Raw genomic sequence first — 57,003 nt, 5'->3', positions numbered from 1 at the left:
GATGGTTGAGGTGTGAGCAGCGCTAGCGACGAGCCTCGAAACCGAGGCCACCGCTGGTTGAGGAGGCGACGAAGGAGCCGTCTCGAAACCAAGGGCCCGAGACCGGACTTTGCGCATATCTGCGTAAACTCGAGACGTGACTTCTTCAGATCGTCTGGCTGACTATCCGAGCCCCCACGTCGCCGTCGATCTCGTACCGCTGACTCTCGCACCGACCTCCGACACAAATACTGAGCGGCGGCGTACGCGTCCCCTTGAGCTGTGCGTCGTGACGCTCCCGGGCCCCGGCGACCAGCCGGCGCTCCCGGGCCGCTTCGTCCGTGAGCGAGAGACCATCGAGTCGACCGTGGCGGCGATCCTGGAGTCGAAGCTCGGCTACCGGCATGAGCGCTCTCTGGACCTGCATCCGCTCGGGGTGTACGACGCTCCCGACCGCGATCCGCGCGGCTGGACGATGTCCGTCGCGCACGCGACCGCCCTCCCCCGAGGCGCCGCCGAGCAGCTGTCGTCCGCGTCCAAGTTAATCCCCGTCGCCGGGCCGGCCGTTCGAGACCGGCGTGTCACCGCCGAGCCCCTCGCTTACGACCACGACGAGATGGTGACGACGGCCGTACGCCGGATGCGGCGACGCTACGAGGGGCGACCGGACCCAGATGGCCTGCTCACGGCACCGTTCTCATTGCGGCAACTGCGAGAGGCGCATGAAGCTGTGCTCCATGCAGGGCTGCAGCGGGACACGTTCGCCCGCCGAATGCGCGAGCGATTGATTCATGCGCGCGCCGAAGACGGCACGGCGATCCTCTCCTCGGCGGCTGTGGGCAGACCGGCCCGGCTGTTCGTCCCTGGAAAGGGCGATGGCCTGGAGCCCGGTGGCTTGCCGCGCGCGTAGGGCCAACTCGACTGGCGGAGGGCTGGGCAGCGCCTACTCGGACTCGGCTTTCGATCCGGCCGAGGAAACGGCGTGCTTGAACTCATGGATCGTGAACCAGTTCTCGTTCTTTGGCGGTTGATCGCTGATCTCGTATCGGCGTGACTGCCACGCACCGGTCGCGAGATCGTCGGCGAAGGCGGCGCCGCCCAGTCCCCCGTGCCGCCCGACTGCGACGATCTGCCGTACCTCGTCGCCGATGGTCACCACACCGTCCTCGCTGATCCGATGTCCGGCCAGTTTGGCCAGGCTGTTCTGTCCGTAGGTCGAGTCCGGGGACTTGAGGTCCGCGTATGCATCAAGTGCCGCCTCGAGGACAGCGCGCCAGTAGTCCGAACCGACTGAGGCGAACTCGTCCCTCACTGTTTCCCACGTGAGCACCTGGTGTGTCAGACCGGGTCGACTCTCGCTGAATGGCTGCGGCAACAACAAGAGATGCTTGACCCTGGCCGCGTCAAGACCGAGCTTGTCTCGCCACAGGCTGATGATCGTCGCCTGCTTCGCCATCTGCTCGTTCAAAGCGTCTTCGGTCGGGGTGTGGAACATCTTCGCCTCGATGGCGACGAGCCAGTCGGGTCCGACGATCACCACATCCGGAGTGTCGTTCGCCGTATCGGTGCCCCAGAACGAGCGAGCCGACTCGGTCGCGACCGATTCTGCGAATCCGTACTCGGTGAGGAAATGCACCGCCGGCACGCCGTCGGCGTCACCGATCTCCACATCGAGTCCGCAGAGCGAGAGGAATCGAGGAAGGTGCTGCATCTCGTCCCCTGCTACGAGGCCGGGGAGAACGCTGCCCGTGTAGTACCGCTCTTTCCGGTTCAGCGGCAGTCCGTTCTGCCAGCCATGGCTCGCCTGTATTGCGTCGCTCATCGCTTATCCCTTCACGTGGTCGGCTGCGTCATGCCCTGTGGTCGGCGCTATTCACGGTCCTCGGCTTGTTCGCGCCTCCGACGATCGATAGCTGCTCTCGCCCTGGCACCCTGATCACGTACGCGGCCGGAGCCTGCGCGAGCCACCCCTGATCCGAGTTGTCCGACCACCTGCGACGTCGTGACGACCCGTGCCTGCAGTTCTTCGCGCGCCTCGGCGAGTCCGACCGCCGCGAGTTCCGTCAGTGAGTCCGGCCGCACGATGCGAGACGATTCGGCGAAGGAAGCGACCGCATTGAAGAACCGGCGCGCTCCCTCGTCGAGAGTCGCCTTGGACAGCACGTGATGAACCTCCAAAGGCTTGACCACTCGCGATCGTTCGATCGCTGCGAGCATGTCGGAAGTCAGCTCCTCGTCCGCTGCGCGTTGAGCCGCGAGCGAGGTCCGGGCGTCTTTCAGCGCGTCCTCGACATGGTCGGGCTCCTGGTGACGAATCCTCTGTACGCGTAGGAAGTGATGGAGGTGCAGCGCCTGCTCTGCCACGAGGATCAACCTGAGGACGTCTCCCACGCTGCCGGCCTCCTCGACGTAGTCCGTGAGCATCTTCGCTCGCTTCGGCAGCCGGACGTCGGCCGTCAAAGCGGCCATCTCGGCCCGGACCATGCTGCGCAGCGTCGAGAGGTCACGGTAGATCTGGCTGCGGAGGGGGGCGACGGTCTCCCAGTCCGCCGAAGGCAGCCGACCCCGGCTCCGCGCTTGCTCGCTGATCTCGTGGAGGAGTCGGTACGAACCGACGATGTCGCCCTCGAGCCGCGCCCGCAGACGTCGGTCGACGGACTCGACCCGGTCAGCCACCTCCTCGACGGCGCGCTGCACGTCGCGTATCGCCGTACGGAGTGCCATCGAGGTTGCCGCAGCCTGCAGAGCCAGCGCTTGATCGGCTGCAAGTGAGACTTCGTTGAAGGTGAGGTCTCCTGCAAAGTGCCCTTGCTCGTTCTTGAAGTAGCCGCGTGTCACTCCGTTGGCACGCTGCAAGCCAAGGTCTCCAGCCTTCTGCCGGGCCTCCTCGGTCAGCCGGTAGTACTGGCCGCCAGAGCTGGCAGCGAGCGCCGCGCCTGTGGCACCGAGTGCAGCGAGCTCCTCGGGCGAGACAGACACGCCTTCGTGGCGCCGGGACCGATCCCCCGCCCAGAGCTCCGAGAGCACCGCCTCGATCGCATCGTCGCTGCCCTGAACGATCAAGCCGAACTCGTCGTGCACGATGACGATCTCGGCGTCCTCGACGCGTTCGCGCGGTGTCGACACGGTGATCCTTTCCCTGTCGCTCGGTGGTCAGCGCCTCGTGCCGATCGACGGCGCAAATGTGTCGCTTCTACCCACGGATATTCGGATGATGACGAACTGGACCCTATGCCTCAGGTGCTGCAGGTATACCTCGGATTCCTAACGGCGCCATCCGAATTAGTCGCAGGAACACGTCCCATTCCTCGCCGGCACCGTGAAGCAGCCGGCCCACGGCTCGTCGAACTCTTCGATGGACGGCTTGCTGCCCTGGTGTGGTCGGAAGGTGCTCAGCGGCTTCCACGCCCAGCCGTCCTCGACATCGAGAGCGCCGAACAGCGCCGGGTCGAGTTCGGCGGACCACTGACCACCCGACCAGCTGAGGTAGCCCGGCGAGATGTAGACGGCAACCCGGCCATCGACCCGGGCCGCGGCGTACGACGTGGTCTCGTAGAACGCCGTGGTGGCCGGCAGCGCGCCGACGGCGGCCTCGACCATCGCCTTGTCGGTCCGGCTCCAGGTGTCGCGCCACGACAGGACCTGCTGCCGGGTGAGGGAGCGACTCATGCGCGGTCTCCTTCGCCATGTCCGCTGGGACGCTCAGTACGCCCACGCTTGCGGTTCATACGATGGTGCGACTCACGGGTCATCTTCGACAAGAAGGCCGTGTCCTCGAAGCGCGTTTGACCCTCCATGGCGGTCACCTCGTCAAGCTCACGGGCGAGATCCGGTGCAACCTCGTTCGGGGCGCCGTCCAGCGCGTCGGTGAGCCGCGCCTTCGCATCGGCGAGATGCGTCGTGCCGGCGTCGAGGTCGCCCACCTCGAAGGACTCCGACGCCTTCTTCTTCGACGCCTGCGCCTCCTGGAACAGCACCTCGGAACGTACGACCGGATGCGCAACGCGGCCCGCGGCCTCGTCCCCCGGGACCACATTCACCGCGATCGGCTGCAGCACCGTCTGCTCGACGAGACCCGGCAGCTCGACGTACGCGAGCTCGAGCTCGGCGACCGTCGCGAGACCGAGTGAGGAGAGCTCCGGCACGCTCAACGCCAGCAGCAGCTTCCGCGACTCGGCGGCATAGAGGTCGCCGAGCTCGATCATGATCGAGCCGTCCGCCAACTGGTGCGCAGGAAGATCGTTGTAGAGCCGCATGAAGGCGACGGAGTCCTCCAGCGACACGGTGAGCGTGACGCCCTGCGCGACCTTGTCGAGGAGGCCGTCGACCTCACCGGCGATGGCGGCCGAAGCCGCGTCGGGGTCCTCTGCGAACACGTGGTTGCCGTTGCCTCCGCGACTCAGCGCGGCCAGGATCGTCTCGTCGTAGTGGCGGCCGTAGCCGAGCGTGGAGGTCACGACCCGGTCCCTTGCAGCCCGTGACGCCACGCCGCCGAACTCGCCCGCATCGGCCATCCCCTGGTTGACGTGCCCGTCCGAGACGACGAGCAGCGTCCCGCCGGCCGCAGCCACCCGGCGAAGCTCCCGCAGGCCGCGGAGGTAGCCGGCGCCCAGGTCGGTCGAACCGCCGGGACGCACGCGCATGATCGCGTCGATGACGGCCTCGTGGTCGCCGAGAGGCCCGGATGCCACGACGACCTGCGCCTCGTTGTCGAAGGTGACGAGACCGAAGTTGTCGGTCGACTCCAGACGGCGTACGAGGTCGACGAGTGCGCGCTTCGCTCCTGCGAGCGGCGGACCGCTCATGGAGCCGCTGCGGTCGAGCACGACCTGCAGCGAGGCCGGCGGACGCTCGGCACCTGATGACTCGGGTGCCTGCAGCTCGAGAAGCACGTTGACCTCGTCGGCGGTCTCGTGGGCCACGACGTTCACGTCGAGAAGGGCGGACATCTTCATGCGGTGCTCCTGAAGTGGGGGGTCGGCCGGTGGGTCGACGGGATCGGCCGGCTTCCTGTGATCCGAGGATGCGCCGGACCCCCGACACATCCCGCCGGGCGAGCTCACGCGCGCTCCTGCCGGCGGATCGTGCGGATGATGCGGACGACGTCGATGTGGTTGTCCCGCCGCCAGGCGGCGAGACGGGCTCGCGCACGCCGCGCCTCGACCTCGTTCGCACCGGTGCGGGCGAGGTGCCACTCGAGGGCGTCCTCGGCGTACGCGACGGCTGCGATGGGGCGCGCGGCTCGGATCGCCGCGATGGCCTCGACGGGGTCGCAGCCCTGGGCGAGCAGTACGGCGTAGCCGGCGCTCGGCCCGCGGTTGATGCCCATGTGGCAGTGGGTGAGCAACCGGGCGTCGGGGTCCTCGAGCGCCGTGAGCGCCCATGAGGTGATGCGGTCGAACCAGGTGTGCGGGATCCGCTGGCCGGCGTCGTCGATGCCGTCCCAGCGGTAGTCGACGTCCGGGACGTCGTCCCAGATCAGGGCGTCGTCTGCCTCGGCGCGTACGTCCAGCACGTGGGTGACTCCCAGGTCGTAGAGCTCGCCGACGTGGCGGATGACGAGTGCGTCGTTGCCGTAGGGCAGGTCGCCGCCGACGGCGAGCTGGTCGGTCACGAAGTGCGCGTTGGCGAACGCGGGCTGGTCCACGGGTGAGGACAGGATGGGCGTGGTCATGGAGAGCCTCCTCTGGGCGGTTGTGCTGACATCGACGTCGAGGAGGCGCTCAGCCGGACAGGCAATTTCCCGACCGAATTGCGTCGGACCACTCACCTAGCGTGCGGGCATGACGACCTGTGAACTCATGAGCGAACCCGTGGACCCTGCGACGGTCCTCTCCGACGCACGCCGGATCGCCCGCGTGCGGCTGCGCGGCGTCGCCGTGAACGACGCCGACGACATCGCCCAGGAGGCGGTGGTGCGCTACCTGGAACGTTGGCACGGCCAGGCGCCGGACAACCCGGCGGCCTGGCTGGAGACCACGATCGCCAGGCTCGTGATCGATCGCGGACGACGGGTCAAGCGCCGACCGGGCGACGAGCCGGCCGTGCAGGTCTTCGACGACCTGGTCGCGTCGATGCGGTCCCAGGAGTACGCCTCCCTCGTGCCCGTGCAGGAGGCGCTGATTCAGCGCGTGCTCGCGTTGGTGAGCGATGCGGACGCGGCGATCCTCCGTCTGCGCCTGCTTCAGGGACTCACTGCGGCGGAGGCCGCTGACGACCTCGGTCTGTCAGTCGCCGCCGTCGAGCAGCGTACGAAGCGGGCGCGCGACCGGCTGAGGGCCGCGCTGCAGGCACGACCGCAGGTCCTTGAGGAGCTTCGGTCTGGGCACCCGTCTGTGTACGCCGTGACCTGAAGAGGCGTGGGACTTTAACCTCGTGACTGCGCGCGACTGGTCGTCAGCTAGTGCCCGTCCCAACAGCGACGGGTCCCGGCTGAGGCCGAGTCGTCGAGCGCTTGCCCACGTACTTCTCGCGCAGCGCCTTCACTCGGTCGGACTCAGGCGCCTCAACGAAAGCCCAGCCCTTCACTCGCGCTCCGTTTGGTCCCGGGCGGTCGGACGCCTCGTCGGTGTCGACGATCTCCCACACACCGAGCACAATGCCGCCCTGCAAACTTCTTCTACCCTTGGCGACCGCAACAAGAATGAGCGGCTTAGACGCTGCGGCCTTGCGGATGTCCTTGCGCCGGTCTTCGCCGACCGCCCATGACTGACGTGCGTTCTCCCAGACTGCCTCTGATGAGGCTCCAAGGAGCCCAGCGAGCGGGTTGCCTCCTCCCCATACACCAGAGATCGACACCAGAAATCCGGGGTCAACGATGTCGACATCGTCTGCGTTAAGCACCTTCATGGCCGCCATTACCGGCACACGCTCGTGGTGGTGGCCGTGCACCTTGTTCGCCAGTTTGTTGAGACCGATGGCGTCGATGACAGCAGCCTCGACGTCGTAGGCGCCGTCGTTGGAGAGACCGGTCCGTAAAAAGTCGATTCGGACTTCGCGGCCTGCCTCATGTGCGGCTCGGATGCGTGCGACTTTCTCTGATTCCTCCGCGACTGCGGCGCACGCGGCGTCGTCGTCCGAAAGTTGCGCCTGATCCGGGTCGGCGCCTGCCTGCCTCAGTGCAGCCTGACCGTCACGGCCCTCCTGCACTGCCTGCAGATACTCGAGCAGGTGATGCGCCGCACGCGTCCCCCGACCCTTGCCCACGTAGAAAACCTCGCCGGGGTCCTCGGAATCTTCGGCGTCCACAAGTAGGTACACGTAGTAGTCAGCCATCAGACCGTTCGTTCCTCTTCTCCCGAGACTTCTGAGTCATCCTCGCGTACGTCGGCCATGCGATCGCGCGAACGCGCGTTTGAACAGCTCCGACCATCCCTCTCCTCGACTCAGAAGCTGCTCGGCCGTCACCCGCACGATCGCACTGGTCTGCGTACGCCGGGTGACGCGCCAACCCCGGTCGGCCTCGACGGCGTCGGCGTCCGCAGCGCCGACCACGAAGTCGAGGCAGCCCCGGTTCACGTACACGGCGACGGTGCTGTGCTCGTCCGGTCGCAGGCCGGCGTACCGGGGGCCGGCCTCCGGCATGGGGTCGTCGCAGAGCATCGACTGACGATCCAGGACCTGGGCCACTGCTTCCAGCACTGCCGGGTCCACGCCCAGCGAGGCGACCGTCTCGATGACGTTCTGTCGCTGCCAGCGAACCCACTGGGCTGCCTCGTCCGCATCGGGTTCAGTTGAGCCGCCAGAGCCCCACACGTCCGGTAGCGGCGACCAGAACACGTCGTCGTCCCAGGGCAACGCACCAGGACCGGGGCCGCGGGGGTCGACGCTGGCGTCCGCAAGTCTCTCCGTGCTGACTGACGCCGTGACGAGGGACGGGTCGTTGAGCAGTAGCAGCTCCCTCACGAGTTGCGCCGTACGCAGACGGCGGCTGTCCTCGACAGCTCTCAGCGCGGGACTCACGATGTTAATCGCAGCCGCGAACTCCATCGGCATCTCCATCCAGTCCGCCAGCGGGTGCTCGTTGCGCGCGAGGCGCCGGACGAGGTTCGCGAGGCTGTCCTGAACTGCCCCGAGACCGTCTCGCGTCACGCGACCGTCCAGCGCGCGACCGTCATCGACGCCGAGGAGATCGCGCAGCGCGTCCCGCCGACGCGCCCAGTAGTCGGCGGCGTCGGAGTCCACGTCGCGATACTCCACAGCGCGCACGGCTGCGGAGATGAGCGCCTCGACGCCGAACGCCTCGGTGCCCCGGCGAGCGCTGTCCACCGCATGCATGGCACGCGTGGCTACCTCCACCATGCGGTGCGGCACCAACGCATCACCCCTCGCGTCGCACGTCATCCAGACGAGCGGGCCATCACTGAGGACCGTTGCCCGCAGCGGGCCGTCGGCCTCGAGCAGCGCGAGAGCGTGCGGCAGGCAGAAGCTGACCCGGCTCCCCGCTGCGCTGAAGAAGACCCGGCCGCCCGGGCTCGACATCGTGACGCAGGCGTCGCGGACATCGATCCGGGCTGACCCCTCGGTGCGGACGAGCACCTGCTCGATGACCTCGCTGACGGATGCGTCGAGCTTGGCGATGTGCATGGTCGGATCCATGATGGTGACCTTTCGGACTGAGTGGCTGTCACTCTCTTCGACGCTGGCCAGACCTCAGACCTGACAGTCGGCTCCGACAAACTTTTCGCGCAGTGTCCACCGGCGAGCAGCTCGTGGCCGGGATTCGTGCCCGAATCGGTTGCGCCAGGAGCTCCCTCGCGGCTTGGATCGGAACCATCGGTCTCGGCTCGGGCCGAGCGTCGTCCACCGGGAGGCGAAGTGCCAGGTCCAGGTCGTGACCAACGAGGTCCCATCGAGCGTCTCGTACGCATCGTCGCCGCCCTGCACGCCGCCGGCGAGGACAGCATCGACGGTGACCGCCTCATCCGCATCGCCGGGTTCGACGGCGAGGGAGCCGCCGACCAGTTGTCCCGGGAGATCCGGCAGCTGAAGAAGTCGGGGTGGCAGATCGACAACGTCGCCCCCACGGGCTCGGCGGCTCGCTATCGGCTCAACAGCAACGATCCCCGGCTGCGCCTTTCCCTGTCCCCCGACGAGCTGCGGGCCCTTCGCCGCGCCGCACTGCTCGCTCGGCGGGCCGACCTCGCGGAGCATCTCGGGCTCCCCCACGACCCGGCGGCGAACGAGGGGGCGGACGGGTCCAACGGGGCCGACGTGGCGCTCTCCGGACACGACGACAGGCTCACGACGGTGTTGACCGCCGTACGCAGCCGGGCTCGCGTCGCCTTCCGCTACAACGGAACCTCGCGCGACGTGCACCCGTACGCGCTGCAGCGCCGCAACAACGACTGGTATCTGGAGGGCCGGGAAGTCGACGTCGAGCGCGTCAAGAAGTTCCTGGTCTCGCGCATGTCCTACCCCGAGGTGATCGATCCCGGCAGCGCCGAGACACCGCGCACGGTCCAGCACGTGGGTCTGCACCCCATGACCTGGCTTGTGGACGAGCCTGTCGATGTCGTCGTCCGTTGCCGAACGGACTTCCGTGACGACGTCACCCGACTGCTCAACGAGCCGGACAACGAGACGACGGTCGGCGACGAGGTCCGGCTGCACTACCGCGTCACCCACCGGGCGGCTCTGCGTACGCGACTGCTCGAGCTCGGCCCACGCGTCACCGGCGTCGAAGGCTTCGACAACCATCTCGCCCAGCTCCGCGCCGTGGTGTCGGGGAGCGGTCGCTGATGCCACCTCCGAAGTACGTGCAGCGGTTCGCACGACTCCCCCGCCTGCTGCAGCTGCTCACCGAACACCCGGACGGGCTTTCCCTCGCCGACCTCGCACAGGTGGCAGGTGGCACGCCTGCCGAGGTCCGGGAGGATCTCCTCGCCTTCTACACCGCCGACGTCGGCGGCTCGGACCTGATGGGTCTGAGTCGACCGGAGGTCATCGAGTTCCTGGGCGTCGACGGCGCCGAGGCCGACCCGAACGCCGCGGAGGTCGTACGCGTCGCCACCGACCGGCCCACCGACGAGCTGGGCATCGAGCTGCTCGACCCCGCGGAGCTCGCTCTGCTCTACACCGCCGCTCGGGACCTCCAGGACCTCGAGCCCGACGACGCCGATCTCGCCTCCGCGGTCGAGGCGTTGGCGGCCACCGTCTACGGAGAGCCGAACCGCACCCAGCCCCACCGCGTGTTCGACACCGCCCTGGAGCCGATCCGGCAGGGGCGGGAGGGCAGGAAGCGCGTACGCATCCAGTACTCGCGCGCCTGGCACCCCGGGCTGAGCGAACGCGTCATCGAGCCCTACCGCCTGCAACGCACCCGGCGCGGCTGGGAGGTGGACGCCGGCCCGCCTGACGAGGACGGCGCGCTGCGCACCTTCCTGCTCGGGCACGTACGCGACGCCGAGCTGCTGGAGGAGACCTTCGAGGAGCCCTCTGGGCTTGTGCGGATGCTCGAGGAGCAGCGGCGTACGACAACCGTGCGTGTCTCGATCGCCCATGCGGGGCGATGGACTGCCGATCGGTACGCCGAGCACGTCACGGTGGTCGACGACCGTCAGGACCACGTCGTGCTCGACCTGGACATGCTCGAACCCGTCGGCGACCGGCTCGGGCTCATGCTGTTGAGCACCGGCGAACCGTTCGAGGTCCTCTCACCGCACTCGCTGCGCGACGCCGCAGCAGATCTCGCCGGACGTCTTCTCGAGCGATGGGAGCCGCGTACGACCTGATTGCGCAGCGTCCGACAGCCGTCTCAGGCTTTTGTGTCGGGGGGTGAGCGCACTCTCCAGGTACGAGAACGACACCGAGACCGGCACCGTCCACCAGGGGGAATCATGAAGCGCAGCACGTGCTCGAACCGCACCACCATCGGCTCTCCCACGCCTGCATCGCCGCGGCGGCTCGACCGCCCCAAGGTCGACGTGCAGCGCACGCAGGCAGCGGCGCTGCCGTCCTACTGCCGCGGCCGTGAGTTGCACTTGGTCGACGTAGAGAACCTGCTCGGGGGTGCGCAGGTCACCGAGGACGCGGTGCGCCGGTTGCGGGTGGAGTTCGACCAGCTGGTGGCGTCGCCGTGCTCACCGGACGACGTCCACCAGGTGGTGGCGACCTCGACCTGGCACACGCTCGCCGAGGCCGCGTTCGGCTGGGAGGTAGCGCGGCCGGTCTTCCAGGAGGGACCGGATGGTGCCGACCTCGCTCTGCTCGACGCCGGGGGCTGGCGACCGGAGCAGCGCTTCTCGAAGGTCGTGATCGGGTCCGGCGACCACATCTTCGCCGCGTACGCCCGCCGCCTCCGTGCTGCCGGCGTCGAGGTAGTCGTGGTGTCGCGGCCGGAGTCGTTGGCGTACGAGCTGCGTCGCGCCGCCAGTTCCGTCGTCCTTGCTTCTACGCGCGAACTGGAGACAGCATGAGCGACTCTTCCTCGACCCCATGGTTCGCAAGCGGGCCCCCGGAGGTCGCGCTCCCTGACGGAACCACGCTCACCGTGTCCCAGGTTGACGGCGGCACGGTCGCGATCCTCAGCGGACGGGTTCGGGTGGCGACGCGCCACGGGTGGACGCGCGGCTCACGTCCGCTTGACCACGAGGTCGAGCCCGGCGTGTGGTTGGTGCGAAGGTTTGCGCAGAAGATGGCCGACGACCAGGGCGGGCCCGTCGACCTCGCCATAGCCCTTCTGCTGCCCGGCACTCAGCTGGAATCGCTGACATGGAGCCCTGCCGGCGCCGGCGGCTTCCCTGTTCGAGCAGGTGACTTCCTCGGCGAAGCCGATCTCGACTTGACGGTCGGCAGAGGGCCGAACCGCCTCGAGTACCCCTTGGGCGGCGTGCTCAGCCCAGTCGACGACGAGGTCGTAGACGACGAGCGCCCCCTCCTCGTGTGCGACCGGGGACCCGTCGGACGCCTCGTGCCGGACGCAACCGTCGAAGTGTTCCAGGGGGCACCATTCAGCCGACCGATGCCAGGACACGACCTGGGAAGCACTCGCGTGTGGATCGGCACCGATGCACGAGGCGAGGTCGCAGCGATCGTCAGCGACATCCTCATCGCATATCTCGTCGCGAAGCCAACAGTGTGGTCGCCCGACGTCTGGGGCTTTCAGCTCCCTCATTCGTCGAGGAGCGCTCGCCTGCTCACCGATTCCGCCGGTTCTCTGCGACAGGAGTTTGCAGACGTCACGCTCGCGCTCTCGCTCCAGCACGCGGACGGGTGTTGGATCTCGCAGGTTGGTCGGCTCGAGGGACGACTCCTGACCGCACGGGCCATGCCTTGGTTCCTGAAGCATCCAGAGGACGATGCGCCCCTCGAAGATCTGGTGGAGCTGCCGATCGAGGCGTACGGACCTGCCGTGGTGTTCGGGTTGCCCGGCACCTACGACTTCGGCGTCCTCGTGCGGTTCTCGAACGAGTCCCCCACAGCATGGGCCTACCTCCCTCGCCCGGATACATTCACGCCCAGCATCGTCACCGATGCGTTCGCCTCCCGCTATTCGGAGGATGAACATGCACGGGCCGCCTTCGCCGACGCTTGCATGCGCGTTCCCGCTCCTGAGCCGGGCTCGGTCGCACTGCCCGTCCGCGACGACGACTTGGGGCCTCACAGCTGGCTCATCGGTCTCGACGCCGCCGGTGACGTCGCTGCCCTATTCATCTGCCACAACCCTGACGAGGTGGTCTTCTCCGCTCGCCCACCCGAGCTCGACGAACCCACATTGCGGCGGATCCGCACCGGGGCCCTGCGAAACCCTGACGAGGCGGAAGAGTTCGAGCTTCAAGTCCGCGACCTGTCACTCGAGATCGCGGACGACGGAGGCAAGGTCATGCCTGAAGTTCGAGGCCGCATGCACTTCATCGCGGAGACGTTCCTCGAGCCCGAGTAGCGGCTTTGCGCGGGCCATCGACGACCGCTGCTTATGCCGATCGTTCGACAGCCACTTTTCTTCGCGAGGATGACTCGGCCGCGGCCTGAATGTGCGCGACGGCTCATGTGTCTGGAAGACGTTGCTCGCTCAGAAGAAAAGATCTCGTCGAAGCGGAGCGGGCGATGGCCCGCACTGACTAATTTGCGTTGCATGCCAAGGGGATCGGGTGCATACCCACGTCGTGTACGTATCGTCGAGGGGCCCACGGCCACGCGTCCATACGCCTCGCCTGACGGCACCCATGATGACCTCTGCCCAGGATCGCCCTTCCCCGGCCCCCGGGGCGACGTTCGGTGGCGACTCAGCGCGGCCACCCGGACGCTCACGCGGGTCGCCGACGGCGCAGAACTGTCCGATCTCATCGGCAAGGAGGCCGCGGCCAACGTCATCTCGGGCTTCCTCTCCATCAGACCCGGGGGTGGCCGGGTCTGGTCGGACGATGCCGGCCGGGCATCGACGGTTGTAACAGCTCAGGCCGTCTACCTGGGACTCATCAGGACGGACTCTGGTCCGGCCGCCGCTGGATCAGTCACCAGGGGCACTCTCGAAACCGCCGTTGTCGATGTGCTCCTCGCTTCGCCGGGATCCACCGCGCGCGAGGTCGTCTACCAGCTCAGTCTCCAGGGGGTCCCGACGGACCGCCGCACCGTGAACGCCTTGCTGTACGGCCAGCGCTCAACGTTTGAGTCCGATGGAGCGACCGTTCCTCGGTGGCGGGCCCTTTCGCTAGCCTCTCGCCCCGTTGCCAGCCGCCAGACGCCGACAGTCCAGAAGTCGAGGAAGGGTGGGAAGTCGAAGCAGGTCTCGACGAACGCTTACGCCGCCCTTGTGGACACCGCGTCCATCCCCTCGCCGAAAGCGGCGAGAAGCCACCCGGTATCGCGACGGTACGACAAGCCCGCGCTCGCCCTCTTGGCCTGGCAGCAGGAGGCCATGCAGCGCTGGTACGACCGTGGTTGCCACGGCATCGTGGAAGCCGTGACCGGCACTGGCAAGACCCATCTCGGTCTCGAGGCAGCCGAACAGGCCCGTCGTGACGGCGAGAAGGTGACGATCCTGGTGCCGTCCGTCGACTTGCAGGATCAGTGGGTGGAACGGTTCCGGCACTTTCTGCCGCACGTGCGACTCGCAAGGGTCGGCGGCAAGAAGACCGGCGACCCGGCGCGCGCCGACGTAACTGTCGCCGTCGTCAACTCCGCCGTCAAGCAAGACCTTGCGGCACTGTCACCGGACTCGCTACTGGTGGCCGACGAGGTGCATCGCTACGGAGCCGTCGAGTTCCAGTACGCCTTGCGGGCTGGGTACGGCCGGCGTCTCGGGCTCACCGCGACACTGGAGCGATCGGGGGACGACGCCGTCGAGGAGATCCTCTCCCCCTACTTCGGCGGGATCATCATGACCATGGGGTTCAACCGCGCGCTACGCGAGGGCGTCGTGGCTCCGTTCCGGCTCGTACTGGCGCCCGTGGCGATGGTCGACGAGGAGCGGGCAGAGTACGAAAAGATCTCCCGATCCCTCAGCCACGCGATGAAGCAGCTCAAAGCCGCGGGAGCCATCAGTGGCGGCGGGGATGTCATCGGTCAGATCGCTCGTCTAGGGGGAGCCGGCGGGAGCATCGGTAGAGCAGCCTGGGCGGCCCAGTCGGCGATGCGTGAACGGCGGCAGATGCTGGCGGGACTCTCCAGCAAGATCGACGCCGTCGAGGAGCTGGCGGAACTTATCGAGGACAGCCAAGGCGCGGTCGTCTTCACTCAGTCGAAGGCAGCCGCCGAACAGGTCGCGGCCGCGATGCGCGGGTGGAAGATCCCGGCGTCGGCGCTTCACAGCGACATGGGCGTGGCCGAGCGACGACATAGTCTGGCAGCCCTGACGACCGGCGAGCTCAAATTGTTGGCTGCTCCCAGGCTGCTCGACGAAGGCATCGACGTCCAGGCCGTGGACCTCGGGATCGTGACCACGGCCAGCCGGTCGCAACGGCAGATGATCCAGCGTCTCGGCCGTGTCATCCGGCGCAAGGACGACGGGCGAACGGTGACCTTCGTTCTCATCTACGCAGAAGACACGGTCGAAGATCCCGCCGAGGGAGTGCACGAGGGTTTCTTCGACATGGTGGAAGACATCGCGACCGACAAACTCGTCCTCGAGCCCGGGTGGACGTCGGCGGACATCGCATTCTGAGGGCAGCATCCCGATTCACGGAACCCCCGCTCGTGAAGTTTCCTGGCCTCCGCCGCCAGGACCCATGACCTCCGACTCTGAGGCCGACTTCTATCAAGCGCGCGAGCAGTTTGACGGCTCTCTGCACGCGGTCCTCGTCGTCGACGGCCACGTCCTCGTTGGTGATGCGCCTGGGCATCGCAAGAAGTCGCTCGTTCTCGGCACCCGACTGCAGTCCGAGCTGGTCGCAGACGCCATCGAAGTCGCCTCGGCTGGCGGCCTGGATCGGCGGTGAGACAGGGAGTCCTTCAGCAGTCCCGGCGCCCGTGTCGTCGCCCTACGTCGTGACGTACGGCGACGAGCTCGCCGAACTGGAGTTCGAGCCCGAGCGTGAGTTCGAAGTCTTGTTGCCCGAGGAGAACGTGCTCATCACGGGGGCGATCGACGTCGTACGACGCGACAGTCCCCCGCGGATCTCGATCGTCGATCTCAAGTCCGGAGAAGCGGTGAGCGACAACCACGACGCGCTCGACGAGGAAGAGATGCGACTCCAGGTCTCCACCGACGCGATCGCCGCAAAGCAGGAGCTGGAGTACGAGCCCGAGTCGGGCCTGGTGCGTTACCTCGCCGAGCCTGATCCCGACCGGCGCGAGTTGACGGTGCCACTGTCGGACGACGTGATCGCAGAGAGCCGCGAGCAGGTGGCGGGTCTAGCTGGCGACATCCAGCGACGCGACTATTGCGAGGCCCTTCGGCGCACAGCAGCGAAGAGCGAACGCGTCGCTGCACCTCGTGCGACTTCCGGCCTCTGTGCTCGCTGCCCCACCAGAACTGATCGCTGGTCGTCAGTCCTCCTTCTCCAGGGTCGCCATCAGCGGCGCCGGCGATTCTTCGTGCGTACCCACTAGGGCGGCTCGGTCGAGGAAGATGTTGCGGTGCTCGCAGCTGGTCTCCGGCAGCAGCATGCAGGCATGACAGGCGGCGAGATTGAGGCCGTCGCTCCCGGACGGTCCTGCCTCGCGGCATACCGGATCGTTCGAGCACCAGGCGGCGCGTCGCACCGCGGCCACCACCATCCGCTCGAGCACCTCCGTGCGGGCCAGCGCCGCGAGACCACCCAGGCTGCCGGCCGCGTCGGACGACGCGGTGTAGATGAGGATGCCGGCCTGTCCGGTGTCCGCGTAGATGCGTTCCCGTAAGGAGCCGACCGGGTAGCCGGCTTCCAGGCTGAGCTCCTGCAAGAGAGCGTGCGCCAGCGAGTGGACGGCGACGAAACGCGGAGACGGGGTCTCGCCGGCATTACCGGCTTCGTACTCCTCGGCTCGCTGCTTCATCGACTGCTCGAGGGACGCATGACGACTGACGACCTCAGGGTCGGACTCCCACCGCTCGACGAACGCCTCGTCCAACCGCACGAAGACCCCCTCCCCCAGTACCTCGGTCGCCGGCAGCCAGCCGACGGGTTGCGCGCTGAGAGGCGCCAGAGGTGAGTCGGGTGTCTCACCGGTCTTCGGGGTGACGCGTGAGAAGCCTTGCAGAGCGCGCACCTCGCGCAGCCGGTTGACCGCGCTGACCTGCGCTACCACGCCCGACAGTCGCGACCCGACCGCTTTCGGTTCGCACTGGAAGTTGTCTCGCGAACCCGCGTCGTTGCCCTTGCTGAGCGCCTCGTACTCCTGGGTTCGCAGCTTCTGCTCGCTGAAGTCCCCCCCGGCACTGGAGTGGAGCCCCAATCGCCGCTCGACGACCTCGCGGAGCTCGGCCACCGTGACGCCTTTGCTGCCGGCGGCCAGCTCTGAGAGGCGTCCCTCGAGGTCGGGCCCCGCGGCGTTCTTAAGTAGATCCCAGTTGCGGGACACCAGCCGGTGCGCCGGACCGGACCATGGCGGGATGGAAAGCGCCGAACGAACGGCGGCGAACCAGACGTTCGACGAACCTCTCTGAAGGACACGCAGACGCTTGTCGCACTGCTCGTCGGGTGCCCCCGGGAGCCAGGGCCGCTTTCCCTTGCAGGACCGCACACCGACCAGGGCGGCACTGGAGAACGAGCCGGCCAGGGACCTCGAAAGGCCGCACGAGCACTTGATCTCGATGTCCGACAGTGATGAGGAAGCGCCCCGGGTGACGAGTCGCAACGCGTGCTTGCCCTCGGATGCGTGCCCTCCGGTGTGGACCCACTGGAAGTACGGAAAGTCCTCGATGTGCCCTGCTTCGCAACACGCTACGAAACGAGACGGGGTCAGGTCCCGCTCGCAGTCCTCGCAGCGCATCTTCCGCGCGTTGAACTCCCAGAACCGCGCCAGTCGTCGACAGTCTGGGCAGTAGGCGAAGGTCGGGAACCGGACGACCGGGATGTCCCCTGCCCGCCTTCCAGTAGGCGGCGAGCGGAAAGTGTGGACGCCGAGCGACTTCGCCAACCTCGGTTCCTCGACGGCGGCGGCGAAGCGGTCGTCCCAGTCCTCGGTGCCGCAGATGATGAAGCTCTGGTCACCCGCAGGGAAGAGAGACCCTACGCCGTACGTCGTGACCAGTTGCGACTGTCGCGCTCTCGGCTTGTCACTCGTCGCCATCGGACGACACCGCCTTCGTCTGCTTGGTGGAGATGATCTTCAGAGTGCTCTCACGGTCCACGTTCCGGAGGCTGGTGAGGGTCGGCCAGGGCGCTTCCTGCGGCGGGAACTGCTCGACGAGCGCGGACTCCTCCTCCGGACCCGCTACGTCCGTGCCGGCGGGGACCATGAGAGAAAGCAGGTCTTTGCTCTGGAACTGCCAGCGTGCGTATCGGTCGACGCCGTCGTCGTCGACTGCTTCGCTCCATCTCTCGATCAGCGCCTCCAATGCTGCCTCCACGGACGAGGCAGCCTTGGCCTCGGACCGCCTGGCCCGGGCAGTGATCACCTCGACGAGGTCGTCCAGCTCGTCACCCGACACCGGTACGTCGACCGACTTGTCGTCCGACGCCCCCGGCACCGTGTGCCGGGCCAGGAGGATCAGGAGCCCGTGCAGGCCACGGTCCAGCGCTCTCGCTGCGAACGGCGTCGCGCTCGTGGCCTCCACCTGGCTGTAGAGCGAGCGGTGGTAGGAGGTGAACCCCTCGAAGTGGGACAGGTCGCGCGACCGACTGGCGTTGAGCAGGGTCATCACGAGGCCGGGCTTCTGTCGACCGACCCGGCTGGTGGCCTGGATGTACTCCGACGTCGTCTGCGGCTGACCCATCACCACCATCAGGCCCAGACGGTCGACGTCGACGCCGACCGAGATCATGTTCGTGGCCAGGACGACGTCGGGGCAGTCGTCGTCGGTCATGGCGGTCTCGAGGGCCGCAAGCTCCTCCGGGATCTCGCTGGCCTGCTTGCGCGAAGTCAACTCACGCGGATCGCTGATCGGGCGCGGAGTCGAGCCGGAGCGCCGGGCCACCACCTTGATCCTGTCGACGACGTCGTCGATCGACTGAATGTAGGCCGCGCCGAGCACACGGAGACTGTTGAAGTAGCCCAGCAGGGTCCAGTAGGCGTCCTTCACCTCGTCCGACGCGTCGAGGTCCGCTGCACCCTGAAGCAGCGCGGCGTACGTGCGGACCAGCAGCGTGGCGTGACTCGTGCTCGGCGCCATCAGGCCGACGTACTTCCTGGTGCCCTTCACCTCGGCGGAAGCATCGACCGCGAAGAACGAGTCGCCGGCGTCCAGACCGGGCGGAGGGAACTGACGCGCGTCGCGATCGAAGACCGCCTTGACCTGTTCGCGCGCCCTGCGGATCGTGGCGGTGGAAGCGACCAGTTTCGGTCGGACGCCGGACCCACGGTCGGTGGCCAGGTAGTCGATGCCCGTCTCGTAGAGGCCGACGAGCGTGCCCAGAGGGCCTGCGATGAGGTGCAGCTCGTCCTGGACGATGAGGTCCGGCGGAGCCGACGATCCGACTCCCAGGATGCGTCCGCTGTCCTCATTCCAGGCCAGCATCGCGAACTTGTCCACCGTGCCGATCACCAAAGACGGTCGCTCCCGGTAGACGTCGCTGTCGATGAGGTGGACGGGGAGTCCCTCGCGTCCGAAATAGCGGCACGTCGACCGAGGGCACCTGACCCGCAGCTCGTCCGCTAGTTTGTCGGCCTCGTAGTCGTGCGGTGTCAGCTCGTGCCCGCACCACGGGCAGCGCAGAAGCTGGACGGGGTCGCCGTCCTCACCGGGATGCTGGTCGTTCTGGCGCTTGCGGAGGGCGGACGCTGCGTTCTTGATGTTGTTCGGGGTCGCGCCTTGGCCGACCCAGAGCCCGATCGAGAACGGAGCCATCTCGCGGTCCTGCTGAAGGCGCCAGTCCTCGAGCGAACAGATGAGGCCGGCGGCTCGCTCGAACTGCTGCAGGGTCAACAAGCGCAGGGTGTACCGCATGATGACGCCGACACCGGCGCCCGCGGCCACGCTCTCGGCTCGAAGACGCCGCAGAACGAGGCTGAAAGAGATCAGACCCAGGTAGGCCTCGGTCTTTCCACCGCCCGTGGGGAACCACAGGACGTCAGCGAGGTCTCGCTCGTCTGAGGCCGGATCGAGCAAGCCTTCGAGGTTCATCAGGACGAACGCCAACTGGAACGGCCGCCACTCCGCCGTGACGTCCTCAGGAGCCTGGTCGAGATTCTTTCGAATCATCTCCTGGCGCCTGCGCTGCTCGCGCATGACGGAGTTCATCGCCGAGAACGCAGTGGCCGCCACTCCCTCTTCGACCAACGCCAGACCCCGCTTCATCCGCTCCAGCGCGATGAGGGCGTCCGACTTGTGGCGATCGAGCGTGGTCATCTGCTCCGACGAGAGGTCCGCGAGCCCGTCATCAAGTTCGTCGATCCACTTCGCGTACGCGGCAATCAAGGCGTGAGCCGCCCCGAGGTCTCCGGCAGCGAGGGCGGCCATGTCGAGTGGGGGTACGTCGTCACGCGAGGCGTCCGCCAGCTGCAGGTCGTGCTCGGGGAAGAACGTCGTGCTGACCTCGTCGATGACGGTCCCGTCGTTCCATGTCACCGAGACTCCGTGACCGACCGCCACGTTGCGCTGCCGCCGGTAGAGCAGGTCGTTGGTCTCAAGGTCCTTCTCGCCACCCACCGAGGCTCGGCCCCCACGGTCGACGAACTCACCCTCGGTCGCGCGCACGCTGATGCGAGGACGGAACCAGCACTGGGCGTCCGATCGTCCCTTGTCGGGACGGGGCTGCGTGTTCACGATCACCAGCGTCACGCTTCGAGTGCCCTGACGTGCGCGTCGCGAAACGACCCGGAGCAGGAGTCCGTCCGTTACCTCCCAGCCCTCCTTCGGCACGTCCTCCAGGTCGACCCGGACGACGCGGCGCGCCGCTACCACCGCCCAGTCCCTGCCGGCTTCCGAGCGCTCGTACCGGTCGGCGCTCACCTCGACGTTCAAGTGCCGCGCCGCCTCGCTCAGGCCGACGGTCAGCCCCATCGACGAGGGGTACCTCAGGTGTGCGAACGAGACGGCCGGGTCGTACGCCGCGTCGGGTTGTGTGCCTGCATCGTTGTCGGCGGCGTCGTCGGCCACCTCGATCGGCTCCGACGAACCGTCCGCCACGCGAGGGTGGAGGATCCCGACGACGAATCGCTCGAGCGGGTCCTCAGCGAGGACCTCATCCGAGGTTCCCGTCAGGTCGAGCCGGACAGCCTCGACCATGTGGCGTCGGGCTTCGTACCAAGGGTCGAGTGTCATGCGTCCTCTTCCGTCGTGTAGCTGATGGGCACCATGGACGCCAGCGAGGGAGCCAGCCACAGGCCGTGGGCCCCGGGCATCTCCGCGCAACGCGGCCCGGCCACGCTCACGACCCTGTCGATGGTCGCCTCGCCCAGATGCGCCGCGAAACTGCCGTCCTGGTGTCGCTTTGTGATGCGCCGTCCAAGTTCTTCGCCGAACTCCGGGCTGGTGCGACCGATGACAAGTTCGGCATGCTTCAGGGCAAAGCACGGGCGCTCAGACGCTGAGCGACGCTCGTCGAGCTCAAAAGTGACCTGCGTGCCCGCGACGTTGTCGCTACGCAACCATTGCTGGACCTGCTCTGCGTCGTCGCCGGGAGGGTGGCCCTGATCGATGTCGTCCGTCATCACCTGAACGCCGAAGGTCATCCATTTCTTGTGGCCGCCGTTGATCCAGCGTCCACGCCGGGACCGCTGCAGTCGCTTGACATGCCGGTCGTCGGGGCCGTCGGCAACCACGATGCGTCCGCGCGCGCGCGTCAGTGCGACGAACCGAACCCTGTCGTGCTCAGGCATCTTCTCGAGCCAGGGCTTGTCCGGGAAACGGACGAGCACGGCGTTGTCGAACTCCAGTCCTTTGGCGCGGTGCACCGTCGAGACCACGACGGGGGGCGCACCTGAGTCCGGAGGAAGCATCGACGCAACACCGGGCTGTCCCAACCGCTCTACGAGACGTCGCAGATCCAGCTCTCTGCCACGAGCCCCGGTGATGCCACGAAGCGCGCGCCACCGTTCCTGAGCGAGTTCCTCGTCGTCGTACGCCCTGAAAAAATCCTCGCGTGTCACTCCGATGACCGGGCTGTCGGCGAGCTCGCGCGCGATCCACGACGGCAACGGCTGTTCGTGCACGGACCGCCTCAGCTCCACGTCGATGCCCGACCGGGTCAACTCGTCTGCGACCAGCAACGCCTGACCGTTGTTCTCGACCAGGAAGGCCGTGACGCCACCCCAACCGTGCAGTAGAGATGCCGCCAGCTGGACGTCACCGACATGGATGAGGTCGGCTTCGAAATCCTCTACCGCGTAGGGCGCCTTGCTCGACTCGGCGACGTAATGCCGCAAGTCGGCGGCTGCGCGAGCCTCGCGTGTCCTGGCGCGGTACTGACCTTCGAGGACGACTCTGAGAACCCCGGCGTCGCCCAAAACCTCGCCGAGGAAGCGATCGGAACCCAGTTCTGCGTCACGCTTGTCACCCGCCTCCCGAAGCTGAAAGTCGTAGATGGCCTGAGCCGGGTCACCCAGGAGGGTGAACCCCGCGCTGTCGTCCAGGTTGTCCAGCAACGCCAAGAGAAATCGCGCGCGGGTGCCGACTACGTCCTGGATCTCATCGACGACCAGGTGTTCGATGTCGTCCAGGGCGTCCCAGTTCTCCTCAGACAGGAGCCGGGTCGCCAAGCGGATGCGGTCCTCGAAGCCGAGAGGTGCCCAGTCGACGGCCGCAAGGTCGGCCAGAATGCCCGCCGCCAGGGAGTCCAGCGTGCGCGGTCGCACGGTCGTGAAGCCAGCAGTGACTAGCCGCCTTTGTGCCGCAGTGACGGCGGCGTTGGAGAAGCTGATGATCACGATGCCGTCGTCGGGATCGACGTCGTGGTCGTCGACGAGGCTCTCGATGAGGGCCGCGACGACCTCCGTCTTCCCGCTCCCAGGACCGGCAATGACTACTTGTCGGGTGCCGGGCGCCGCCGTGGCGACCTGCATCTGTTCCTTGTCCAGGTCGATATCAGACATCGCTCTCCGCGCCGGCACCCTGCTTGCGGTCCCACAGGTACTCGAAGTCCTGGAAAGCGAGCCGATCACCGTACTGGTCGAGGTTGTCCTTGACGTTAACGATCAGGACCTCCTCGGAGCCACCGTTTCTCGGACCGCGCAACCCCCGGCCGATCATCTGCTGGTAGACGTTGGGGCTGAAGGTCGGACGAGCCACATACACCGCCCGGACCTTCGGAGCGTCGAAGCCTTGCGTGAACACGTTGTAGTTCGTCAACACGCGGATGCGACCAGCCTTGAACTCTTCCACGTAGTGCTTGCGAGCCGCTGGCTCGGTGCTCGCGGACACCGAAACGGCCTGCACGCCCGCGTTGGTCAGCAGAGCCGCCATAACACGGGCGTTCTCCACCGACGGGGCGAACGCGAGCACGCTCCAATCCTCGGGCAGCCGGGCTATCGAGTCGACCACGCGTTGCGTGCGATTCAGGTCCTCGCCCAGCTTCTCGCTGATGGCCGCCGGCAACCGGCCGAACTCTTCGATCTCCGCCACGTCCTTCGACGACAAGCGCACGTCCGCGCCATCGAGCAGCTCGTGCCTCACGGTCGCCAGGATCTGCTGGTCCTGCAACTCGCCGTACGGGTCGTCATCGTCGAGGAAGGCGTTGCGGTCGAGACGGTTGCTGTCATATCGCCGGGCGAGTCGCGCCGTCTCCTCCTCCGACATCCCCCTGAACGGCGTCGCCGTGAGACCGATCAGCGGTCGTCGTGCCTCCTTGTCACGGCCTCGAGTGGACCGTTGGGTCCATTCGAGCACCTGGGTGTAGCTGGAGCTGATGGACGTGTGGGCCTCGTCGATGACGACGACGGACGGATCGGTCAGCCAGTCGTAGTCGTCCGCCGGGCGGTCCTTCACCGAGCTCAACTTCTGGATCGTCGCGACGACGATCTGCAGCGTCCCTGGCTCTTCGGCCACCTCGTTGCTCGCCCACAGTCGTCCCAAGCGCAAGCTCTTGCCCGGGCCTATTGCGCGCCAGACGTAGGCCCACGTCTCAGCTGCCTGCTCGCACAGCTCATCGGTTTGAGCGATCCAGAGCAGAGGTCGGGACTCGTCGAGTGTGCCGTCCGCGAAAGCGCGGACCAGGGCTTCGACAGTCACACGGGTCTTACCTGCTCCCGTGGGGAGCGAGACCATGCCGCGGTCGGGTCCTCCTCCCTCGAGAAGGTGAGTGATCCGCCTCGTGACCTGCCCTTGATACTCGTGGAGCGGGGGAAGCACGGCCGGACCGTCCACTAGTTCCACAGCCGGACGATCGGCGGACGGGAAACCCGCCCAGTCCAGGGGGAACCCCAAGGAAGCAACCCACTGACGGGTCGTGCGCCGGCCGGACCACTCGCGGGGCGGCTCGAGACCGGCTTCATCGAGCGCGGATCGAAGCTGCTTGAGAATGCCTACACCGTGGACCGAGTACGCCAGTTTCGCGACACTACGGGAATCCAAGGGACCGTCATTCTCGAGAGCATCGAGGGCGGGCCGCGGCACGGAGCGACGCAGCGGTTGCTCGCCGACCGCCGCAACAAGGCGGTCCAGGTCGTCCGCGGCGTCGCGGACGGCGCGCCGCGTGGCATTGACCTTCTTCTTCTCCATGTCCGCGAAAACGGCATCAATGTGCGCCTTGGACATCCCGAGCTGCAGCTCGTCTGAAACCTGCTGCAGACGGCCCTCCGGAGAGGCGGCCGTGACGAAGAGGGTTTCGCCGTCCCGCCGGTGCTTCATGGGTCGCGCCGCCTGTCCTCGGGGCGTCGCCACCATCCGCACGATGCGACTACAAGGCTGCAACCGCAGGTCGTGGTCCTCCACGTCGTTCAGGTGCGCCTTCAGAGGCGGGAAGAGATCGAGCAGGTAGCCGGCCTCGCCGGATGTCTCGACGACAACTTCCTCCTGCAGCAACTGCTTGGCATCGACCAACCCCCACTTCTCGATCAGGTAGGCGACGTCATCTGCATCCTCGGAGTCCTCGACGAACATGGCCGGTACGTGCGCTTCCAGCATCGACTCGTAGACACCGCGGTCCCGTGTGACCCCGATGGCGTTGGGGGCCGCCATCTGGTTGTCGCGGCCGACGCGGACGAGTAGATCCGTGGGCTCGTTGTAGTAGGCAAACCAGGCATAGAAGTTGTACCGCCTCTGCTCGTCTGCTGGATCCCGCCAACGGTCGACGCGAGCCTTCATCCACGTCCAGTCGGACGACGTGAGGTCATCGATAGAAGCTTTCAGACCCAGAAGCGCGCTCTGGAAAGTCGCCTTCGCCACGGGAAATATGTCAGAGTCAACCCCGCTCTCAGGGGCGATCGCGTGCTTGACCGGCGTAAGACCGAAAGACGTGCGCAGCACTCCGTGCCGCTTTATGAACCAGATATCGGGATGCAGACCCTGGATTGGCCTGTGCGCCTTCACAGTCTTGTGCCGCGCGGTCCAGGGCTCGGCGGACGCGTGCGTCATCAAGTGTTCTGTAGCGTTAGCACGCCCTTCGTCCCCGAGCTTCGCGATCATGCTTAGCGGCCAGAGCGGATCTACCCCGCGGACAATGACACTGCCTGGATCTGGACGACCCTGAGCATTCTCAATGAATGCGGCCCGAAGCTGAGCCTTGTACTCTGAGACCCACGGCTCTTCACTTACGGTGTAGCGCCGAGTAGGAGCATCCACGGCACCCACCTTACGCAGCAAATCTTCGTCGGCAGCGTGAAACACGGGATCAATCAAAAAGGCACGGTCTTTCGGGTCAGCGCCAGAAATGATGCGCCCCTGCAAGAGTGCGTGCTCAGGCGTAGCCCATCGACCCTCTGCAGTTCGCAGCCACACGAGCTCAGAAAGGTTATCGCCCAGTTCCTCTTGTAGGACTGTGATCGCGGTGGCACTTGGCAGTTCCCGAAGGATCTGCCAAATCTCTGACCAAACGGCCCCCTTCCGAGCAGCGTCTACCGACCGGGTTCGCGCCAGAAGGGCGGCGAGTTCCCCTCGACGGTCCATGACCCTGACACCGAGAACAGACAGAGACCGCTTGACATCATCACTGCTAGCAAGAGCTGGGTCGACATAGGCCACGTCAGCCTGCCTTTTGGATTCTCCGCTCCGCACGAACACACGCCCGCGTCGAGGAGCCGTGAAGCTGCCGTCTTCCAATCGAATTATGCGTGATTTTCGCGCGGCGTCAGCGAAAGCCTGACTGACGCCGGGTCGGCCGCTCTCTCTGTCCCCAACTATCTTAGCGGCGAGCGCTATGGCAGCTCGGGATGACTCAGCGCTACCGCTAGAAACTAATGCTTCCAACCACTCCGTAATGTCTGCCGCGCCCCGCCCATCGTCGCCACTCAGGCGCTTCAGACGGCGGATCTTGTGCCGACGCTCAGGAGTCGCATACGCCCCGGGGTGCAACCATTGTTCGATCGGGGCCCCCGGCGACTCCGCCCACTCTTTGAGCCAATCGCCGAGCGACTCCTTGGCTTCGGGACCTTCACTGAAATCAGGAACCCACTTGATCTCAATGGGCCGGCGAAGCTGTCCGCGCCCATCTGGTATGCACGGTTGACCACTGAGCTTGAGCATGACTGGCTCGTTGATGTAGCCGTCCACCCAATTGCGGTCCTCCTTGCCGCGTGCGGGCATGGCGTCGAGTGCCGCCATTGGCGCGTCGGAACCACCAAGCACACCGATGGCGTCTCCGACCAGAGAAGGGAGTAGGGCTAGGAGCTCTTTATTGAAAGGCCCTTCCAAGAGATGGGTGCGATCGTCACTCAGCTTCCAGGGAGCGTTGACGACCCCGGCCAAAGTCGTTTCATCAAACGTAGGGAAGAACGCCCAGAAGCGCCCAAGCGAAACCTTGGGCGGCACCCTGAGTGCGTACTTGACTTCGACGACCTCCCGCGAAGCTGCGTGCCCACCGTCAGTCAGGGCGAGATCAGAGGGTTGGTGTTTTACGCCGCACACCTTCCATCGGCTGACCTTGCCATCCGCCACGAGCTCGACGAATCCGTCAGAGGCCGCCCGCTTGGTGACGTCCCAGTCTCCCCTGAAGGTCTTCTCGCGACCGCGGCCACGAAACCGGGCACGCAGCACGTGGTCGGAGAAGAGAATAAACTCGGCGGGAAATGATGCGAGTCGTCTATCGAGCGCTAGATCCCCTTCGATCAGCGGCAAACGGATCACTGTCGACGCCCAGGCCATCAGGTCTGCTAGGTCGGCATCCCTAGCCGCCCATTCAGCAGCGTCGAGAACTCGCCCCAGACGCATGACTGGGTAGTGCGTCTCCTCAAAACCAGCTGCAATCAACCTGTCGCGCGACCACTGGCCGTCGAAGCCGAGGCTTACGCTTTTGCTGAAGATTTGCGGACTGTCCGAAACCGCAAGCACGGACTTGAAGCCGATACCAAATTTGCCAATCTCCTCGTCTTCTTTTGCTGAGATGTCCGAGGCCATTACGGCCCGCACTCCAGCCTCGGTGAAGGGCTCGCCGTCGTTCGCGACGTAGAGGCACTCTTCTGTCAAAAGCACCTCGACTCGGGAGCCCGAGCCGCGCGTCGCGTCCACTGCGTTCTGAATAAGCTCCTCCAGCTGACGAGTTGAATAGCCGCCTTGCGCGATCCGACGCTCATTTCTTGCGTCTTGCGCCACGCGCGAGGCGTCCTTCCCGTAAACCGCCAGGCAGACCCTGGTCTGAGTTTCCACCACGCCGACGAGATCGGCTTCGTGGCCCGTGACCCATCCGTCAAGCGCGTTCTGCATTGCTGGGAGACTCCTTGTCCCCGACGCGGCACCTGATCGCCTCGTCGTCGTCGATGGGTCAGACGGTAGTCGAGACCAGCGACAGTTCAACAGGATCAGGAATCACTCTGAGCCCCCGATCGGAGTCCTGACCTGGCCGAACACCGGTAGAAGACAGTCGGCCACTGCCCGCGCCAGTGGCGGTGGGACCGCGTTGCCAATCTGTCTGGCGATGTCAGCGAGATCGCCGACGAATCGGTAGTCGTCGGGAAAGCCTTGGAAGCGAGCGGCCTCGAAGTGGGTCATCGCTCGGTCCTGCGTCGGGTGAAGGAAACGTCCTTTTTCCGGCTTGAAGAACTCGGTGCGGACCGTGCCTGCGGGCTTCTCCCAGGTCAGCCGACCCAGGCTGTCCGTCGCACTCCTGGGATGCTGCCGCCAGCAATCCATGGACAAATGATCCGGGAGGTCGAGCCGGCTTCCGCCGTACGGCACCGCTCGGAACCTGGCACGGGACAGCGGTGAGTAGTCACGACCGATGTGCAGGTTCGGTGTAGTGAAGGGGCCGGGTAACCACTCATCCTCGAAACGGACCCGTCCACTGGGGAGTCCCCGTCGGGCTGCGAATGGGCGGACGTCGCCGATCGCGTCTCTCACGGTGGCCCTGATCTGCCCGGTCGGGCGAGGGATAGCTACGTCGGCGAGATCGCGTCGCACGCCGACAACGAAAGCTCGCTTCCTGGTTTGAGCCACGCCGAAGTCGGCTGCATTCAGCACGGCGTGGCTGAGCCTAAAACCGGCCAGCATTCCTTGTAATACTTCGTTCAACAACGCTTCGAATTGAGGTGACTTCAGGAAGGCGGGGACGTTCTCAATCACGAACGCCTTGGCGCCCGAGGCAAGCACTGTGTCAATCAAGGACCGCCACAGGCTGTTTCGCTGGTCGCACGGGTCGCGTCGACCGATCATCGAGAACCCTTGGCAGGGGGGTCCGCCGACGACCACATCTGCCGATGGGACCGAATCTGAGTCGAGCCACTCGTCGACGGATCCCCAGAAAATCTGGTGACCGTGATTGGCCGCCCACGTGGCCGCGGCCGCTTTGTCCAGCTCGACAGCTGCGGCGACCTGATAACGCTCGCTCGACTGTGTGAAACCCTGTGAGAGCCCACCGGCTCCGGCGAAAAGGTCGATGACCCGGATTGGCGAGAGGCCATGCACGCGTTGCATCTATCGACCGTATGCGGAGTGTCCGTGCTCGCGACGACGTACACGCCGTGGGGTCAGAGCAGGCGCTCTCCGAGCCACAGGGCGAACGACTGAGCCAACGGAGGTGGTACGGCGTTCCCGATCTGACGGGCTATCGATGCCTTGGTGCCGCACCACTCGAAGGACTCCGCGAAACCCTGGATCACAGCGGCTTCGGCGTGGGTGATCGGGCGGTCCTCGTCGGGGTGAAGGTAACGCCCCTTCTCGGGCTTGAAGAACTCGGTGCGAATGGTGACGGCGGGTCGATCCCACCGTAGCCGGCCCATGACGTCCCCGGAGCCTGACCGGTGCTTGCGCCAGCACGGACTGAGCAACTCGTCCGGGATGTCGAATCTGTTGCCACCTGGAGGGATAGCGGCATACCGAAGTCGCGAGAGCTCGGTCTTGGTGCGGGTGACGTGCAGCTGCCGAAGCTTGAAGGCACCGGGGATCTGACGGCCCCGGAACTCGACCTTGCTTTGCGGCAGATCGATGCGCGTCACTTCAGGCTCGAGTGTCGGCTCCAACGCATCGCGGAGGTCGCGAGGCGACCGAGGTGCGGGCATCCCGGTCTCGCGGGTCCCCCGGGGCCGGCCCACTACGAATGCTCGACGGCGTGCCTGGGCGACGCCGTGATCGGCCGCGTTGACCAGGTGGATTTCCAGCTCGTAGGCGCCCAACTTCCCTCCGGGACGGGCGAGCTGCGTCAGATCCGAGAACTCACCGGACTTGAGGAACTGCGGGACGTTCTCGAGCAGGAAGAACGTTGGCCGGACCCTCTCGAGCGTCTCGACGTAATGCGTCCACATCGCGTTGCGAGGGTCCGCAGGATCCTGCTTGCCGAGGCCTGAGAAGCCTTGGCACGGGGGCCCGCCGACGACGACATCGCCGTGCGGAATGGCACCGCTCGTCCAGTCCGCGATGTCGCCGACGTGGACGTGGTCCCCGAAGTTGTGCGCGTACGTTGCCGCTGCGTCGAAGTCCCACTCGACGGCGGCCACCGACTGGAAAAGGCCCGTGGACTCGAAGCCCGCAGTCAGCCCGCCGCAACCCGCGAACAGGTCGATCACTTTCGCTTCGCCAGCCACGTCAGACAGGCTAGAGCCAAATCGGGGACGCCCCCGACAGGCTCACCGACGGCTGTGGACGACGTCTCGGATTCGATCGGCCGCCTCGTCGGAGTCTTCGTGCTCCCAGAACCTCAACGCGACCCATCCGGCCTCGGACATCGCCTCGTTGGTGTCTCGATCTCGAGCCCTGTTGCGGTCCAACTTCTCGCGCCACCAGGCGCTGTTGGCGCGTGGTGAGGTCGCATGATCCGGGCACCCGTGCCAGAAGCAGCCATCGATGAACACTCCCACGCGCACTCGCGTGAAAGCGATGTCGATGCTGCGTCGCGACCGCCCCGGCACCGGCCAGCCCACCCGGTACCGGAGTCCGTCACCATGAAGTCGACGCCGTATCGCCATCTCAGGGGCCGTTCCCTGGCGCGACTGTCGACTCAGACGAGCGGACACCTCGGCCGATGACGGCTCAGGGGACGAAGTTCTCGAGCTGTCGACCTGCGCGCCCATGTTGCTCCGCACGATCCCCATCTGCCTGCCTTCAGGGCACACGGCACCGTCGGCAAGTCGATCGGGCCGCCCTCGAGTTCTGTCGTCTACTGCACTCGACCTGGAGCCATCGTCCACCTGCTCTGCCTTCCCCTACCGGACGGCTGCAGACTTCCCTCGTCGCGCAGCTGCTGGGCCGCCCATCGGATGTCGTACTGCCACGTGAAGAACAGGTCACCGGACTGACGGAGCTCGTGCTCATGTCGATCCCAGACCTCGCGGCACACCTCGACGACAGTGCCTGAGCCGCCCAGAGCGTCGAGGGCCTCGAGCACGCACCTCCGCAGGTCGGACTTGTGCATGCGAGCAGCTTCTCAGCTCGACGCCCACTGATCCAGTCGTTCCGCGTCCGAGCCGCCGCGACACTCGCTCCCGGCTCGCAATCACGTTCTGCAAAATGGGTTCAGGTGCACCGGTCTTTCGCTCGCGTGCCGCCGTCGCTCCCTCAGCCGTTCGTGCGTCCCCGACCCAACTCCTCTGCGCCACGACCACGGTGAGGGACGAAGCAGAAGGCGCGCCTGTGAAGAGGCCGGCGACCAACCAGATCGCGTCCACGGCGCCCTTCCTTCTGAGTCCAGCGGACATCCGGGACCTGACCTCGCCAGACGACTCATCTGCTCGAAGCCGCACAACTCCGGCCGTCGGCAAGCTGACGACTGCGAGCGCGGAATTCAATGCGTCGGTCACCCCTACGCGCCCTACGGACGCAGATTCCCTCTCCGGCTCCTTCGCCTCGGCTCTGGGGCCCGCAGCCACGCGCTGCTACGCATTCACGGGAACCGCCGGGAGACGCCGCTCGACCTCTGGCGATGCTTCTTCGCGGACTGCGCGACTGCGGATGGACTCCGACAGCAGCATCCGGGGGCCGCGGGGAGCCGCCGAACGCGACGCGCGTGTTCCCGTTGACAGCGCTTCATAGGACCATCTCGCGGCACGCCGTCGCGCGCTGCCAAAAGGGTCCTCATATCGCGATCTCGGCCTACCGTGATCGGTCATGGACGCTTTCCATGACAACGACAGTGCCTTCGAGGACGCCCTCTCGTTCGGCACGGGCTACGCCTTCTTCCGACATGGCCAGGACCGCCAGGCGGACCGGATCGTCGCCAGCATCTCCTCGGCCGCCGCCGGCGAGCAGAAGCCTGACGACGCGATCGACGCGGCGCCACCCGTGCGTGTAGTCGCGACCATGGACCTGGACCGGCGTCATGGTCCGGTCGAGTGGGACGACGTCCTTGGCCAGGACTTCGTCGTGGAGCGCCTGCGGCTTGCCGCACGCGCACACAGCGCCCGCGGTGGCGGTCCACTGTCCGTCCTGCTCCAGGCTCGCATGCACGGAGCCGGGTGCCGCAGCATCGCTCTTGTGCTGGCACGGGAGCTCGAGCGCGACGTTGTCTGGGTCTCCCCTCACGCGGGACCATCGGCGCTGAAGGCCGCAGTCATCGACGCATGGAGGAACGGGCACGTCCTGCTCCTCGAGGAGATCGGCGCCCACCTGCGCGACCACCGGTCCTCCTTGGAGGTCATCGGGCTGTTCGACGACGGACGTACCACCCCTCTCGTAGTTGCCACCGACTCCACCCGTGAGCTGGGCGACACTCTGATCGACCGGTTCGACGTGGCGCTCTCGCTCGAGCCGTACGCTGAGACGGACATATGCAGGCTCGGGGTCGATCGGTCGTTCGCCTTGGAGAAGTCGGACGGCTTCGACGATGAATTCCTGGCTCATCTGGCCGGAGCCGCCCGCGAGACGCCCGCGGTCATGGAAGGGCTCCTACGCATCGCCTGCGACCTCGACGATGCAGGTGAGGAGATGACTCCGGACCGGGTGCTGTCGCTCGCCCACCTCCAGGCCGACGGCCTCAACGGACTCGAGGTCTACTACCTGGCCAAGGCGTCCCTCCTCGCCTTGCTCTACGGCCAGGACGGCGAAGACGCCGTCGTGCCCTTCAGCGCAGAACAGCTGGCGTCCTCGCTGGACCTCCATCGCGAGGTCGTGGCGCGGGCCGAGCGCCGCCTCGGCTCTCTCGGGCTGATCAGAAGGGCCGGCGACCAGGTCGTCATGACTGCGTTGGGGGCACTGCGCGCAACCGAACTTCGCGAGGCGTGCGACAACCGTGTCGAGTCCCTGGCCTCACGAGCGGCCAGCGGACGTCCCAGCTGATCGACCTTGCTCAACGGCGACTTCACTTAGCGGCGCTGCCACGTGGCATGGCACCTCGACCGCCGTCCTGCGTCAGCAGTGTTCTCTCAGCGGTCACGATTCGACCTCGAGCACACCGTCGGTCCGACCGCGCTCGCGCGGACGCCCTTACCCGGGACACCAAGATGCCCGACGTGGAGAAATTGGAATCTGTTAGCACCGGGCAGGAGCGCTGCACATCAGAGCCGACGGGCTCAGCGCCGACCGCGCCTCTCCCCCGCCGATCTCGGCGGCTCGGCCCGCATCTGCTCGCGCACCGGCGCCAGCAACCCGCCCAGCTGCTCGGTCTGTGCCTCGCTCAACGCCGTGAACAGCAGCCGACGTACGACCTCGATGTGCCCCGGGAACACCGTCGCAAGCACCTCCCGCCCCGCGTCGGTCAGGCTCACCGTGACCGTCCGCTCGTCCTCGGGGCTCGCCCCCCGCACGGCCAGCCCGCGCTTCTCCAGCAATCCGACTTGGTAAGTCAGTCCGCTCCGGCTGTAGACGACACCGTCGGCGAGGTCGGTCATGCGCAAGTGGCCGTCCGCCGCGTCCCCGAGCGTCGCGAGCAGCTGGAACTGCACGTAGCTCAGGCCGCCCGCGTCCCTCAGCTGCTCCTCCACCGCGTGCCGCAGCAGGCTGACGACCTCGATCAGCGAGAAGTAGGTGCCGAGCTGCGCATCGGTCAGCCCCGCGCCCGCTCGGCCGGTCGCGTTGGGCTCATCCACCACAGCGGCGATGCTAGTCATCAGCCGGGACGCGACCGGCCCGCGGCGGCTTCAGCGCAGCTCGGGCTCGACCACGATGACGGTCTTGCCGGCCGGCAGTCCGCCCTCGCTCGCCGCGCGGTGCACCGACACCGACTCCTCGTACGCCACCCGCTGCGCGACGTCGACGACCAGCTCGCCTCGGTCGACACGACCGACGAGATCGGCCAGCTGGTCAGCGCGCGACTCGACGTACACGTCGACCCCACGCACACCCCGCGCCTCGTCCGTCGGCGCCGGCATCCACACCGTCGTCCCGACGACCACGCCTCCGTCGCGCACCACCGCCGTGAGTGCGGCGTACGCCTCGGGCTCCAGCGGAGCCAGGTTCAGTACCGCGTCGACCGGCTCCGAGATCGCCTCAACCACGTCGACGGAGAGGTCGAGCACCTCGTCCGCCCCGCGCTCCCGCACGAGCTCACTGCTGCGCGAGCTCGCGGTGGCGATGACGTACGCACCGGCCGCCTTCGCCAGCTGCACCGCGTACGCCCCGACCGCTCCCCCGGCGCCCGTGATGAGGATCCGCTGGCCAGAGACGAGGCCAGCGTGGGTGAAGAGCGCCTGGTACGCCGTCAGCCCCACAAGCGGCAGCGCTGCCGCGTTGACCAGCGGAATGCTCGACGGCGCCGCGGTCAGCACCTCGGCGGGAGCGAGCACGTACTCAGCCGACGCACCGGGCTCCGTCATGGGCAGAAACCCGACGACCCGGTCGCCGACCGAGTGACCGGAGACCCCGTCGCCGACGGCGTCGACGACGCCGGAGACGTCCGAGCCCGGGGTGTGGGGCAGCTCGACCGGGAACGGCCCGGTCATGAAGCCGGCCCGGATGTTGCCGTCCACGGCGTTGAACGAGGTCGCCGCCACCCGGACCCGCACCTGACCGGGGCCTGGCTCGGGGTTGCTCACCTCGTCGAGGATGAGGACCTCGGGACCGCCGTGCTCGTGGAATCGCATTGCCAACATGTCGTTGCTCGCTCTCGTGTGGCTGCGTCGGTCTCCGGTTGAGGCTTCCGCAGTTGCTTCGAGTTCAAAGCATCAGGGCAACGAAACATTCCCGGGGCGTCACGGGGTCTCGCGGCTCGCGTAGCCGCTCGCACCTCGACCACCGGCGTGGTTTCGGGACGCTCGCCTAGCGGCTGGCTCCTCGACCGACGGGGGCCTTGGTTTCGAGACGGCTCCTTCGTCGCCTCCTCAACCGGCGCGGTCAGCGACGGTTCGAGACGACCCCGCCACCCCTGTCAGCATTCGTGCCCGGCGCAGGCCCCACCGGCTCACCACCCGGCACCTCACCCTCCGGCTCGATCGTCCAGTCCGGGTTCTTGACCCGCCATTGCGTACGCGACCCGTCCGTCAACGTCAGCACCACCCGCTCGTGCAACGCCACCGACGCACCCGCCGCCGGCCGCGTCGAGGCCACCCGACCGGGCACCAGCAACCGGTTCGGCTCCGCCGTCCTCCGCGCGACCGCCACGTCGAACTGCGCGTCCTGCAGCACCGCCAACGCCCGCTCCGGGGTCAACCCCCGCACGTCCGGCATCGTCTCGGCGTACCCGTCACCGGTGTTCGCATCCGGCGGCGCGAACTGCTTCACCGGCAACCCCTCATGGATGCCCAGCATGATCCGCTGCCAGATCGGACCCGCCACGGTCGACCCGTACGCCCGCGACACGAACTGCCCGTACGCCGTGAAGTTCTGCAACGGATAGGCGAAGCCGCCCCGCGGGTCCCCCACCCACACGCTCGTCGCGTACTGCGGCGTGAAGCCTGAGAACCACACCGCCGCGTTGTTCTGCGTCGTCCCCGTCTTGCCACCCGCCGGCCGACCCAACGACAACGCCGCGGCCGTACGCGCCGGGTCCGGCCCATCGATCGTGCCCTGCATGATCGAGGCCATCGTGTCCGCCACCCCCGCCGGGATCGCCTGACGGCACTCCGGGTCCGGCACCGGCAACGCCTCGTCGTCGTTGACCGTCACCGACACGATCCCGTGCGGGATGCAGTGCACCCCGCTCGCCGCGAACGTCGCGTACGCCCCCGCCAGCTCCAACGGCGAGACCTCGTACACCCCCAGCGTCAGCGCCGCGTCCGCCGGACCGATCGCCCGCTCCCCCGTGCGCGGCAGGCTCGTGATGCCCAGCCGCTCCGCCATGTCCGCCACGTCGAGCACCCCGACCTGGGTCTCCAGGTGCACGAAAAACGTGTTCGACGAGCGCCACACCGCCTGCGCCGCGGTCAGCGGCCCCGACGCTGCCGACCCCGAGTTCTTGAAGCCGCCCGGCGGATAGTTGAAGCCCGAGGGCGCGTACGCCGCCGGCGCGTTGTAGACCGTCGAGAGGTCATAGCCCTCCTCCAGCGCCGCCGCCAGCGTGAAGGGCTTCATGTTCGACCCCGGCTGGAACGCCGGCACCACCGGCAGCAGCACCTCGGTCTGGTTGCGCCGGGCGTTCTGCCCGAACGTGCGGTTCGTCGCCATCGCGACCACCTCGCCCGTGCCCGGCTCCACCGTCACGCTCGCCGCGGCGACCCGGTTGTCGCGCCCCAGCGCGTCGTCGACCGACCGCTGCGCGAGCCGCTGGGCCTTCGGGTCCAGCGACGTACGCACCGTGAGACCGCCCTGGTAGAGCAGCCGCTCGCGTGCCGCCGGGGTCTTGCCGAAGGCCGGGTCGTCCTGCAGCTGCTGGTAGACCCACTGGCAGAAGAACGGGTAGCGCGCGTCCGTGCAGCCGTTGTCCGGCTCGGTCACGTCCAGGCGCAGCGGCGCCTCCAGCGCCGTCTGCAGCTCGGCGTCGTCGAGGTCGCCGAGCTCGTTCATCCGGGTCAGCACGACGTTGCGCCGCGTCACCGCCTCGTCGGGGTTGTCCGTCGGGTCGTACGCCGAGGGGTTGCGCACGATGCCCGCCAGCAGCGCGCCCTGCTCGACGGTCAGCTCGGAGACGCCGACGCCGAAGTAGTGCCGCGCCGCGGCACCGATCCCGTACGCCCCGTCGCCGAAGTAGGCGATGTTGAGGTAGCCCTCGAGGATCTGCTGCTTGGTCAGCCGGTCCTCCAGCGCCGTGGCCAGCCGCGCCTCGCGCAGCTTGCGCAGGTAGGAGGACTGCGAGGTGACCTCGTCACGCTCCGCCTCGTCGGTGGCGGCGTTGAAGAGCACCTGCTTGACGTACTGCTGCGTGATCGTCGAGCCGCCCTGGACGCTGTCGGTGAGCACATTGTTGGCCGCCGCCCGCACGGTGCCGCGCAGGTCGACGCCGTGGTGGTCGTAGTAGCGCGCGTCCTCGATCGCGAGCAGCGCGTCCTGCACGTGCTCGGGCACCTGGCTCAGCGGCACCAGCACCCTGTTCTCGGAGTAGAACTCCCCGATCCGGCTGCCGTCGGCCGCGAGGATCACCGAGCGACGCGGCAGCGGCTGGTCGGGGAGCACGGCGGGCAGGTCCTCCCAGTACTCCGTGCCCTCGCGCACCGTGATCGCACCCGCCCCGCTCAGCGGCGCCGTGGTCAGCGCCAGCAGCAGCCCCATGAAGGTGCACAACGCGAGCATCGCCGCCGCCGCGCGCTTCTTCGCCCCGGGCGCCTCGGGGGGCGCCTCGCGGGTCGCCGACCAGCCGAGCACCTCGTCGGCGGAGGCGTCGGTGTAGTCGTCGGAGGAGGGGAAGCGAGCGGACATCAGACCTCCAGTGTGCCGACCGGCTGAACGATCCGGTCAAGGACGGTCGAATGGGACGTTGTTCACCTGTGGTCGTGTGGGTCCATGACGGAGAATGCCGACGTGAGCGACGTCGACCCCTCCCCCCGCGGACGCCTGCCGGTGCGTCTGACGCGTCGCGGCTGGTTGACGCTCGCCGCGGGACTGGTCGGCATCATCCTCGTGCTCAACGTCGTGGCGTTCACGGCGATGGCGCAGGCGTACCCGTGGATGACCCTGTGGGACGACGACGGCTCGGGTCAAACCCGTCCGACCGCGGCGGCGCCGGAGCGGCCGACCGTCCCCCACGCTCACCGTGCCGGAGGGGTCGACCCCCGCGGAGGAGGTCGTACGCCAGGCCGCCGCGTTCACCCCCCGGGCGCTCGCCAGGAAGCCGTGGCGGGAGACGTCGTCCTCGACGGGTGTCTCCGACATCGGCCTTGCCTTCGGGTGCAGCCCGCCGGACAAGCCGACCGCCATGGTCGGACGCTCGCGCAGCTGGGTGGCCTCGACCGGTCCGCTCCCCACCGACGTCGCGGGCACCGTCTCGGTCTCGGTGCGCGCGTACGGCGCCGGGGGCGGCGGGCTGGCACTCGCCCAGCTGTCGGGTGCGGTGTCGTCGTGCGCGTCGACGTACGAGACCTCGGCCCCCGAGGTGGGGGTCGAGTCGTTCGGCTTCGCCTCCTCCGACCTCTCCACCCTGGTGTGGCGGCGCGGGGACGTACTGGTGTCGATGGCGTTCCAGCAGTCCGGCGGGCCGGGCTCCCTGGACGCCGTCACCCCCTGGGCGAACGCGTACGACAAGCGCCTCCGCGCGCTGCTCGCCACGACCTGCGCCGCCCAGCGGGCGCCCGTGAACGCATCGGTGCGCTCACCGCACCTGGAGCCCGGGCGCTATGAGGGTCGTCGAGACTTCCACGTCGTACGCCTGGACGTGCCGGCGGGCTGGGAGACCGCGGAGGAGATGACCACCGCGCCGACGATCCCGATCCCCGGGCCCGACCTGGGGCTGCCCGAGCAACCGTACCGTCCCTACCCGCCCGCCGCGCCGATCTTCCCGGCGTCGCTGCCGAGCGAGGTCGTCCGCCCCGCGCTGCCGACCGCGCCCGAGCCCGCCCCTGAGCAGGCCAAGGCCGGCGAGCCCGTGCCGGACCCGGTCGGACCCGGCTGCGGGTGGGACTTCACCGGTCAGGCCGCCCCGCGCTTCGACGCCGAGCGGGCCGAGCGGATCTACCTCGAGCGCCGCGCCGAGGTGCAGCGCTCGCTGCGCCAGCAGTGGCGGACGTGGCAGGAGGAGCAGGCGGACTACTGGGAGGCCTACGACGCCTACGAGTCCCAGGCGCCGGCCTATCTCGCGTACGTCGAGGACGCCTCGGCCGTCGCCGCAGCGTGGGCGGAGATCCAGGCGGAGCGGGACGCGTACGCCTCCGCGCTCGCCGCCCGCGAGGCCGCCATCGAGGCGCGCAAGCAGTTCTTCATCGATCAGCGGCGCGCGCAGCGACGCTATGACGCCGCGGTCGTGGAGTGCCGGCAGCAGCCGCCGGCTCCGGCGCCGTCCCCGGATCAGCCTGGGGGCAACGGGAACGGTCAGGGCAACGGCGGCGGTAACAACGGCCCGTCGCGCGGGAACCAGCAGCCCACCCAGCCCACCGGCCCGACGTGCCCGCCCGAACGGCCCTCGATCCTGGATGAGGACCCGCCGACCATCCCGCCGGAGCCGACACCGCCGGCGGACCCGCGGCCCTGACCTCTCGACGCGGCCGCGCCACAGGTCTACCTTCAGCTCATGACCGATACCGCGAGGATCTCCGCCGCCCGTACGACTGCCGCGCTGGTCACCACTGCCGGCCTGGCGCTCGGCGGAGCCGTGCTCTCCCCCGCCTCGGCGGCGACCGACTCTGCGCGCGACCGGGTCGGGGACGCCTCGAGCGCACCGAACGTACGCCCCATGGACATCACCGGCGTGACCGTGCGCAACCGCGACCGGTCGGTCGTCGTGCTCACCCGCTTCGCGCGCTCGGTCAAGGGCTTCCTCATCGTCAGCATCGACCCCCGTGGCGGGGAGGGCGTACGCCTCGTCAGCCAGCGCCGCAACCGACCCATCGACGAGGACTCCGTGGTGCGCGGCGCGTTCACCGACGCCGAGTTCAACGGCGACGGCGAGCCGGAGGAGCCGCCCGCCGTGGAGTGCCCGGGCTACCGCGTCACCTGGAGCGACGACGACCGTCTCGCCCGCATGGTGCTGCCCTCGACCTGCCTCGCGGGTGGCGACTACGGCGCGATCCGGTACGCCGCGCTCACCGAGGTCGGTGGCGGGGGCGACAGCGACGTCGCGCACGTGGGGCGCACCGCCCGGAAGGACTGGGTCGCGCGCGGCTGACGGGTGGTTTCGAGACGCTCGTTCCTCGCTCCTCAACCGCCGAGGGTTTCGGGACGCTCGTTCTACGCTGTCGACCTCCGTCGGCGCGCTACCGCCACGCGCTGCCTGGAGACATGCGCCGGCCGATGCGCTCATCGAGATCGGCGATCTCCGTCATGACCTCCCCGGCGACCCAGACCCGGTTCTTCGCTCGACCGGTCACCTCGCGCAGAATGTCGTGCTCGACCAGTCGATCGAGCGCTTCGTACGTGCGCGCAGGCGTCGATCCGGTGAGTTCTCCAGCGGCCGCGATGTCGAGCACGGGCCTCACGAGCAGCCCCTCGACGAGCGCTGCGGCTGACGAGCGCGCTCGGGGGCGTACGCGCTCGACCCACTCGTGTCCCAACCGGCGGAGGTTGGTCGCGGACACGGCGGCCTCGGCCGTCGCATGCGCGGTGCACTCCGCCAGGTACCGCACGAGCACACCCGCGTCACCCGCTCGATACGCCGCGAGCGCGGAGAAGTACCTGTCGACGTCTGCCAGCATCGCTGACGCCGAGGGGATGACCACCGACGTCGCCGTCCCTCGAGAGCGCAGCACCATGGCGATCACGGCACGGCCGATCCGACCGTTGCCGTCGGTGAACGGGTGGATCGCCTCGAACTGTCCGTGGGTCAGCGCTGCCTGGGCCAACGGCGGGACGTCAGATCGCGCAGCGAAGGCGATCACGTCCGTCATCAGGCCGGCCACGCGCTCGGGAGGCGGAGGCACGTGCGCCGCCCCCCTCGGGGAGAAGTCGCTGCCGCCCACCCAGTTCTGCATGTCGCGATAGCGGCCGGCGTACGTACCCTCGAGCCGATCGTCCGCCATGAGAGCACGGTGGCCCTCCAGAAGGAGGGTCTCGGTGAGGGGTCGCCCCGGTGCGACAGCCGACAGCAGCGTCAGCATGGCGGCCGAAGCCGCTGCTGTGGTGCGTGCCGCGTCTGACGCGTCCGCGTCGACGGACGCCCGCGCGACCTCGTCGAGGTCGGCGTACACCTGCTCGATACGCGAGGAGGCGACGGACTCGCTGCGCACCAGGAAAGAGCCCAGGCCCGACAGCGTCTGACCCTCTCGACTGTCGAGCCGCACCACGTCCGCCTCGACCTCTCGGCACAGCTCTGCAAGGTCCGACGGAAGGTGCACGCGGGCAGGCTCGATCTGAGGAGGCACCTCGACAATGATCTGGGACAGCTCGCGATCCGCACGATTCGGGCGTCGCCCACCGAGGCCGCGCTGATCAGGGTTCGTCTGCCAAGGCACGGTCTGCTTCGTGACCGCAGGCCACCTGAGTCGAGACGTCATGCCTCCTCCTTCAAGTGAAACTGTGCGTGACTAATACTTTCACTTATGTACGCAGCTAGAACCATTGCACGACACAGTGTCGGTTGTCGCGTCACGTGAGGCCACGCACTCGGGCACGGACACGGCAGACCGTGCGAGGCTGCCGTCGCAGCCGCGCGAGTCGCATGATGTCTTCCGATCGATCGAGCCCCAGGAGCCTCCATGTCCCAGCCCGACCCCTCCCGCCTCCGCGCCACGACCGCCTCGGCGACGGTGTCCGCGTCGATCGACCATGTCTGGTCGGTGCTGACCGACCACGAGGGCATGTCCTCGTGGGGACCGGGCGTGAGCGTCACGCTGCTGGAGGACGGCAAGCCGATGCGCAATGGCGTCGGTGCCGTACGCCGCATCGCGATGCCCGGCCCCGCCCCCGCGATCGTGGAGGAGGTCGTCACCTTCGACGCGCCGCACCGCTTCGGGTACGCCGCCGTCTCCGGTGTCCCCTTCCGCGACTACTCCGGCGAGGTCGTGCTCACCGAGGGCACGGGCGGGACCCGCATCGACTACACGCTGCGGTACCGGCCGCGGCTGCCGCTGATCGAGCGCGTCCCGGTCGGCCTGGTGACGCGCGCCCTACTCGGTGCCGTCGTGCGGGCCGCACGCACCTGAGGGTCAGCGACCGGTCCAGGTCGGCTGACGCTTCTCGGCGCACGCGGCCACGCCCTCCTTCGCGTCGTCGCTGAGGATGACCGGGCTCGCCATCTGGCTCTGCTTCTCGAAGGCCTCCTCGTCGTCGAGGCTCACCCAGCCGGGGGCCTCGTCGACGATCTGCTTGCCGACGCGGACGGACAGGGGTGCGTTCGCAGCGACCGTCGCGGCCAGCTCGAGCGCGGCGTCGAGCGCCGCGCCGTCGTCGACGACGCGGTTGACCAGGCCGAGGTCGTGGAGCCGGGAGGCAGGCAGCGGGTCCCCGGTCATCGCCAGCTCCAGCGCGACAGGACGTGGGAGGCGCAGCGACGTACGCAGCAGGCCGCCCGCCGCCGCCAGCAGACCGCGCTTGGCCTCGGGCAGCCCGAACGTGGCGGTTTCCCCCGCTACCACCAGGTCCGCGCACAGCACCAGCTCGAAGCCGCCCGCGAGCGCGGACCCCTCGACCGCGGCGATCGTCGGCTTCGTCGGCGGCTCGGCCGCGAGGCCGAGCGGGCCGCGGCGGTCGGTGACGGGCACCTCGCCCCGGTTGGCCCCGGAGAGGTCCATGCCCGCGCAGAAGTGGTCGCCCATGCCGGTCAGGACGATGACGCGGACGGACGCGTCGGCCTCGGCGTCGTCGACGGCACGCTCGAGCATCAGCGCCATCCGCCGGTCGACGGCGTTGCGCTTGGCGGGGCGGTTGAGGGTCAGGATCGCGATCTCGCCGTCGGCGCCGGCGCGGGTGACCCGGAGCGGGGGCTCGGGAGGTGCGGGGAGGGTGCGCTCCCCCGGCTCGATGCCCTTCGCCGTCTCGCGGCGCAGCAGCACCCGCGTGCCGTCGGCGGTGATCACCGAGACGATCGCCCCCTCGACCGACCCGTCGCGGGCATGGGCGACGGTCACGGCCTCGACGACGCTCCCCTCCTGGTCGAGCACGTCCGGGTCCACCGACACCGGCCGGGGGGCGGGGCGGTCGACCATCGGGTGGAGGTTCGCGTACGCCTTCTCCGGAGGGCTCGCCGACCAGACGCCGAGGGCGTGCTTGGTGGCGTACCAGCCGAGCGACGTCGTGAGCCCGAACTCCTCGGGCCGATGCCGCAGCATCGGCACCATCGTGGCGACGCCGTGCAGGCCGTACGCGTTGCCCGGCCCGCCGGCGAACGTCAGCCCGCCCGTCACGCTCAACGGCCGGTCGGGGTCGTCGATCGGCAGCCCCAGCGCCGCGGCGCCGATCTGCACGGCCGAGGGGAAGCAGGAGTAGAGGTCGACCGGCCCCAGGTCCTGCGCCGTGACGCCCGCGTGCGCCAGCGCCGCGGCACCGGCCGCGGCGATCGCGGGCGACTCGGTCAGCGACGCCCGCTCGGAGACGAACCACTCGTCGACCGCGGACGCCCCCGCGTGCAGGAACACCCAGCGCGACTGGTCGATGCCCAGCGCCTGCGCCGCCGCGACGCTGGTGAGGATCACGCCCGCGCCGAGGTCGACCTGCAGGTTGGCGCACATGAGCTTGGTGTACGGCTCGGAGACCATCCGGTTGTCGGCGGTGGGCGCCGCGATCTCCCCGGGCGTGTGGCCCGAGCGGTCCCACGCGTACGGATTGACCGTCGCCGTCCGCGCCAGCCGCGACCACAGTCCGGCGATGCGGGAGGTGTGCTCGGCGGCGGAGAGGCCGGAGGCGCGGCGCAGCGCGGACTCCATGAGCGCGTACATGTAGATCGGCGCGCCCAACCCGACCGAGGTCTCCGCCTCGTTGTTGGCCTGCTTGTCGACGCCGATGACACGGTCGGGTCCGGTGGCTCCGTCGGGTGAACCCTGGGTCCAGTCGGGGTCGCGGCCCTCCGCCTGGATCGCGGCGATCGCGGCGCCCGCCTCGGCGCCGCTGACGAGCACCACGTGGGCGCGGCCGTCGACGATCTGCTGCGCCGCGTCGTTCAGCGCGAGCTGGCCGCCGTCGCCGCCGTACGGGGAGGTCTGCACCGTCTCGGGCCGCGACTCCTCATCGGATCCGACGTCGAACGCGCCGACGCGTGCGGCGGTGAGTCCGGCCTGGTCGGCGTAGGTCCAGGACGCCGACGGCACGGCGTACACCGCGTCCGCCCGACCCAGCAGGGCGTCGGCGTCCACGGCGGCGGGGGCGGCGTCGGCGGCCGCCGCGCGAAGTGCCCTCTCGGCGAGGACGATGGGTTCGACCGGGTCGTCCTGGCCGGGGCGGCGTACGGCCTGCCCGACGCCGACCACCACCGGTGTCGACGGGTCGAGCATGCGGCCGGTGGCCTCGTGGCGTACGGGCTCGTCCGCGATGCGCGCCGACGCGCCACCACCCAACAGCCCGGCGAGCAGGTCGAGGGACTCGCGTGCCGCGGTCTCCACGCTGCGGAGGGCGGTGAGTCCCACGGGGCCGCGTACGGGTGGGCCGTCCAACGCCCCGTCCAGGCGGACGGCCGCCCCGGAGCCGGCGGGCACGACCGTGGCCCACAGTCCGACCGTGATGCCCATCGGGCCGGTGCCGCGCAGCTCGAAGCCCGCGTGGTCACCGGTGCCGACGCGGGCGACGGTCCACCGGGCCTGGGCGGGGATGTCCATCAGGGAGATCTGCTGGGTGAACTGCTCGCCGGTCGTCTCCGCGCTCAACGTCGAGGGCCGCTCACCGCGCCACGACAGGTGCAGCGTCAGCCACTCGTGCCAGCGGTCGAGGTCGCAGACCAGCGCCACGGTGTCTTCGACGGAGCCGGGCACCTCGCGCACGGCGTGGACCCGGCGCGCGAAGTCCTCGGTGCCGGAGGGCTCGGGCACCTCCACCGTCGCCCCGCCGTCGTCGGCTGCGGGAGGACGGACTCTCCCCACCAGGTCCTCCGCGGTGTCGCGCGCCGTGCGCGCGAGCACCGGAGCGAGGGTGCGCGCCGTGGAGGCGGCGCGGGACAGACGCGTACGCAGGTCAGCCATGACGACACCCAACCATGACAGTGGTGCTGTCAGCGTGCTGGCCGACCGAGCCCGCCTCCGCCGGCCCGGGTCGTCCACCTCAGGCGCGGTCCAGCCACCGCTCCACCTCGCGATAGGTCGCCGCGACCGCCCCCTGCACCGCCGTCGACGCACCCATCGGTCGCAGGTCGCCCGTGCACTGCTGCATCCGCACCCAGCAGCTCCCTGCCCCACCCTCGTCGAGGCCGCAGCCACCGTCCGGGTGCAGGCAGGCGGTGCGCACGAGCATCGCCCGGGGCGTACGCACCACGAGCGGCCGCAGCGCCTCGACCACGTCACTGCTCCCGTGGGCGCAGTCGCCGTGCTCGCACACCATCACCGCGGCGATCGGCCCCATGTCTGCTCCTCATCAGTTGAGAACGGTTCTCGACCAATGCTAAGTTGAGAACCGTTCTCAGAGCAAGGAGTTCTCATGCAACCCGACATCCACCCCGCCTACGGCGTCGTCGCCTTCCGCGACCGCTCGACCGGCAAGCTCTTCCTGACGCGCTCGACGCTGGCCGACAGCCCACGCCCGACCGAGACCGTCGAGGTCGACGGCACTCCCGTGCCGGTCGTCGACGTCGACATCTCCAGCGACTCCCACCCGTTCTGGACCGGCACCTCGCGCACCCTCGACACCGAGGGCCGGGTGGAGAAGTTCAGGCGTCGCTACGCCGGCGCCGCGCGCGCCGCCGGAGGGTCCGCGTCATGAGGACGCCCCTGCTCGTCGTCACCGGCGTCGAGCCGATCGCGCTGGACTCCACGATGGTCTCGCTGGGCTGGGACCTCCCCGGCGCGGTCCTCGTGCGCCATCGCATCGACCCGTACGCCCAGGTGCTCACCCGCACCGTCAGCGACGCCACGGGCCTGCTCGAGACCGAGCACGTCCAGCTCGAGCACGCCTGCACCTCCTGCGCCCTGCGCGAGGACGTCGTGCCCACGCTCGACCGACTGGCCACCGACGGTCGCTGGCAGACGATCGTCTCCGCGCTGCCCACCGGCACCGGGGCCGAGCAGCTCACCCACGTCATCGCCCGTGACACCCGCCTGGCCCGTCGCCTGAGGATCGCCTCGGTCATCGCAGCCCTCAGCGCCGGGGACGTGCCGCGCGACCTGCTCGGTGACGCCCTGCTCCGCGAGCGCGACGTGCACACCGGGCCCGACGACGACCGTGGTGTCGGCGAGGTCGCCTGCGCGCAGGTCGAACGCGCCGACGTCGTCGTGGTCGACCACGACCCCGGTCCCGGGCGCGAGTCCGTACGCGACCTGCTCACCGCCCTCGCGCGCCACGACGCCGAGGTGCTCATCGGCGTCGAGCAGCTCGACGCACCACGGCTGGCCGCGGCGAAGCACTCCCCCCTCGCCTCCCGCGCCTGGGCAGACCCACCGTTGGAGGCACCGCCCGCCACCCTCGTCGGCGGCAGGGCCTGGCGCCTGGACCTGTGCTCGCCGCGGGCGTTCCACCACGAGCGGCTGCTGGAGGACATCGAGCGGCTGGGTGGCGGCCCGTTCCGCTCCCGCGGCTGCTTCTGGGTGCCGACCCGGCCCGGCGACATGCTCGAGTGGGCCGGTTCCGGGGGCCAGCTCAGCATCGGGGCCTGGCGCCCGTGGGGCCGTCGTACGCCGCAGACGCGGCTGCTGGTCACCGGGCTGGGGTCCCCGCCGGCACAGCTGCGCGAGGCGTTCGCAGACCTGCTGCTCACCCCGGGCGAGTCGGCGCTGCCGGCGTCGTACTGGCACGTCGTCGAGGACGGCCTCGAGCCGTGGCTCGGCGACATCCGCGACGCGGCCTGAGATCTCGCCACGTCGCCCACCGGGTTTCGAGACGCCTCGTTCCTCGGCTCCTCAACCAACGACAGACAGGAGGACTCCGTGGCCGTACCCAAGCGCCGCATGTCCCGCAGCAACACCCGCCACCGCCGCTCGCAGTGGAAGGCGACCGCCCCCGACCTCGTGCCGATCACCGTCGAGGGGCGGTCCTACCGCGTGCCGCGGCGTCTGATCCGCGCGGTGCAGCGCGGTCATCTCGACCCGTCGCCCTACCGCACCGACGGCAGCGTGAACCGGGGCGACCGATGAGCCCGCGGGGGCGTACGGGCGGCCCGCGAGTCGTCCGCAAGCCACGCCAACCGCTGCTGGCGCCGGGCGTGACGTCGGTCGACTACAAGGACGTCTCGCTGCTCCGGCAGTTCATCTCCGACCGCGGCAAGATCCGGTCGCGTCGCGTCACCGGGCTGAGCCCGCAACAGCAGCGCGCAGTGACCCGGGCGGTCAAGAACGCTCGAGAGATGGCGCTGCTCCCCTACACCAGCGTGCCGGGCGGGTCCGGCCGCTCCACCCCGACAGGAGGAGACCGATGAAGGTCCGCAACTCAATTCGTGACGTGAAGAGGCAGCCGGGCTCGCAGGTCGTGCGCCGGCGGGGGCGCACGTACGTCATCAACAAGTTGAACCCGCGGCTCAAGACCAGGCAGCGGTGAGTGGGATGTCCCGTGTCTGTCAGGTCACCGGGGCCCAGCCGGGCTTCGGCCACCACGTCTCGCACTCGCACCGGCGTACGAAGCGGCGCTTCGACGTCAACATCCAGCGCAAGCGCTACTGGGTGCCGACCCTGCGCCGCCACGTCACGCTCACGCTGAGCGCCCGTGGCATCAAGACCGTCGACCAGCGCGGCATCGACGCTGTGGCTGCGGACCTCCTCGCCCGAGGGGAGCGCCTCTGATGGCCGGCAAGGGAAGGGGCTCCGACATCCGCCCCATCATCAAGCTGCGGTCGACCGCGGGCACGGGCTTCACCTACGTGACCCGCAAGAACCGCCGCCACGACCCCGACCGGATCACGCTGAGGAGGTACGACCCGACGATCCACCGACACGTCGATTTCCGCGAGGAGCGCTGAGATGGCCAAGACGTCGAAGATCGCCGCCAACGAGCGGCGCAAGAAGGTCGTCGCGCGCTACGCCGCGCGCCGCGCCGAGCTGAAGGAGGCGGTGCGTACGGCCGACACACCGCAGGAGCGCGCCGCGGCCGTGCGGGCGCTGTCGAAGCTGCCGCGCGACGCCAGCCCCACCCGCGTACGCAACCGGGACCAGGTCGACGGCCGACCCCGGGGGTACGTGCGCAAGGTCGGCCTGTCCCGCATCCGGCTGCGCGAGATGGCGCACAGGGGTGAGCTGCCGGGCATGACGAAGTCCTCGTGGTGACGCACGACGCCGGTGCCGCCGGCCGCTGCCCGATCGGGCGCCGGCGGCGACACCGGCGTTCGCAGCGGTGCGGAGGTCTCAGGCGGCGGTGAAGGTGAGGCAGTCGGCGGTGTCGCCGCCGGCGCCGATCTCGACCTTCGGAGCGGCGCACTCGAGGTTCTCGTTGTGCGTGCACGCGGAGCGGTGGCAGGCACCGACCTGCGCGCGGCCCTCGGTGCCGGCGCCGCGGCCCTCGGCGACGTAGGTGCCGCAGCCGGTGTCGCCGAGCACGGTGATGGCGCCGGCGTGGCAGTCCTGGTCGTGGTTGTAGGAGCACCCGGAGATCGAGCACGTGCTGACGATGGGCAGCTGCATGGTGGGCATGGGATTCCTTCTGGATCGCTGACGGTGACGCCAGCATGCACCCGCTCGCCGCAGCTTTCCAGCAAGCGAAGGCTGCCCTAAGCCGCAGGTCAGAGGCCTGAGGGTGACCTAAGCGACACCACGCGTACGCCCCGCGCGGACCCACAGCGCGAGCGACAACGTGCACATCGAGATGCCGAATCCGAAGTCCTCGACCGGGATGTCCCACGGGAACCGGACCCCGCTGGTGGCCTCGTCGGCGTAGAGCACGATCGGTGCGCTGAGCTTGGTCAGCCACCCGTCGACGAGCACCATGAACGCGAGCACGATGGTCATCGAGAGCCAATAGCGAGCGGTCAGCAGCACGCGCGTACGCAGCACGACGAGGTCGATGACCGCGACGACGGGCATCGAGAGCAGCGCCATCCAGGTGTACTCCCCCATCAGCGCACGCCCTCCTGCTCTTCGGCGCGATCGGGGGCCTGGTCGCGTCCTCGTGCACCCCCGACCAGCCGCAGGATCGAGCCCACCGCCTCCCACGTGAGCACGGTGCAGATCGGGATCGCGACGAAGAAGACGAGCTCCTCGATCGGCAGCGGACCCAGCTGGAGGCCGGTGACGTAGCGAGGGTTGAAGTCCCAGTGCTCGCGGGCGATGCCGATGAGGTCCCACACCACGAACACGGCGATCACGGGCAGCAGTGCCGCCGCGAGCCGACGTGGCGCGCGCCAGACGCGTACGCCGGGGAAGAACTCCAACGGCAGCGTGATGAGCAGGCAGGCTGCCATGAGGGCGAGGTACTGCCACTGGTCAGGCACGGCCGGCCTCCAGGTCGCGGAGGGCAGGGGGCAGCAGCGCGTACGACGCCTCGGGCCACGTCCGCGGGTCGGCGCCCAGCGCCGCCAGCTGCGGCACCTGCAGCCGCGCCCACGTCGAGAGCCCGGAGTCGGGATCGGTGGCCGCGTCGAGCAGCTGCGACCACTCCCACCACGCGACGTCGGCCACCTCGGCCGGGTGGGGCGCGAGGGTGGCGCCGGGCGCGACGGTCGCCACCACGACGGGGCAGGTCTCGCGCTCGACGAGGTGGTCGGTGCGGGCGACGTACGCGAACTCGGGCAGCACCAGGCGTACGTGCTCGACCTCGAGCCCGAGCTCGTGGTGCACCCGGCGGCGTACGGCCGAGACGAGGTCCTCGCCGGGGCGCGGATGGCCGCACACGGAGTTGGTCAGCACCCCCGGGAAGCTCGCCTTGTCGTGGGCCCGGGTGGTGACCAGCACCCGGCCGGCGGCGTCGACGACGTAGCAGCTGAACGCCAGGTGCAGCGGTGTCGCGTCGTGGTGCACGGCCGACTTCGCGCCGGTGCCGATCGTGTGGCCGGCCGCGTCGAGGAGGACGACGTCGTCGTCGTCGGGCCACGTTGCGCCGTGACTTTCTGCCCTCTCGGCGTGATTTTGTGCCCTCTGGGCGAAGGTGGCGGGGTCGGGCGAGCGCAGCACCCGCGCGGCGGTGGCGAGCTTGTGGCGTCGGGCGACGCGGGCGCGTCCGGTGAACACGTCGTGGTCGCGGTCCTCGATGCGGTCGAGGATGCGGGCGTACAGCAGCCGCGCCGTCGTCACGCACCGGCGCGCTCCCAGCGGCAGCGCCGCGAGCCCCGCGTCGGCCTCGCGGTAGAGCCGGCGGTTGCGGGCGATCTCGAAGCGCATCAGCGCGCGCCACTCCTGCCCCACCCCGGCACCGCGCACCGCCTGGTCACGCACGGCGTGCGGGTCGACACCGAAGTGGTCGAGGTCTTCGGCCGGCACGTAGACCCGACCCCGGTCCAGGTCCTCCCCCACGTCGCGCAGGAAGTTCGTCAGCTGGAACGCCAACCCCAGCGCACGGGCCGCGTCGACCGCCCCGGCCCGGTCGGGCGGGTCGAGCACCGGCAGCATCATCTCGCCGATCACCGCGGCGGAGCCGTCCATGTAGCCGAGCAGGTCCTCCCACGTGGCGTACGAGGTCGTGGTCAGGTCCTGCCGCATCGCGGCGAAGAACCGGGTGAAGCACTCCAGGTCAATCCCCCGCTCACGGGTCGTGGCGGCCGCGGCCAGCACCACCGGGTCGACCGACCCCTCGTCGCCTCCGGTCTCCACGGCACGCACGAAGTCGGCCTCCAAGGCGTCGAGGCGGGCCGCGACCCCCGCCGAGCCTCGCACGCCCAGCGCCTGCGGCTCGTCGACGATGTCGTCGGCGAGGCGGGCGAGCCCGTACACGCTGAACACGTGCTTGCGCTGGTCCGGCGGCAGCAGCCGGGCGCCCCAGTAGTACGTGGTGCCGTGCTGCCGCGTGATCCGGGCGGCGCGGCGGTAGCCCTCCGCGAGAAGTGACCCCTCGGCGGTGGGGGTGGCCAGGCCCGTCACGCCGACCGCCTCAGTCGAGCAGCAGCGGTGCGGCGCGTACGCCCCCCGAGGTGCTCGGTGACGCGCCAGGCCGCGTGCTTGCCGCTCATCAGCACCATCGGGATGCCCACGCCCGGGGTCGTGCCCGAGCCGGCGAACACGAGCCCGGGCACCCGCCGGTCGACGTTCGCCGGCCGGAACGGACCCGACTGCCCGAAGGTGTGCGCCAGCGCGAACGGTGTGCCCAGGTGCATCCCGGCGGCCTCCCAGTCCTCAGGGGTCACGAGGCGCTCGACCGCGATGTCGGAGGATCCGATGAGGTAGCCCGCCTCCTCCACGAACGCGTGCAGCCGCTCGCGCATCGCCGCGGTCTCCCGCGACCAGTCCAGCGTGCTGCCACGGTGTGGCACCGGCTCGAGCACGTACAGCGTCGAGCCGCCCCCGGGGGCCGCGCCGGGGTCGCTGACCGAGGGCACCGTGACCAGTCGCGACGGGTCCGGCATCAGCTGCTGGGACCCGATCAGGGCGTCGAACGCGCCCGACCAGTCGGCCCCGAAGTGGATGTTGTGGTGGGCGGTCCCGGCCGGCACCGGCGTCCGGGTGCCGACGTGCCAGACGACCGCCGAGGGCGAGTAGGAGCCCTTGCGCACCCCCCGCGGGGCGCGAAGCTCCGGCAGGAAACGCTCGTACGCCACGGGCAGGTCGACGGTGCAGACGACGGCGTCGGCGCGCTCGGTGCGTCCGTCGGCCCGGCGTACGCCCGTCACCGCCCCGGTCGCGTCGTGGGTGAAGCCGGCGACCTCGACACCCGTCTCGATCTCGCCGCCGGCCGCCTCGAAGGCCCGCGCCATGCCGCGCGGCACGGCGTGCATGCCGCCCTCGGGATAGGACACGCCACGCACCACGTCCATGTGCGCGATCACCGCCAGCACCGCACGCGCCGCCTGCGGGGAGACCCCCGCGTAGAGCGCCTGGAAGCTGAAGACCTTCTGCAGCCGCTCGTCGTGCAGCCGGTGGGAGATGGCGCGGTCCAGGCTGCCGAGACCGCCGAGGCGCAGCAGCCGCAGCGCGTCGCGAGGGGAGCTCGCGAGTCCCAACGGCGAGGCGTAGTTGCGATCGAGGAACGCGTCGATCTCGGTGTCGTAGAGCTCCTCGAGCCACGCCAACAGCCCCCGCAGCCGGGCCGCCTCGGCCGGGGAGCAGACGCGGGCGACCTCGGCCTCGAGGTCGGCCATGTCGGCGCGTACGTCGAGCCGACTGCCGTCGGCGAAGTGGGCCCGGTAGCTCGGGTCGAGCCGTCGCATCGGCACGGTCGACTCCAGGTCGGCGCCGACGGCCGCCAGCGGCTCGGCGAGCAGGTTCGGCATCGTCATCACGACCGGGCCGGTGTCGAACCGGTACCCCCCGGTCTCCCAGGTGCCGGCGCGACCGCCGACCTGGTCCTCGCGCTCGAGCACGAGCACGTCGTGCCCGGCGCCACGCAGGTGACAGGCAGCCGCGAGGCCCGAGAGGCCGGCGCCGATCACGACGACGCGGCGGGGTCCGCTCATCGGGTCCTCCTCGACAGGGCGACCGCGAGGTCGCCCAGGTGGGTGCGGTGGGTGGGGGCGACCGGCGCGGGGCCACCGGTGCCGACGAGCGCGCCGTCGGCCGCCGCGAGCAGGCGGTCGATCTCGACCTCGGCGCGGGCCGGGACTCCCGCGCAGGCCATGGCGTCGGCCAGGCGCCGCGCGCCGGCGTCGTCCAGGCAGCGGTCACGGCAGCGGTCGAGCAGCACGAGGTCGGGGCCGGCGAGCACCTCGGCAGCCCACGCGAGCAGCCGGGTCGCGGTGCCGTCGCAGAGGTCCTGCCGCTCCGGCTTGCCGGTGACGGCGAGGTCGCCCCACACACCGAGCACGTCGTCGCGCAGCCCGAACGCGTCGCCGACGTGGTCGCCCCAGGTCGCGAGCGCCTCGAGCAGGCACGGGTCGTCGGTGAGGAGCAGCGCCCCGAGCTCGACCGGACGCCGCACCGTGTAGCGCCCCGTCTTCAGCCGTGCGACCAGCGCGCTGCCGGCAGGCCGCGAGGCGTGCGGGGAGGCGGTCGCCGTGACGTCGAGGAGCTGCCCGTGCACGAGCTCGACGACCATGGCGCGCCAGGCAGGGCGTACGCGGCCCGGCAGGTCGGCGACCAGGTCCGAGGCCTCGGTGAGCAGCAGGTCGCCCAGGAGGATCGCGACGCTGTCGCCGTAGCGGTCCGCGTCACCGCGCGCCGAGGACGCCCGGTGGCGGCGGGCGGCGAGGTGGTGGGCGGTCTCCAGACCGCGGCGGTGCGCCGAGCGGTCCATCACGTCGTCGTGCACGAGCGCGAAGAGGTGCAGCATCTCCAGGGCGGCCCCCAGCGTCACCAGCTCCTCGCGCCCGGATCCGCCACCGGCCCCACCTCCTGCCGCGGCGTGACCGGCGGCGGCGAGACGAGGGCGTACGCGCTTGCCGGGCACCCGGGTGCGCAGCCGCAGCTGCTCGCCGAGGTCCACGCCGTGGCCGCCGTACGCCGCGGGGTCCCCGCCCACCTCGCCCAGCAGGGCGACGACCTCCTCGACGCGCCGGGCGACGAGGTCGTCGACGCGGGCGAGGAACTCAGGATCGGGGACGGCCCGGATGCCTGTCGCCCCGGCGAGCGCGGTCACGGTGCGAGCTCCTGCTGCAGGGCGGCGGTGAACCGGTCGCGCATCAGCACCAGCACCGCCCCCATCGCGGACTCGACGATCGGCGCGGCCGCCCGTGGGGCGGGCACCTGGGCCTCCACCGACATCTCCAGGTCCACGCGGACGCCGTCGCCCGGTCGCGGCGCGACCCGGAAGACACCCTCGGCCCCCGCGAGCTCGGCGCGCCGCGTTCCGCGAGCGCCCCGTGCGGCGGCCGCCGGGTCGTGATGGAACGAGATGGCGTGCGGCGCATCGAAGGTCATGCGCTGGGTGAACCCGGCGGCGAAGCTGCCGCCGGGGTAGCTGATGCCGCCGACCTCCCAGCGCCACAGGTCCTCGGCGAGCGGGGTGATGCGTCGGATGAACGGGGCGCTGCGCCCGACGAACCCCGGGTCGCACAGCAGCGCGTACGCCGCCTCGCAGTCACCGGGCAGGTCGGCGCTCGCGGTGATGCCACGACGGAACGCGTGGCGTGGGGGCGCGAGCATCACGAGGCCCGAGTCTTGCTCACCACACCACGCAGCGCACGGGCCGCCCCGCTCACCAGGCTCTTCGCCGGCGACGGCCGCCCGAACCGGTCTCGGTGAGCGTCCACGAAGGCGGCCAGCGGCACCGGGTCCCGTCCGGTGACCTCGCGGACGGTGTCGGTGAGGACGTCGGCGCCGTCCTTGCCGTGCCGGACGACGTCGGCGAACTGCGCGATCACGGCCTCGGTGGTCCACCGGTCCTGCCCGGCGAGCCGCAGGAGCGTACGGAACACCGGCACGGGCAGGTCGACGTGCCGCACCGGCCGATCGAGCACTGAGCTCATGATCTGCGCCACCTCGCCGAAGCCCAGCAGCTCGGGCCCGGTGAGGGTGAGGGTGCGACCGTCGTACGCACCGCCCGGGGGCATGGACGCCGTGATCACCTCGGTCGCGACGCGGGCGATGTCGCCGACGTCGACCCATCCCACCGCCCCGTCGCCGGCGACCTGCGGCAGCCACCCCAGACCGACCGGGGTGGCCAGCTCGAGCAGGTCGACGTCGAAGGCGGTGGGCAGCAGGATCGTCCAGGTCAGTCCGGAGGCGCGGATCAGCGCGTCCGTGCGCGCACACGCGTCGGCCCAGGGCACCGGGGAGCCGACGCGGCCGTCGGCCGAGGAGAGGTGCACGACGCGGCGTACGCCCGCCTCGACGGCGGCCTCCACCGCCAGGCGGCCCTGCGCCGCCTGACGCGGCGAGGCGGCGACGATCAGCAGCAGGGTGTCGACGCCGGTCAGGGCGTGGCGCAGGGCGGTGCGGGCGTCGGGGTCGTCCAGGTCCACGCGACGCGCGTCGAGTCCGTCGCGGCGCCAGGACTGCACGACCTCGTGGCGGCTGCTGAGGGGGCGTGCGTCGAGGTGCTGCCGACGCAACAGATCGAGGGCTTGGGAGCCGACGTTGCCGCTCGCACCGAGGATCGCGACAGGTCGTGACGATGTCCCAGCAGTCTGCACTCAGTGCAGTATATGCACCATGGCGCACCGCGACACGTCATCGCGCCTCTACCGTGGTGACGTGACCAGCTCCGCCCCGGAACCCTCGCTCCGCGAGCGCCGCCGCGTCGAGCTTCGCGCGCATGTCGCGGCGCGCGCGCTGCGCCTCTTCGCCGACGAGGGCTTCGACGCGGTCACCGCGGAGCGGCTCACGACCGAGAGCGGCATCTCGCGGCGCACGTTCTTCTCCCACTTCGCCAGCAAGGAGGACGTCGTCGCCCACGGCGCCAACGACGACCTGCGCGACCTCGCCGCGGGTCTCGAGGCTCACCGGGACGCCGGGTTCGTCGCCGCGTTGCGGGCCAGCGCGTCCCACTGGGTCGCCAGCGTCGGCGAGCACGCCGAGCGACGCAGGCTCCGCGTACGCATCGAGTCCAGCCACCCGCGGGTCCGTGCGGCCGTGCGCGAGGCACGCCTGGACGAACTGCACCGTGTCGCCCTCCCCCACGTGGCCGCCGACCTCGACCTCCCGCGGGAGCACCCGCTGGTGGGCATCGCCACCGGCGGCTTCGCCGGGCTCGGACTGGCTCTCGACGACGTGATGCTCTCCCCCGACGTCGACGTCGACGTCGCCGGGGCGGTGGAGCAGGCGATCACCACGGTGGCCGGGATGCTCGACGGAGCGCGTGCCGCTGCGCACCTCGGCTCAGCCGGGCACGCTCACGGGCTCGCCGCGAGGCCCCCCTCGAGCTCTGCGACGTAGCCGGCGAAACCCGCCGGCGCCCGACCGCTGCGCCGTGAGGAGGTGCGGACAGGGGCACGGTGCGTGGTCGCGACGACCACGTCTCGCAGCGCGCGCAGGCGCGTCACCAGGGCGACGTCCTCGTCGTGGGTCAGGGGTGCGAACCCGCCGACGCGGTCGTACGCACCCAGCCGGACGCCGAGGTTCGCCCCGTGCACCCGCTCGTGAGGACCGCCCACCGGGTGCCGCCGGTGCCACTCCGCGAGGCCGGCCCGGTCGAGGCCGGCGGCGTCGGGCTCGACGGTGCCGAGCAGCAGGTCCGCACCCGCGTCGGCGAGCGCGACATGGGTGGTGAGCCAGTCCGCCGGCACCGCGCTGTCGGCGTCGGTGCACGCGACCCACGTCCGTCCCGGTTCCTCACCGCCGGCCCGGCGCAGCCACTCGACCCCGGCGGCCCGTGCGCGCCCGACGCTGCGGTGCGTCACCCGCACCGTCGCGACGTCGGGGGCGGTCGCTGCGACGGCGGCCGAGTCGTCGGTGCAGGCGTCGAGCACCAGCACGAGGCGTACGTCGAGCTGCGGTCGCACTGCCAGCAACCGGGCGCGGGCCGCGCAGACCGACGCCAGGCAGCCGCCCACCAGCTCGGCCTCGTCGTTGCAGGGCACGACGACCCACACGGTGTCGACGCGGACGGTGTCGACGGCCGGTATGCGACCGGAGGGACTCAGGAGTCCCACCAGCCCGAGTCGGCGAGCACGAGCACCTCGACGTCGGTGTCCCGGTACTCCGCGACCGTCGGCGGCAGCTGCGGGTGCCCGGTGAAGGCGGCGTGCACGTCGGCGGCGTCCATCGGCCAGCCGTCGATCGGGTGGCGCCAGTGGGCGAGCAGGATCGTGAGACCCCCGGCGTCCCGCTGACGCTCCCGCTCGGCGACGAGCCGCTCGACGACGAGCCGCTCGACGAGCGAGCGCAGCTGCTGCGGGCTGAGGAAGTAGCCGACCTCGGAGATCACGACCAGGTCCACCGGGTCGGTCGGCCAGGTCGCCGGCGCGGATCCGAGCAGCGCCTCGACCGAGGCGGTCGCGCCGGACCCGAGCAGACGTCGCTCGGCCGCCGCGAGGGCGTGCGGCGAGGCGTCGATGACGCTGAGGGCGTCGCACCGGTGCGCCAGGGCCGCCGACAGCGCCCCGGTGGAGCAGCCGACCTCCACGCCGTGGCGGTACCGACGGCGCGGCAGCATCGAGAGCAGCAGACCGCGCTTGCGGATCTCGTACCAGCTCGTGTCCACCCCCCACGGCTCCTCGTGCAGACGGTGCAGGTCGTCCAGAGCGGAGTCGGGCGCGGCATCGCCGGCGGCGGTGAGCCGGAAGGCCTCCTCGTCGGCCAGCGCGTGCTCGAGCACGTGGCGCCCGAGCATCACCTCGTCCCCCGGAGCGGAGGACAGCGCCTCGACCTGGGTGCGGTGGCAGTGCACCGCGCGGGACTTGCGGGCGAGCTCCTGCTCGCTCAGCGTCATCCGCACGAAGCCGGTCGGGAACCCGGCCTGGGGGTCGGCCCACTGCCACCACCAGATCGGGAACTCCAGCAGGTCCGCCCCCGTACGCCGTGCCGCCCGCGCCGCGGCCAGGGCCGCCGCCTCGTGGTCGGGGTGCCCATCCGCGGCGAACGGGGCGACGACCACACACCGGCCGAGCAGCGCAGCGTCGCCCGGGTCCGCGCAGGCGCCGGCCGTCACGGTCTCGACGATCCTCGCCGTGATCTCGTCGACCCGGTCCTCGAGTCCGCCGTCGGGGAGCTCGAGCACCCGCAGTCGGGCGGCGTCGGCGCCCAGGGCGTCCCACGCAGCGCGGCTCTCGGTCGTACGCCGCGCCGCCAGGTCCTCGCTCGTCACCGTCGGCGAGTGCGGATGCGACCCCTCACCGCGAGTGAGGACGACGCCGTCGACCGGGGTGCCGGCGCCGACGAGGCGGGCGACCAGGCCACCGGCGCCCAGCGTCTCGTCGTCGGGGTGCGCCGCGACGACCACGGCGCGGTGCCAGCCGCTCGTCTCGAGCTCGTCGAGCTCACGCCACGCGTCCTGCGTACGCCAGGCGAAGCACC

At 69.4% G+C, this 57,003-nt stretch carries 52 protein-coding genes (1 of these 52 only partly in view); 22 read left to right on the top strand and 30 right to left on the bottom strand.

Annotation, left to right across the window (positions count from 1 at the left end):
- Positions 1 to 268: 268 nt before the first annotated feature.
- On the top strand, positions 269 to 889 hold the full coding sequence (locus KLP28_13495) for a hypothetical protein (GenBank protein ID QWC84572.1): 621 nt from the start codon (positions 269 to 271) through the stop codon (positions 887 to 889).
- Positions 890 to 922: 33 nt separating this feature from the next.
- Here KLP28_13495 and KLP28_13490 read toward each other — a convergent pair whose 3' ends face one another.
- The 5 genes from KLP28_13490 to KLP28_13470 all read right to left on the bottom strand — a co-directional run bounded on the left by KLP28_13490 (position 923) and on the right by KLP28_13470 (position 5,653).
- Positions 923 to 1,801: a hypothetical protein gene (locus KLP28_13490; protein ID QWC84571.1), complete on the bottom strand. Its 879-nt coding sequence runs from the start codon at positions 1,799 to 1,801 to the stop codon at positions 923 to 925.
- 47 nt (positions 1,802 to 1,848) lie between these two features.
- A complete protein-coding gene (locus tag KLP28_13485) occupies positions 1,849 to 3,105 on the bottom strand; it encodes a hypothetical protein (protein ID QWC84570.1) in 1,257 nt (418 codons plus the stop codon).
- A gap of 156 nt (positions 3,106 to 3,261) precedes the next feature.
- Complete coding sequence (locus KLP28_13480; GenBank protein QWC84569.1) at positions 3,262 to 3,648, bottom strand: hypothetical protein; 387 nt, start codon at positions 3,646 to 3,648, stop codon at positions 3,262 to 3,264.
- Positions 3,645 to 4,934, bottom strand: coding sequence for a VWA domain-containing protein (locus KLP28_13475; GenBank protein QWC84568.1), 1,290 nt, complete (start codon positions 4,932 to 4,934; stop codon positions 3,645 to 3,647). Before KLP28_13475 ends, KLP28_13480 begins: the two co-directional genes overlap by 4 nt.
- Positions 4,935 to 5,038: 104 nt before the next feature.
- A complete protein-coding gene (locus tag KLP28_13470) occupies positions 5,039 to 5,653 on the bottom strand; it encodes a hypothetical protein (protein QWC84567.1) in 615 nt (204 codons plus the stop codon).
- A gap of 109 nt (positions 5,654 to 5,762) precedes the next feature.
- Here KLP28_13470 and KLP28_13465 point away from each other — a divergent pair, with 109 nt between their 5' ends.
- A complete protein-coding gene (locus KLP28_13465; GenBank protein QWC84566.1) occupies positions 5,763 to 6,332 on the top strand; it encodes a sigma-70 family RNA polymerase sigma factor in 570 nt (189 codons plus the stop codon).
- Between the two features lie 43 nt (positions 6,333 to 6,375).
- Here the strand turns inward: KLP28_13465 and KLP28_13460 are convergent, their stop codons facing one another.
- Positions 6,376 to 7,254 carry a GIY-YIG nuclease family protein gene (locus KLP28_13460; protein QWC84565.1) on the bottom strand — a complete coding sequence of 293 codons (879 nt, stop codon included), beginning with the start codon at positions 7,252 to 7,254 and terminating at the stop codon, positions 6,376 to 6,378.
- 36 nt (positions 7,255 to 7,290) lie between these two features.
- On the bottom strand, positions 7,291 to 8,577 hold the full coding sequence (locus KLP28_13455) for a hypothetical protein (protein ID QWC84564.1): 1,287 nt from the start codon (positions 8,575 to 8,577) through the stop codon (positions 7,291 to 7,293).
- Between the two features lie 219 nt (positions 8,578 to 8,796).
- On the opposite strand from KLP28_13455, the gene KLP28_13450 reads away from it, so the two are divergent.
- The 7 genes from KLP28_13450 to KLP28_13420 all read left to right on the top strand — a co-directional run bounded on the left by KLP28_13450 (position 8,797) and on the right by KLP28_13420 (position 15,969).
- Positions 8,797 to 9,720 carry a WYL domain-containing protein gene (locus KLP28_13450; protein ID QWC84563.1) on the top strand — a complete coding sequence of 308 codons (924 nt, stop codon included), beginning with the start codon at positions 8,797 to 8,799 and terminating at the stop codon, positions 9,718 to 9,720.
- Entirely contained in the window at positions 9,720 to 10,712 is a 993-nt protein-coding gene (locus KLP28_13445) for a WYL domain-containing protein (protein QWC84562.1), read from the top strand. Before KLP28_13450 ends, KLP28_13445 begins: the two co-directional genes overlap by 1 nt.
- A 105-nt stretch (positions 10,713 to 10,817) precedes the next feature.
- On the top strand, positions 10,818 to 11,396 hold the full coding sequence (locus KLP28_13440; GenBank protein ID QWC84561.1) for an NYN domain-containing protein: 579 nt from the start codon (positions 10,818 to 10,820) through the stop codon (positions 11,394 to 11,396).
- Entirely contained in the window at positions 11,393 to 12,862 is a 1,470-nt protein-coding gene (locus KLP28_13435) for a hypothetical protein (protein ID QWC84560.1), read from the top strand. Before KLP28_13440 ends, KLP28_13435 begins: the two co-directional genes overlap by 4 nt.
- A gap of 192 nt (positions 12,863 to 13,054) precedes the next feature.
- A complete protein-coding gene (locus KLP28_13430; protein ID QWC84559.1) occupies positions 13,055 to 15,082 on the top strand; it encodes a DEAD/DEAH box helicase in 2,028 nt (675 codons plus the stop codon).
- A 64-nt stretch (positions 15,083 to 15,146) separates the two neighbouring features.
- Positions 15,147 to 15,356 carry a hypothetical protein gene (locus KLP28_13425; GenBank protein ID QWC84558.1) on the top strand — a complete coding sequence of 70 codons (210 nt, stop codon included), beginning with the start codon at positions 15,147 to 15,149 and terminating at the stop codon, positions 15,354 to 15,356.
- A gap of 31 nt (positions 15,357 to 15,387) precedes the next feature.
- Positions 15,388 to 15,969: a PD-(D/E)XK nuclease family protein gene (locus KLP28_13420; protein QWC84557.1), complete on the top strand. Its 582-nt coding sequence runs from the start codon at positions 15,388 to 15,390 to the stop codon at positions 15,967 to 15,969.
- Here KLP28_13420 and KLP28_13415 read toward each other — a convergent pair.
- The 7 genes from KLP28_13415 to KLP28_13385 all read right to left on the bottom strand — a co-directional run bounded on the left by KLP28_13415 (position 15,907) and on the right by KLP28_13385 (position 30,093).
- Positions 15,907 to 17,631, bottom strand: a complete 1,725-nt coding sequence (locus KLP28_13415; protein QWC84556.1) for a DUF1998 domain-containing protein — start codon at positions 17,629 to 17,631, stop codon at positions 15,907 to 15,909. The two genes, KLP28_13420 and KLP28_13415, sit on opposite strands and share 63 nt — an antisense overlap.
- A complete protein-coding gene (locus KLP28_13410; GenBank protein ID QWC84555.1) occupies positions 17,618 to 20,764 on the bottom strand; it encodes a helicase C-terminal domain-containing protein in 3,147 nt (1,048 codons plus the stop codon). Before KLP28_13410 ends, KLP28_13415 begins: the two co-directional genes overlap by 14 nt.
- Positions 20,761 to 22,533: an ATP-dependent helicase gene (locus tag KLP28_13405; GenBank protein QWC84554.1), complete on the bottom strand. Its 1,773-nt coding sequence runs from the start codon at positions 22,531 to 22,533 to the stop codon at positions 20,761 to 20,763. The genes KLP28_13410 and KLP28_13405 overlap by 4 nt, the downstream gene beginning before the upstream one ends.
- On the bottom strand, positions 22,526 to 27,295 hold the full coding sequence (locus KLP28_13400; GenBank protein QWC84553.1) for a DEAD/DEAH box helicase family protein: 4,770 nt from the start codon (positions 27,293 to 27,295) through the stop codon (positions 22,526 to 22,528). Before KLP28_13400 ends, KLP28_13405 begins: the two co-directional genes overlap by 8 nt.
- A 102-nt stretch (positions 27,296 to 27,397) precedes the next feature.
- A complete protein-coding gene (locus tag KLP28_13395) occupies positions 27,398 to 28,501 on the bottom strand; it encodes a DNA cytosine methyltransferase (protein ID QWC84552.1) in 1,104 nt (367 codons plus the stop codon).
- A 53-nt stretch (positions 28,502 to 28,554) separates the two neighbouring features.
- Entirely contained in the window at positions 28,555 to 29,607 is a 1,053-nt protein-coding gene (locus KLP28_13390) for a DNA cytosine methyltransferase (protein QWC84551.1), read from the bottom strand.
- A 42-nt stretch (positions 29,608 to 29,649) separates the two neighbouring features.
- On the bottom strand, positions 29,650 to 30,093 hold the full coding sequence (locus KLP28_13385) for a very short patch repair endonuclease (protein ID QWC86982.1): 444 nt from the start codon (positions 30,091 to 30,093) through the stop codon (positions 29,650 to 29,652).
- A gap of 1,033 nt (positions 30,094 to 31,126) precedes the next feature.
- Between KLP28_13385 and KLP28_13380 the strand changes: the two genes are divergently transcribed.
- Positions 31,127 to 32,293: a helix-turn-helix domain-containing protein gene (locus tag KLP28_13380; protein QWC84550.1), complete on the top strand. Its 1,167-nt coding sequence runs from the start codon at positions 31,127 to 31,129 to the stop codon at positions 32,291 to 32,293.
- Positions 32,294 to 32,526: 233 nt separating this feature from the next.
- Here KLP28_13380 and KLP28_13375 read toward each other — a convergent pair whose 3' ends face one another.
- The 3 genes from KLP28_13375 to KLP28_13365 form a co-directional block, all read right to left on the bottom strand.
- A complete protein-coding gene (locus KLP28_13375; protein QWC84549.1) occupies positions 32,527 to 33,063 on the bottom strand; it encodes a MarR family transcriptional regulator in 537 nt (178 codons plus the stop codon).
- 30 nt (positions 33,064 to 33,093) lie between these two features.
- On the bottom strand, positions 33,094 to 34,044 hold the full coding sequence (locus KLP28_13370; GenBank protein ID QWC84548.1) for an NADP-dependent oxidoreductase: 951 nt from the start codon (positions 34,042 to 34,044) through the stop codon (positions 33,094 to 33,096).
- 241 nt (positions 34,045 to 34,285) lie between these two features.
- On the bottom strand, positions 34,286 to 36,742 hold the full coding sequence (locus KLP28_13365) for a transglycosylase domain-containing protein (GenBank protein QWC84547.1): 2,457 nt from the start codon (positions 36,740 to 36,742) through the stop codon (positions 34,286 to 34,288).
- A 334-nt stretch (positions 36,743 to 37,076) separates the two neighbouring features.
- On the opposite strand from KLP28_13365, the gene KLP28_13360 reads away from it, so the two are divergent.
- Together KLP28_13360 and KLP28_13355 are read left to right on the top strand one after the other, a co-directional pair.
- The gene (locus KLP28_13360) at positions 37,077 to 38,507 is read left to right on the top strand and encodes a hypothetical protein (GenBank protein ID QWC84546.1); all 1,431 of its coding nucleotides are present in this window, start codon (positions 37,077 to 37,079) and stop codon (positions 38,505 to 38,507) included.
- Between the two features lie 39 nt (positions 38,508 to 38,546).
- The gene (locus KLP28_13355; GenBank protein ID QWC84545.1) at positions 38,547 to 39,140 is read left to right on the top strand and encodes a hypothetical protein; all 594 of its coding nucleotides are present in this window, start codon (positions 38,547 to 38,549) and stop codon (positions 39,138 to 39,140) included.
- A gap of 88 nt (positions 39,141 to 39,228) precedes the next feature.
- Here KLP28_13355 and KLP28_13350 read toward each other — a convergent pair whose 3' ends face one another.
- Complete coding sequence (locus KLP28_13350; GenBank protein QWC84544.1) at positions 39,229 to 40,305, bottom strand: Fic family protein; 1,077 nt, start codon at positions 40,303 to 40,305, stop codon at positions 39,229 to 39,231.
- Positions 40,306 to 40,665: 360 nt separating this feature from the next.
- Here KLP28_13350 and KLP28_13345 point away from each other — a divergent pair, with 360 nt between their 5' ends.
- A complete protein-coding gene (locus KLP28_13345; protein ID QWC84543.1) occupies positions 40,666 to 41,112 on the top strand; it encodes an SRPBCC family protein in 447 nt (148 codons plus the stop codon).
- A gap of 3 nt (positions 41,113 to 41,115) precedes the next feature.
- On the opposite strand, the gene KLP28_13340 is transcribed toward KLP28_13345, so the two are convergent.
- Both KLP28_13340 and KLP28_13335 read right to left on the bottom strand, forming a co-directional pair.
- Positions 41,116 to 44,076: a crotonase/enoyl-CoA hydratase family protein gene (locus tag KLP28_13340; protein ID QWC84542.1), complete on the bottom strand. Its 2,961-nt coding sequence runs from the start codon at positions 44,074 to 44,076 to the stop codon at positions 41,116 to 41,118.
- Positions 44,077 to 44,155: 79 nt separating this feature from the next.
- Complete coding sequence (locus tag KLP28_13335; GenBank protein QWC84541.1) at positions 44,156 to 44,452, bottom strand: hypothetical protein; 297 nt, start codon at positions 44,450 to 44,452, stop codon at positions 44,156 to 44,158.
- A gap of 75 nt (positions 44,453 to 44,527) precedes the next feature.
- Here KLP28_13335 and KLP28_13330 point away from each other — a divergent pair, with 75 nt between their 5' ends.
- The 8 genes from KLP28_13330 to rpsN all read left to right on the top strand — a co-directional run bounded on the left by KLP28_13330 (position 44,528) and on the right by rpsN (position 47,298).
- On the top strand, positions 44,528 to 44,809 hold the full coding sequence (locus tag KLP28_13330) for a type B 50S ribosomal protein L31 (protein QWC84540.1): 282 nt from the start codon (positions 44,528 to 44,530) through the stop codon (positions 44,807 to 44,809).
- Positions 44,806 to 45,891 carry a cobalamin biosynthesis protein CobW gene (locus tag KLP28_13325; protein ID QWC84539.1) on the top strand — a complete coding sequence of 362 codons (1,086 nt, stop codon included), beginning with the start codon at positions 44,806 to 44,808 and terminating at the stop codon, positions 45,889 to 45,891. Before KLP28_13330 ends, KLP28_13325 begins: the two co-directional genes overlap by 4 nt.
- A 78-nt stretch (positions 45,892 to 45,969) precedes the next feature.
- A complete protein-coding gene (gene rpmF, locus KLP28_13320; GenBank protein QWC84538.1) occupies positions 45,970 to 46,176 on the top strand; it encodes a 50S ribosomal protein L32 in 207 nt (68 codons plus the stop codon).
- Positions 46,173 to 46,457 (top strand): 30S ribosomal protein S18, encoded by a 285-nt coding sequence (gene rpsR / locus KLP28_13315; GenBank protein ID QWC84537.1) that lies wholly within the window; start codon positions 46,173 to 46,175, stop codon positions 46,455 to 46,457. The genes rpmF and rpsR overlap by 4 nt, the downstream gene beginning before the upstream one ends.
- On the top strand, positions 46,454 to 46,576 hold the full coding sequence (locus KLP28_13310) for a 50S ribosomal protein L36 (GenBank protein QWC84536.1): 123 nt from the start codon (positions 46,454 to 46,456) through the stop codon (positions 46,574 to 46,576). Before rpsR ends, KLP28_13310 begins: the two co-directional genes overlap by 4 nt.
- 5 nt (positions 46,577 to 46,581) lie before the next feature.
- Entirely contained in the window at positions 46,582 to 46,818 is a 237-nt protein-coding gene (rpmB, locus tag KLP28_13305) for a 50S ribosomal protein L28 (protein ID QWC84535.1), read from the top strand.
- Complete coding sequence (gene rpmG / locus KLP28_13300) at positions 46,818 to 46,994, top strand: 50S ribosomal protein L33 (GenBank protein ID QWC84534.1); 177 nt, start codon at positions 46,818 to 46,820, stop codon at positions 46,992 to 46,994. The genes rpmB and rpmG overlap by 1 nt, the downstream gene beginning before the upstream one ends.
- A gap of 1 nt (position 46,995) precedes the next feature.
- Positions 46,996 to 47,298 (top strand): 30S ribosomal protein S14, encoded by a 303-nt coding sequence (gene rpsN, locus KLP28_13295; protein ID QWC84533.1) that lies wholly within the window; start codon positions 46,996 to 46,998, stop codon positions 47,296 to 47,298.
- A gap of 78 nt (positions 47,299 to 47,376) precedes the next feature.
- Here rpsN and KLP28_13290 read toward each other — a convergent pair whose 3' ends face one another.
- The 8 genes from KLP28_13290 to KLP28_13255 all read right to left on the bottom strand — a co-directional run bounded on the left by KLP28_13290 (position 47,377) and on the right by KLP28_13255 (position 54,182).
- The gene (locus KLP28_13290) at positions 47,377 to 47,661 is read right to left on the bottom strand and encodes a DUF1540 domain-containing protein (protein QWC84532.1); all 285 of its coding nucleotides are present in this window, start codon (positions 47,659 to 47,661) and stop codon (positions 47,377 to 47,379) included.
- 108 nt (positions 47,662 to 47,769) lie between these two features.
- A complete protein-coding gene (locus KLP28_13285) occupies positions 47,770 to 48,084 on the bottom strand; it encodes a lycopene cyclase domain-containing protein (protein ID QWC84531.1) in 315 nt (104 codons plus the stop codon).
- Entirely contained in the window at positions 48,084 to 48,428 is a 345-nt protein-coding gene (locus KLP28_13280; protein ID QWC86981.1) for a lycopene cyclase domain-containing protein, read from the bottom strand. The genes KLP28_13285 and KLP28_13280 overlap by 1 nt, the downstream gene beginning before the upstream one ends.
- A 22-nt stretch (positions 48,429 to 48,450) precedes the next feature.
- Complete coding sequence (gene idi / locus KLP28_13275) at positions 48,451 to 50,040, bottom strand: isopentenyl-diphosphate Delta-isomerase (GenBank protein ID QWC84530.1); 1,590 nt, start codon at positions 50,038 to 50,040, stop codon at positions 48,451 to 48,453.
- On the bottom strand, positions 50,037 to 51,569 hold the full coding sequence (gene crtI, locus KLP28_13270; GenBank protein QWC84529.1) for a phytoene desaturase: 1,533 nt from the start codon (positions 51,567 to 51,569) through the stop codon (positions 50,037 to 50,039). The genes idi and crtI overlap by 4 nt, the downstream gene beginning before the upstream one ends.
- Positions 51,566 to 52,687 carry a polyprenyl synthetase family protein gene (locus KLP28_13265; protein QWC84528.1) on the bottom strand — a complete coding sequence of 374 codons (1,122 nt, stop codon included), beginning with the start codon at positions 52,685 to 52,687 and terminating at the stop codon, positions 51,566 to 51,568. Before KLP28_13265 ends, crtI begins: the two co-directional genes overlap by 4 nt.
- On the bottom strand, positions 52,684 to 53,196 hold the full coding sequence (locus tag KLP28_13260) for a hypothetical protein (GenBank protein ID QWC84527.1): 513 nt from the start codon (positions 53,194 to 53,196) through the stop codon (positions 52,684 to 52,686). The genes KLP28_13265 and KLP28_13260 overlap by 4 nt, the downstream gene beginning before the upstream one ends.
- The gene (locus KLP28_13255; GenBank protein QWC84526.1) at positions 53,193 to 54,182 is read right to left on the bottom strand and encodes an NAD(P)H-binding protein; all 990 of its coding nucleotides are present in this window, start codon (positions 54,180 to 54,182) and stop codon (positions 53,193 to 53,195) included. Before KLP28_13255 ends, KLP28_13260 begins: the two co-directional genes overlap by 4 nt.
- Before the next feature lie 61 nt (positions 54,183 to 54,243).
- Between KLP28_13255 and KLP28_13250 the strand changes: the two genes are divergently transcribed.
- The gene (locus tag KLP28_13250) at positions 54,244 to 54,924 is read left to right on the top strand and encodes a TetR/AcrR family transcriptional regulator; helix-turn-helix transcriptional regulator (GenBank protein ID QWC84525.1); all 681 of its coding nucleotides are present in this window, start codon (positions 54,244 to 54,246) and stop codon (positions 54,922 to 54,924) included.
- On the opposite strand, the gene KLP28_13245 is transcribed toward KLP28_13250, so the two are convergent.
- Together KLP28_13245 and KLP28_13240 are read right to left on the bottom strand one after the other, a co-directional pair.
- On the bottom strand, positions 54,882 to 55,640 hold the full coding sequence (locus tag KLP28_13245; GenBank protein ID QWC84524.1) for a glycosyltransferase family 2 protein: 759 nt from the start codon (positions 55,638 to 55,640) through the stop codon (positions 54,882 to 54,884). The two genes, KLP28_13250 and KLP28_13245, sit on opposite strands and share 43 nt — an antisense overlap.
- Positions 55,628 to 57,003, bottom strand: partial view of a PIG-L family deacetylase gene (locus KLP28_13240; protein QWC84523.1) — the 3' portion only. Its footprint extends 43 nt past the window's final position; only the last 1,376 of its 1,419 coding nucleotides appear in the window; its start codon lies off the right edge, out of view — the gene reads right to left on this strand; its stop codon occupies positions 55,628 to 55,630. The genes KLP28_13245 and KLP28_13240 overlap by 13 nt, the downstream gene beginning before the upstream one ends.

This window comes from Nocardioidaceae bacterium (assembly GCA_018672315.1).
Lineage (GTDB): Bacteria > Actinomycetota > Actinomycetes > Propionibacteriales > Nocardioidaceae > TYQ2.
This window is presented reverse-complemented; position numbering and strand designations above follow the sequence as displayed.

Excerpts from the sequence above, each read along its gene's own strand:
- KLP28_13490 (QWC84571.1), bottom strand. The coding sequence starts at position 1,801 with ATGAGCGACGCAATACAGGCGAGCCATGGCTGGCAGAACGGACTGCCG.
- KLP28_13480 (QWC84569.1), bottom strand. The coding sequence starts at position 3,648 with ATGAGTCGCTCCCTCACCCGGCAGCAGGTCCTGTCGTGGCGCGACACC.
- KLP28_13475 (QWC84568.1), bottom strand. The coding sequence starts at position 4,934 with ATGAAGATGTCCGCCCTTCTCGACGTGAACGTCGTGGCCCACGAGACC.
- KLP28_13470 (QWC84567.1), bottom strand. The coding sequence starts at position 5,653 with ATGACCACGCCCATCCTGTCCTCACCCGTGGACCAGCCCGCGTTCGCC.
- KLP28_13465 (QWC84566.1), top strand. The coding sequence starts at position 5,763 with ATGACGACCTGTGAACTCATGAGCGAACCCGTGGACCCTGCGACGGTC.
- KLP28_13460 (QWC84565.1), bottom strand. The coding sequence starts at position 7,254 with ATGGCTGACTACTACGTGTACCTACTTGTGGACGCCGAAGATTCCGAG.
- KLP28_13455 (QWC84564.1), bottom strand. The coding sequence starts at position 8,577 with ATGGATCCGACCATGCACATCGCCAAGCTCGACGCATCCGTCAGCGAG.
- KLP28_13445 (QWC84562.1), top strand. The coding sequence starts at position 9,720 with ATGCCACCTCCGAAGTACGTGCAGCGGTTCGCACGACTCCCCCGCCTG.
- KLP28_13440 (QWC84561.1), top strand. The coding sequence starts at position 10,818 with ATGAAGCGCAGCACGTGCTCGAACCGCACCACCATCGGCTCTCCCACG.
- KLP28_13435 (QWC84560.1), top strand. The coding sequence starts at position 11,393 with ATGAGCGACTCTTCCTCGACCCCATGGTTCGCAAGCGGGCCCCCGGAG.
- KLP28_13430 (QWC84559.1), top strand. The coding sequence starts at position 13,055 with ATGCCAAGGGGATCGGGTGCATACCCACGTCGTGTACGTATCGTCGAG.
- KLP28_13425 (QWC84558.1), top strand. The coding sequence starts at position 15,147 with ATGACCTCCGACTCTGAGGCCGACTTCTATCAAGCGCGCGAGCAGTTT.
- KLP28_13415 (QWC84556.1), bottom strand. The coding sequence starts at position 17,631 with ATGGCGACGAGTGACAAGCCGAGAGCGCGACAGTCGCAACTGGTCACG.
- KLP28_13410 (QWC84555.1), bottom strand. The coding sequence starts at position 20,764 with ATGACACTCGACCCTTGGTACGAAGCCCGACGCCACATGGTCGAGGCT.
- KLP28_13405 (QWC84554.1), bottom strand. The coding sequence starts at position 22,533 with ATGTCTGATATCGACCTGGACAAGGAACAGATGCAGGTCGCCACGGCG.
- KLP28_13400 (QWC84553.1), bottom strand. The coding sequence starts at position 27,295 with ATGCAGAACGCGCTTGACGGATGGGTCACGGGCCACGAAGCCGATCTC.
- KLP28_13395 (QWC84552.1), bottom strand. The coding sequence starts at position 28,501 with ATGCAACGCGTGCATGGCCTCTCGCCAATCCGGGTCATCGACCTTTTC.
- KLP28_13385 (QWC86982.1), bottom strand. The coding sequence starts at position 30,093 with ATGGGCGCGCAGGTCGACAGCTCGAGAACTTCGTCCCCTGAGCCGTCA.
- KLP28_13380 (QWC84550.1), top strand. The coding sequence starts at position 31,127 with ATGGACGCTTTCCATGACAACGACAGTGCCTTCGAGGACGCCCTCTCG.
- KLP28_13375 (QWC84549.1), bottom strand. The coding sequence starts at position 33,063 with ATGACTAGCATCGCCGCTGTGGTGGATGAGCCCAACGCGACCGGCCGA.
- KLP28_13370 (QWC84548.1), bottom strand. The coding sequence starts at position 34,044 with ATGTTGGCAATGCGATTCCACGAGCACGGCGGTCCCGAGGTCCTCATC.
- KLP28_13365 (QWC84547.1), bottom strand. The coding sequence starts at position 36,742 with ATGTCCGCTCGCTTCCCCTCCTCCGACGACTACACCGACGCCTCCGCC.
- KLP28_13355 (QWC84545.1), top strand. The coding sequence starts at position 38,547 with ATGACCGATACCGCGAGGATCTCCGCCGCCCGTACGACTGCCGCGCTG.
- KLP28_13345 (QWC84543.1), top strand. The coding sequence starts at position 40,666 with ATGTCCCAGCCCGACCCCTCCCGCCTCCGCGCCACGACCGCCTCGGCG.
- KLP28_13340 (QWC84542.1), bottom strand. The coding sequence starts at position 44,076 with ATGGCTGACCTGCGTACGCGTCTGTCCCGCGCCGCCTCCACGGCGCGC.
- KLP28_13335 (QWC84541.1), bottom strand. The coding sequence starts at position 44,452 with ATGGGGCCGATCGCCGCGGTGATGGTGTGCGAGCACGGCGACTGCGCC.
- KLP28_13330 (QWC84540.1), top strand. The coding sequence starts at position 44,528 with ATGCAACCCGACATCCACCCCGCCTACGGCGTCGTCGCCTTCCGCGAC.
- KLP28_13325 (QWC84539.1), top strand. The coding sequence starts at position 44,806 with ATGAGGACGCCCCTGCTCGTCGTCACCGGCGTCGAGCCGATCGCGCTG.
- rpsR (QWC84537.1), top strand. The coding sequence starts at position 46,173 with ATGAGCCCGCGGGGGCGTACGGGCGGCCCGCGAGTCGTCCGCAAGCCA.
- KLP28_13310 (QWC84536.1), top strand. The coding sequence starts at position 46,454 with ATGAAGGTCCGCAACTCAATTCGTGACGTGAAGAGGCAGCCGGGCTCG.
- rpmB (QWC84535.1), top strand. The coding sequence starts at position 46,582 with ATGTCCCGTGTCTGTCAGGTCACCGGGGCCCAGCCGGGCTTCGGCCAC.
- rpmG (QWC84534.1), top strand. The coding sequence starts at position 46,818 with ATGGCCGGCAAGGGAAGGGGCTCCGACATCCGCCCCATCATCAAGCTG.
- rpsN (QWC84533.1), top strand. The coding sequence starts at position 46,996 with ATGGCCAAGACGTCGAAGATCGCCGCCAACGAGCGGCGCAAGAAGGTC.
- KLP28_13290 (QWC84532.1), bottom strand. The coding sequence starts at position 47,661 with ATGCCCACCATGCAGCTGCCCATCGTCAGCACGTGCTCGATCTCCGGG.
- KLP28_13285 (QWC84531.1), bottom strand. The coding sequence starts at position 48,084 with ATGGGGGAGTACACCTGGATGGCGCTGCTCTCGATGCCCGTCGTCGCG.
- KLP28_13280 (QWC86981.1), bottom strand. The coding sequence starts at position 48,428 with ATGGCAGCCTGCCTGCTCATCACGCTGCCGTTGGAGTTCTTCCCCGGC.
- crtI (QWC84529.1), bottom strand. The coding sequence starts at position 51,569 with ATGAGCGGACCCCGCCGCGTCGTCGTGATCGGCGCCGGCCTCTCGGGC.